Annotated in this window: 57 protein-coding genes and 1 pseudogene (1 of these 58 running past the window's edge); 31 read left to right on the plus strand and 27 right to left on the minus strand. The window is 66.4% G+C overall.

Translation table 11 applies throughout. The features are described from left to right. Positions 1 to 2,166 carry a hypothetical protein gene (locus JO236_RS01265; protein ID WP_416362129.1) on the plus strand — a complete coding sequence of 722 codons (2,166 nt, stop codon included), beginning with the start codon at positions 1 to 3 and terminating at the stop codon, positions 2,164 to 2,166. Positions 2,167 to 2,627: 461 nt separating this feature from the next. Here the strand turns inward: JO236_RS01265 and JO236_RS01270 are convergent, their stop codons facing one another. Together JO236_RS01270 and JO236_RS01275 are read right to left on the minus strand one after the other, a co-directional pair. After that, a complete protein-coding gene (locus JO236_RS01270; RefSeq protein WP_293323650.1) occupies positions 2,628 to 3,467 on the minus strand; it encodes a hypothetical protein in 840 nt (279 codons plus the stop codon). Between the two features lie 99 nt (positions 3,468 to 3,566). Continuing rightward, entirely contained in the window at positions 3,567 to 4,868 is a 1,302-nt protein-coding gene (locus JO236_RS01275) for an MFS transporter (protein ID WP_416362132.1), read from the minus strand. 35 nt (positions 4,869 to 4,903) lie between these two features. On the opposite strand from JO236_RS01275, the gene JO236_RS01280 reads away from it, so the two are divergent. The 3 genes from JO236_RS01280 (at position 4,904) to JO236_RS01290 (ending at position 6,922) form a co-directional block, all read left to right on the plus strand. After that, positions 4,904 to 5,968, plus strand: coding sequence for an amidohydrolase family protein (locus JO236_RS01280; protein ID WP_293323653.1), 1,065 nt, complete (start codon positions 4,904 to 4,906; stop codon positions 5,966 to 5,968). A 20-nt stretch (positions 5,969 to 5,988) separates the two neighbouring features. After that, positions 5,989 to 6,390, plus strand: a complete 402-nt coding sequence (locus tag JO236_RS01285) for a phage holin family protein (protein ID WP_293323655.1) — start codon at positions 5,989 to 5,991, stop codon at positions 6,388 to 6,390. 118 nt (positions 6,391 to 6,508) lie between these two features. Beyond that, on the plus strand, positions 6,509 to 6,922 hold the full coding sequence (locus tag JO236_RS01290) for an anti-sigma factor antagonist (protein WP_293323657.1): 414 nt from the start codon (positions 6,509 to 6,511) through the stop codon (positions 6,920 to 6,922). A gap of 18 nt (positions 6,923 to 6,940) precedes the next feature. Here the strand turns inward: JO236_RS01290 and JO236_RS01295 are convergent, their stop codons facing one another. The 3 genes from JO236_RS01295 to JO236_RS01305 are packed head-to-tail and all read right to left on the minus strand — an operon-like array spanning position 6,941 to position 8,622. After that, complete coding sequence (locus JO236_RS01295; RefSeq protein ID WP_293323660.1) at positions 6,941 to 7,462, minus strand: hypothetical protein; 522 nt, start codon at positions 7,460 to 7,462, stop codon at positions 6,941 to 6,943. A 33-nt stretch (positions 7,463 to 7,495) separates the two neighbouring features. Then, positions 7,496 to 7,993 carry an SRPBCC family protein gene (locus JO236_RS01300; protein WP_293323663.1) on the minus strand — a complete coding sequence of 166 codons (498 nt, stop codon included), beginning with the start codon at positions 7,991 to 7,993 and terminating at the stop codon, positions 7,496 to 7,498. Beyond that, positions 7,993 to 8,622 (minus strand): nitroreductase family protein, encoded by a 630-nt coding sequence (locus JO236_RS01305; RefSeq protein WP_293323666.1) that lies wholly within the window; start codon positions 8,620 to 8,622, stop codon positions 7,993 to 7,995. Before JO236_RS01305 ends, JO236_RS01300 begins: the two co-directional genes overlap by 1 nt. Positions 8,623 to 8,965: 343 nt before the next feature. On the opposite strand from JO236_RS01305, the gene JO236_RS01310 reads away from it, so the two are divergent. Both JO236_RS01310 and JO236_RS01315 read left to right on the plus strand, forming a co-directional pair. Next, entirely contained in the window at positions 8,966 to 9,547 is a 582-nt protein-coding gene (locus JO236_RS01310; protein WP_293323669.1) for a hypothetical protein, read from the plus strand. A 109-nt stretch (positions 9,548 to 9,656) separates the two neighbouring features. Next, positions 9,657 to 11,120 (plus strand): class I adenylate-forming enzyme family protein, encoded by a 1,464-nt coding sequence (locus JO236_RS01315; RefSeq protein ID WP_293323672.1) that lies wholly within the window; start codon positions 9,657 to 9,659, stop codon positions 11,118 to 11,120. A 164-nt stretch (positions 11,121 to 11,284) separates the two neighbouring features. Here JO236_RS01315 and JO236_RS01320 read toward each other — a convergent pair whose 3' ends face one another. Further along, the gene (locus tag JO236_RS01320; protein WP_293323674.1) at positions 11,285 to 11,815 is read right to left on the minus strand and encodes a YbhB/YbcL family Raf kinase inhibitor-like protein; all 531 of its coding nucleotides are present in this window, start codon (positions 11,813 to 11,815) and stop codon (positions 11,285 to 11,287) included. A 98-nt stretch (positions 11,816 to 11,913) separates the two neighbouring features. Next, a complete protein-coding gene (locus JO236_RS01325) occupies positions 11,914 to 12,918 on the minus strand; it encodes a synaptic vesicle VAT-1 family membrane protein (RefSeq protein ID WP_293323676.1) in 1,005 nt (334 codons plus the stop codon). A gap of 477 nt (positions 12,919 to 13,395) precedes the next feature. Here JO236_RS01325 and aceA point away from each other — a divergent pair, with 477 nt between their 5' ends. From aceA to JO236_RS01360, 7 genes are all read left to right on the plus strand, one after another. Next, positions 13,396 to 15,684: an isocitrate lyase ICL2 gene (aceA, locus tag JO236_RS01330; RefSeq protein WP_293323679.1), complete on the plus strand. Its 2,289-nt coding sequence runs from the start codon at positions 13,396 to 13,398 to the stop codon at positions 15,682 to 15,684. A gap of 215 nt (positions 15,685 to 15,899) precedes the next feature. Then, entirely contained in the window at positions 15,900 to 17,096 is a 1,197-nt protein-coding gene (locus tag JO236_RS01335; protein ID WP_416362130.1) for a PE family protein, read from the plus strand. A gap of 209 nt (positions 17,097 to 17,305) precedes the next feature. Continuing rightward, a complete protein-coding gene (locus JO236_RS01340) occupies positions 17,306 to 17,836 on the plus strand; it encodes a maleylpyruvate isomerase family mycothiol-dependent enzyme (protein WP_293323685.1) in 531 nt (176 codons plus the stop codon). A gap of 123 nt (positions 17,837 to 17,959) precedes the next feature. Continuing rightward, positions 17,960 to 18,316 carry a hypothetical protein gene (locus JO236_RS01345; protein WP_293323688.1) on the plus strand — a complete coding sequence of 119 codons (357 nt, stop codon included), beginning with the start codon at positions 17,960 to 17,962 and terminating at the stop codon, positions 18,314 to 18,316. A 192-nt stretch (positions 18,317 to 18,508) separates the two neighbouring features. Further along, a complete protein-coding gene (locus tag JO236_RS01350) occupies positions 18,509 to 18,727 on the plus strand; it encodes a hypothetical protein (protein WP_293323691.1) in 219 nt (72 codons plus the stop codon). Between the two features lie 129 nt (positions 18,728 to 18,856). After that, positions 18,857 to 20,020: an LLM class flavin-dependent oxidoreductase gene (locus JO236_RS01355; RefSeq protein WP_293323694.1), complete on the plus strand. Its 1,164-nt coding sequence runs from the start codon at positions 18,857 to 18,859 to the stop codon at positions 20,018 to 20,020. Positions 20,021 to 20,117: 97 nt separating this feature from the next. Beyond that, positions 20,118 to 20,510: a hypothetical protein gene (locus tag JO236_RS01360; protein WP_293323697.1), complete on the plus strand. Its 393-nt coding sequence runs from the start codon at positions 20,118 to 20,120 to the stop codon at positions 20,508 to 20,510. A 91-nt stretch (positions 20,511 to 20,601) separates the two neighbouring features. Here JO236_RS01360 and JO236_RS01365 read toward each other — a convergent pair whose 3' ends face one another. Then, positions 20,602 to 21,063 (minus strand): SRPBCC family protein, encoded by a 462-nt coding sequence (locus JO236_RS01365; protein ID WP_293323700.1) that lies wholly within the window; start codon positions 21,061 to 21,063, stop codon positions 20,602 to 20,604. 110 nt (positions 21,064 to 21,173) lie between these two features. On the opposite strand from JO236_RS01365, the gene JO236_RS01370 reads away from it, so the two are divergent. Then, a complete protein-coding gene (locus JO236_RS01370) occupies positions 21,174 to 22,316 on the plus strand; it encodes a serine hydrolase domain-containing protein (RefSeq protein ID WP_293323703.1) in 1,143 nt (380 codons plus the stop codon). A 101-nt stretch (positions 22,317 to 22,417) separates the two neighbouring features. Here JO236_RS01370 and JO236_RS01375 read toward each other — a convergent pair whose 3' ends face one another. After that, positions 22,418 to 23,785: a TIGR00366 family protein gene (locus JO236_RS01375; protein ID WP_323802143.1), complete on the minus strand. Its 1,368-nt coding sequence runs from the start codon at positions 23,783 to 23,785 to the stop codon at positions 22,418 to 22,420. Between the two features lie 263 nt (positions 23,786 to 24,048). Here JO236_RS01375 and JO236_RS01380 point away from each other — a divergent pair, with 263 nt between their 5' ends. Next, complete coding sequence (locus JO236_RS01380) at positions 24,049 to 25,884, plus strand: fatty acyl-AMP ligase (RefSeq protein WP_293323708.1); 1,836 nt, start codon at positions 24,049 to 24,051, stop codon at positions 25,882 to 25,884. Further along, positions 25,885 to 26,646 carry a YqjF family protein gene (locus JO236_RS01385; protein ID WP_293323711.1) on the plus strand — a complete coding sequence of 254 codons (762 nt, stop codon included), beginning with the start codon at positions 25,885 to 25,887 and terminating at the stop codon, positions 26,644 to 26,646. On the opposite strand, the gene JO236_RS01390 is transcribed toward JO236_RS01385, so the two are convergent. Further along, complete coding sequence (locus JO236_RS01390) at positions 26,643 to 27,419, minus strand: SDR family oxidoreductase (RefSeq protein ID WP_293323713.1); 777 nt, start codon at positions 27,417 to 27,419, stop codon at positions 26,643 to 26,645. The genes JO236_RS01385 and JO236_RS01390 overlap by 4 nt on opposite strands. Before the next feature lie 19 nt (positions 27,420 to 27,438). On the opposite strand from JO236_RS01390, the gene JO236_RS01395 reads away from it, so the two are divergent. Then, the gene (locus tag JO236_RS01395) at positions 27,439 to 27,912 is read left to right on the plus strand and encodes a nuclear transport factor 2 family protein (RefSeq protein WP_293323715.1); all 474 of its coding nucleotides are present in this window, start codon (positions 27,439 to 27,441) and stop codon (positions 27,910 to 27,912) included. 46 nt (positions 27,913 to 27,958) lie between these two features. On the opposite strand, the gene JO236_RS01400 is transcribed toward JO236_RS01395, so the two are convergent. Together JO236_RS01400 and JO236_RS01405 are read right to left on the minus strand one after the other, a co-directional pair. Further along, positions 27,959 to 28,684, minus strand: coding sequence for a DJ-1/PfpI family protein (locus JO236_RS01400; protein WP_293323718.1), 726 nt, complete (start codon positions 28,682 to 28,684; stop codon positions 27,959 to 27,961). A 12-nt stretch (positions 28,685 to 28,696) separates the two neighbouring features. Beyond that, positions 28,697 to 29,644, minus strand: coding sequence for a GlxA family transcriptional regulator (locus tag JO236_RS01405; protein WP_293323720.1), 948 nt, complete (start codon positions 29,642 to 29,644; stop codon positions 28,697 to 28,699). A 111-nt stretch (positions 29,645 to 29,755) separates the two neighbouring features. Here JO236_RS01405 and tpx point away from each other — a divergent pair, with 111 nt between their 5' ends. Further along, entirely contained in the window at positions 29,756 to 30,253 is a 498-nt protein-coding gene (gene tpx, locus JO236_RS01410; protein ID WP_293323723.1) for a thiol peroxidase, read from the plus strand. Positions 30,254 to 30,258: 5 nt separating this feature from the next. On the opposite strand, the gene JO236_RS01415 is transcribed toward tpx, so the two are convergent. The 5 genes from JO236_RS01415 to JO236_RS01435 all read right to left on the minus strand — a co-directional run bounded on the left by JO236_RS01415 (position 30,259) and on the right by JO236_RS01435 (position 34,724). After that, positions 30,259 to 30,960 (minus strand): class I SAM-dependent methyltransferase, encoded by a 702-nt coding sequence (locus tag JO236_RS01415; protein ID WP_293323726.1) that lies wholly within the window; start codon positions 30,958 to 30,960, stop codon positions 30,259 to 30,261. A 93-nt stretch (positions 30,961 to 31,053) separates the two neighbouring features. Next, a complete protein-coding gene (locus tag JO236_RS01420) occupies positions 31,054 to 31,953 on the minus strand; it encodes a class I SAM-dependent methyltransferase (RefSeq protein ID WP_293323729.1) in 900 nt (299 codons plus the stop codon). A 101-nt stretch (positions 31,954 to 32,054) separates the two neighbouring features. Further along, positions 32,055 to 33,011, minus strand: a complete 957-nt coding sequence (locus JO236_RS01425; RefSeq protein WP_293323732.1) for a TIGR03564 family F420-dependent LLM class oxidoreductase — start codon at positions 33,009 to 33,011, stop codon at positions 32,055 to 32,057. Between the two features lie 12 nt (positions 33,012 to 33,023). Next, positions 33,024 to 33,791, minus strand: a complete 768-nt coding sequence (locus JO236_RS01430) for a hypothetical protein (protein ID WP_293323735.1) — start codon at positions 33,789 to 33,791, stop codon at positions 33,024 to 33,026. Positions 33,792 to 33,803: 12 nt separating this feature from the next. Next, positions 33,804 to 34,724, minus strand: a complete 921-nt coding sequence (locus JO236_RS01435; RefSeq protein ID WP_293323738.1) for an NAD-dependent epimerase/dehydratase family protein — start codon at positions 34,722 to 34,724, stop codon at positions 33,804 to 33,806. A 57-nt stretch (positions 34,725 to 34,781) separates the two neighbouring features. Here JO236_RS01435 and JO236_RS01440 point away from each other — a divergent pair, with 57 nt between their 5' ends. Next, on the plus strand, positions 34,782 to 35,957 hold the full coding sequence (locus JO236_RS01440; protein WP_293323740.1) for an acyl-CoA dehydrogenase family protein: 1,176 nt from the start codon (positions 34,782 to 34,784) through the stop codon (positions 35,955 to 35,957). Positions 35,958 to 35,985: 28 nt separating this feature from the next. On the opposite strand, the gene JO236_RS01445 is transcribed toward JO236_RS01440, so the two are convergent. From JO236_RS01445 to JO236_RS01460, 4 genes are read right to left on the minus strand one after another with little or no spacing between them, the layout of a single operon-like run. Next, positions 35,986 to 36,963 carry an NAD-dependent epimerase/dehydratase family protein gene (locus tag JO236_RS01445; protein WP_293323743.1) on the minus strand — a complete coding sequence of 326 codons (978 nt, stop codon included), beginning with the start codon at positions 36,961 to 36,963 and terminating at the stop codon, positions 35,986 to 35,988. A 3-nt stretch (positions 36,964 to 36,966) separates the two neighbouring features. Then, positions 36,967 to 38,661 carry a nitric oxide reductase activation protein NorD gene (locus tag JO236_RS01450; protein ID WP_293323746.1) on the minus strand — a complete coding sequence of 565 codons (1,695 nt, stop codon included), beginning with the start codon at positions 38,659 to 38,661 and terminating at the stop codon, positions 36,967 to 36,969. Further along, positions 38,658 to 39,473 carry a CbbQ/NirQ/NorQ/GpvN family protein gene (locus tag JO236_RS01455; RefSeq protein WP_293323748.1) on the minus strand — a complete coding sequence of 272 codons (816 nt, stop codon included), beginning with the start codon at positions 39,471 to 39,473 and terminating at the stop codon, positions 38,658 to 38,660. Before JO236_RS01455 ends, JO236_RS01450 begins: the two co-directional genes overlap by 4 nt. A gap of 4 nt (positions 39,474 to 39,477) precedes the next feature. Continuing rightward, the gene (locus JO236_RS01460) at positions 39,478 to 40,650 is read right to left on the minus strand and encodes a spirocyclase AveC family protein (RefSeq protein ID WP_293323751.1); all 1,173 of its coding nucleotides are present in this window, start codon (positions 40,648 to 40,650) and stop codon (positions 39,478 to 39,480) included. 101 nt (positions 40,651 to 40,751) lie between these two features. Between JO236_RS01460 and JO236_RS01465 the strand changes: the two genes are divergently transcribed. Further along, positions 40,752 to 41,354 carry a TetR/AcrR family transcriptional regulator gene (locus tag JO236_RS01465; protein WP_293323754.1) on the plus strand — a complete coding sequence of 201 codons (603 nt, stop codon included), beginning with the start codon at positions 40,752 to 40,754 and terminating at the stop codon, positions 41,352 to 41,354. A 27-nt stretch (positions 41,355 to 41,381) separates the two neighbouring features. On the opposite strand, the gene JO236_RS01470 is transcribed toward JO236_RS01465, so the two are convergent. After that, a complete protein-coding gene (locus JO236_RS01470; RefSeq protein ID WP_293323757.1) occupies positions 41,382 to 42,791 on the minus strand; it encodes an aldehyde dehydrogenase in 1,410 nt (469 codons plus the stop codon). A gap of 85 nt (positions 42,792 to 42,876) precedes the next feature. Here JO236_RS01470 and JO236_RS01475 point away from each other — a divergent pair, with 85 nt between their 5' ends. From JO236_RS01475 to JO236_RS01520, 10 genes and pseudogenes are all read left to right on the plus strand, one after another. Next, positions 42,877 to 44,145, plus strand: coding sequence for an aromatic ring-hydroxylating oxygenase subunit alpha (locus JO236_RS01475; protein WP_293323759.1), 1,269 nt, complete (start codon positions 42,877 to 42,879; stop codon positions 44,143 to 44,145). Between the two features lie 13 nt (positions 44,146 to 44,158). After that, positions 44,159 to 44,479: a hypothetical protein gene (locus JO236_RS01480; protein ID WP_293323832.1), complete on the plus strand. Its 321-nt coding sequence runs from the start codon at positions 44,159 to 44,161 to the stop codon at positions 44,477 to 44,479. Next, on the plus strand, positions 44,476 to 45,744 hold the full coding sequence (locus JO236_RS01485; protein WP_293323762.1) for a metal-dependent hydrolase family protein: 1,269 nt from the start codon (positions 44,476 to 44,478) through the stop codon (positions 45,742 to 45,744). Before JO236_RS01480 ends, JO236_RS01485 begins: the two co-directional genes overlap by 4 nt. Before the next feature lie 14 nt (positions 45,745 to 45,758). Beyond that, on the plus strand, positions 45,759 to 46,211 hold the full coding sequence (locus JO236_RS01490; protein WP_293323765.1) for a MarR family winged helix-turn-helix transcriptional regulator: 453 nt from the start codon (positions 45,759 to 45,761) through the stop codon (positions 46,209 to 46,211). A gap of 121 nt (positions 46,212 to 46,332) precedes the next feature. Beyond that, positions 46,333 to 46,596: pseudogene (locus JO236_RS01495) on the plus strand (2Fe-2S iron-sulfur cluster-binding protein); the annotation flags it as partial. Beyond that, the gene (locus JO236_RS01500; protein ID WP_293323768.1) at positions 46,593 to 47,342 is read left to right on the plus strand and encodes an SDR family NAD(P)-dependent oxidoreductase; all 750 of its coding nucleotides are present in this window, start codon (positions 46,593 to 46,595) and stop codon (positions 47,340 to 47,342) included. The pseudogene JO236_RS01495 and the gene JO236_RS01500, both read left to right, overlap by 4 nt. 25 nt (positions 47,343 to 47,367) lie before the next feature. After that, positions 47,368 to 48,639: an aromatic ring-hydroxylating oxygenase subunit alpha gene (locus JO236_RS01505; protein ID WP_293323834.1), complete on the plus strand. Its 1,272-nt coding sequence runs from the start codon at positions 47,368 to 47,370 to the stop codon at positions 48,637 to 48,639. Positions 48,640 to 48,641: 2 nt separating this feature from the next. Beyond that, the gene (locus JO236_RS01510) at positions 48,642 to 48,977 is read left to right on the plus strand and encodes a hypothetical protein (RefSeq protein WP_416362131.1); all 336 of its coding nucleotides are present in this window, start codon (positions 48,642 to 48,644) and stop codon (positions 48,975 to 48,977) included. A gap of 47 nt (positions 48,978 to 49,024) precedes the next feature. Beyond that, entirely contained in the window at positions 49,025 to 49,870 is an 846-nt protein-coding gene (locus tag JO236_RS01515; RefSeq protein WP_293323774.1) for a TauD/TfdA dioxygenase family protein, read from the plus strand. Positions 49,871 to 50,010: 140 nt separating this feature from the next. Continuing rightward, positions 50,011 to 50,463 (plus strand): hypothetical protein, encoded by a 453-nt coding sequence (locus tag JO236_RS01520; RefSeq protein WP_293323777.1) that lies wholly within the window; start codon positions 50,011 to 50,013, stop codon positions 50,461 to 50,463. A gap of 94 nt (positions 50,464 to 50,557) precedes the next feature. Here JO236_RS01520 and JO236_RS01525 read toward each other — a convergent pair whose 3' ends face one another. Continuing rightward, entirely contained in the window at positions 50,558 to 50,974 is a 417-nt protein-coding gene (locus JO236_RS01525) for an NYN domain-containing protein (protein WP_293323780.1), read from the minus strand. 172 nt (positions 50,975 to 51,146) lie between these two features. Between JO236_RS01525 and JO236_RS01530 the strand changes: the two genes are divergently transcribed. Beyond that, on the plus strand, positions 51,147 to 52,049 hold the full coding sequence (locus JO236_RS01530; RefSeq protein WP_293323782.1) for an NAD-dependent epimerase/dehydratase family protein: 903 nt from the start codon (positions 51,147 to 51,149) through the stop codon (positions 52,047 to 52,049). 1 nt (position 52,050) lies between these two features. Here JO236_RS01530 and JO236_RS01535 read toward each other — a convergent pair whose 3' ends face one another. The 4 genes from JO236_RS01535 to JO236_RS01550 form a co-directional block, all read right to left on the minus strand. Further along, positions 52,051 to 52,872, minus strand: a complete 822-nt coding sequence (locus JO236_RS01535) for an alpha/beta fold hydrolase (protein WP_293323785.1) — start codon at positions 52,870 to 52,872, stop codon at positions 52,051 to 52,053. Between the two features lie 54 nt (positions 52,873 to 52,926). Next, complete coding sequence (locus JO236_RS01540) at positions 52,927 to 53,247, minus strand: hypothetical protein (protein WP_293323788.1); 321 nt, start codon at positions 53,245 to 53,247, stop codon at positions 52,927 to 52,929. Between the two features lie 43 nt (positions 53,248 to 53,290). Beyond that, positions 53,291 to 54,598, minus strand: a complete 1,308-nt coding sequence (locus tag JO236_RS01545; RefSeq protein WP_293323790.1) for a hydroxyacid-oxoacid transhydrogenase — start codon at positions 54,596 to 54,598, stop codon at positions 53,291 to 53,293. Positions 54,599 to 54,706: 108 nt separating this feature from the next. Next, on the minus strand, positions 54,707 to 55,493 hold the 3' portion of the coding sequence (locus JO236_RS01550; RefSeq protein WP_293323793.1) for a glycoside hydrolase family 16 protein. The gene runs 41 nt beyond the window's last position; the window shows 787 of its 828 coding nt (coding positions 42-828); its start codon lies beyond the right edge, outside the window; its stop codon occupies positions 54,707 to 54,709.

Here is a 55,493-nt window from a genome sequence, read left to right on the forward strand (position 1 = left end):
TTGGGCGGCACCGGGTTCACCGGGGCGGCGGCCACCACCTTCGGGGTGGTCGGGGGCACCGGCGGGGCCGGGGCCACCGGCGGCACCGCCGGCGCCGGGGGCACCGGCGGCAGCGGACGCAGCCAAGGCGCCGCCGGCGCGAGTGGCATCGGCGGCACCGGGGGCACCGGCGGGGCCGGCGGGGTGGGCGGCACCGGGTTCACCGGCGCGGCGGCCACCACCTTCGGGGTGGTCGGGGGCACCGGCGGGGCTGGGGCCACCGGCGGCACCGCCGGGACCGGGGGCAGCGGAGGCAGCGGACGCAGCCAAGGCGCCGCCGGCGCCACCGGGGTGGGCGGCACCGGGGGCACCGGCGGCAGTGGCGGGGTGGGCGGTACCGGATTCACCGGGGCCGCGGCCACCACCTTCGGGGTGGTCGGGGGCAACGGCGGGGCTGGGGCCACCGGCGGCACCGCCGGCGCCGGGGGCACCGGAGGCAGCGGACGCAGCCAAGGCGCCGCCGGAGCCACCGGAGTGGGCGGCACCGGCGGCACCGGCGGCAGTGGTGGGGTGGGCGGCACCGGCTTCACCGGCGCCGCGGCCACCACCTTCGGGGTGGTCGGGGGCACCGGCGGGGCCGGGGCCACCGGCGGCACCGCCGGAACCGGGGGCACCGGCGGCAGCGGACGCAGCCAAGGCGCCGCCGGAGCCACCGGGGTGGGCGGCACCGGCGGCACCGGCGGCAGAGGCGGGCTGGGCGGCACCGGATTCACCGGGGCGGCGGCCACCACCTTCGGAGTGGTCGGAGGCACCGGCGGAGCCGGAGCCACCGGCGGCACCGCCGGAACTGGGGGCACCGGCGGCAGCGGACGCAGCCAAGGCGCCGCCGGAGCCGCCGGGGTGGGCGGCACCGGCGGCACCGGCGGCATAGGCGGTGCCGGCGGCACAGGCGCCACAGGCACCGGCAGCGGCGGCGCGGGTGCCGCTGGCGGCACCGGCGGCGCTGCTGGTGCCGGCGGCACAGGTGGCGCAGGCCTTACCGGCGGCACCGCCGGCCACGGCGGCATCGGCGGCACCGGCGGCATAGGCGGCACCGGGGGCGCCGGCAGCGCTTCTGGCGGCACCGGCGGCACCGGTGGTGCCGGCGGCGCCGGCGGCACGGCAGGCCAAGCCGGCGCCACCGGTGGCGGCGCCACCGCCAGCGCGGGCACCGGTGGCACCGGGGGCACCGGCGGTGCCGGCGGGGCCGGCGGACTGGGCGCCGCTGGCACCGGCAGCGGCGGTGCGGGTGCCACCGGCGGTGCCGGCGGCGCTGCTGGTGCCGGCGGCACAGGTGGCGCAGGCCTTACCGGCGGCACCGCCGGCCACGGCGGCATCGGCGGCACCGGCGGCCTGGGCGGCACCGGGGGCGCCGGCAGCGCCAACACCGGCACCACCGCGGGCGGCATCGGCGGCACCGGCGGTACCGGCGGCGCCGGCGGCACGGCAGGCCAAGCCGGCGCCACCGGTGGCGGCGCCACCGCCAGCGCGGGCACCGGTGGCACCGGGGGTACCGGCGGTGCCGGCGGGGCCGGCGGACTGGGCGGCACCGGCGCCAACAGCACCGTCGGCGGCCAGGGCGGCGCCGCCGGCACCGGCGGCCAGGGTGGCACCGGCGGCGCCGGCGTCACCGGCGGCACCGCTGGCCAGGGCGGCGCCGGCGGACTGGGCGGCACCGGTGGCCAAGGCGGCCAGGGCGGTGCCGGCGCGACGGCTGCTCCCGGCGCCGGCGGAACCGGCGGCAGCGGCGGGGCCGGTGGCACCGGCGGACAGGGCGGCGCCACCGGCGGCGGTACGGGTGGTACCGGCGGTCTGGGCGGGACCGCCGGCGTCGGTGGTACTGGCGGCACTGGCGGCGCGGCCAGCACCAGTCTTAACTTGCCCGGTGGGACCGGCGGGGCCGGCGGCCACGGAGGCACCGGCGGCCACGGAGGCACCGGCACCGGCACCGCGAGTGGCGGCCACGGCGGTGCGGGTGCAACCGGTGGCCAGGGCGGCACCGGCGGCACCGGCAGCCTTGGCAACTTGGGCAGCACGGGGTTGATTGGCGGTGCCGGCAGCGCCGGCACCGCCGCCACCGGCACCAGCGGCGGCACTGGCGGCACCGGCGGCACCGGCGGCACCGGAGGCACCGGTGGTGCGGCTTAGCTACTTGCGACAGCTGAATTGACGACCCGTCGTCGATGAGATTGCAGTGACCGCGTAACGAGCGAGCAAAACACGCACGCACTGACCTAGATCTGACGGTGGCGACCCGCTGCCCCCGACTCCGCCGCGCTGGCGATCACCACCCGATCCGACAGCCACGACCCGCCACCCCCGCACTCCACGCCCCTACGATCACCATTGGTTGCTACAGGTGCCGCCAGATGGACGGCGTGGTCCACTCGGCACCGCAGTGAGCGCCGACGCGATCACACGAAAGCACAAGCCGACAGCACCAACGATGGTGCCGGATCGTGCACCCTGCTGACGGTCGTGGTCACCGGCAACTGAATCCCGGGATGTCCGGAGACTCCGGACATCCCGGGATGCTGCAAACAGGGGGTCAACGCCATTTGGCAGGGGCCCTCTGTTTGCCACCTGAGTTGCCCGCCAACCTAAAGGCCTCAATCGAGGCTCGCCGACAGTGCGCGGCGTAAAGTGTCGGCCTGGCTGCGCGCGGAGAAAGCCTGATAGCCGCGCTCACCCAGTTCTCGGTAGGCCCCCTCGTCCGCGAGGAGCTCCACGCAAAGATCGACCAATTGGGCGTACTCGGCGAACGCGACACCCGACTCTAGGTCGCGTTCTTCAGCCGGGTTGGCACCGCGCTCGGAGACCACCGCCCGTTTGTTGGCAAGCAGATATGACACACGTACGATTTCGAAGACCTTCGCTTCCCATTGGTGCACGTTGAGGACGATCTTCGAGCGGGCGATCCAGGCATCGCGACTGGCGCCGTAGACGCCGAACAGCGATTTGACACGAAGACCTCGAGCGCGCAGGCCGTCTAGAACCGCGAGTCGGCGGTCGTTGAGCGAGCCGTAGAACAGAACGTCGACGTCCTCGGGGGCTGGGGGGATTCGTGTCAGCTCGGGGACGTATCCAATCGGAACGTGCGTAGGCCGGCACACCTGCCGGATAGCGAGCTCCGCGATGTTGGCTTGGCTGTAGTCCCAAACCGGGAAGCGTCGGAAAAGCTCTGGGATCAAAGGCTTCATCCAGGTCGAGTCATCACCGACTTGCTCGAGGTTGTACAAGATCGTGTTTTTTGGGGGCAGCAAGCCGTAGTGGGCGAGGAGCTGCGGCTGGAGCACGATAGTCCGGCGCCCGTCGAGGTCGAAACGGTCTGTCAGCACCGAGTCGTGGCCCAGGGCCAGAAGCGCGTAGTGCAATCCCTCCGCGACCTCGCGGAATATTTCGCTGTGCGCGTAGCCGGGCGGTGACACAACGGCGACGGCGAACCGCACCGGTGCAATGTACCGCAGGACAGCAACCCTGGCCACGTCAGCCCGCGAACGCCACGCCAGCGGCCGATGCCCCAGCTCGGCGGAGGAGTCCTGACGGACTCACGTCACTTCGGTTGGAATAAAAGCACTTTCGTCGGTACCGAAGCGAATCCCGGTGGCGTCCTTGCCAATCAACGTCAACACTGCGACGAACAGCAGCACCGGCACGATCGTCGCCGCCAAGGCGAACGGATAGCCGTGCGACTCGGCCAGGCGTTCCTGGATGGGCAAATTGAACGCCGCCAGCAGGTTGCCGAGCTGATAGGTCACACCGGGATAGAAGCCCCGGATGGCGTCCGGCGACATCTCGGTCAGGTGGGCCGGTATCACGCCCCACGCGCCCTGCACACAGATCTGCATCAGGAACGAACCCAGGCACAACATCGCCGCACTGTGCGAGTACGCGAACAGCGGCACGATCGGCAACCCCAGCAGCGCACAGAAAACCACGGTGTTGCGGCGGCTGAACCGCTGCGACTGCGTGCCGAAGAACAATCCGCCCGCGATGGCGCCGAGGTTGTAGACGATGACGATCCACTTGGCTGTCGCGCTGGACAGACCGGCGCCCTGGTTGGTGGTCGCCGTCAGGAACGTGGGGTAGACGTCCTGGGTGCCGTGGCTCATCCAGTTGAACGCCGTCATCAGCAAAATCAGGTAGACGAACCGGCGAATGATCGCGCCGTCGCGCAGCAAATCCCGAATCCTGGTCTGGGTCAGCTTCATCCGATCCTGCGCAGCCTCCCACACCTCGGATTCCTGCACGCGGTAGCGAATGATCAGACTGATCAATGCCGGAATGATGGACAACCCGAACAACCAGCGCCAGGAGAAGCCCAGCCAGTTCATCACCACCAGCGATGCGACCGAGGCGGACAGGTATCCGACCGCGTAGCCCTCCTGCAACAGCCCAGAGAAGAAGCCGCGCCGATCGGCGGGAATCTTCTCCATCGCCAGCGCGGCACCCAGCCCCCATTCGCCGCCCATGCCAATCCCGTAGAGCAAGCGCAGGATCACCAACACGGTGAAGTTCGGCGCGAATGCACACAGGAATCCCACCACCGAATAGAAGATCACGTCGACTATCAGGGGCAGTCGCCGCCCGACCCGGTCGGCCCACAACCCGAAAATCAGCGCGCCCACCGGACGCATGGCCAGGGTGGCCGTCGTGACGAACGCGACTTCGGCCTTGCTGTGATGGAACGTCTTTGCGATGTCGGCATAAACCAACACGACGATGAAGTAGTCGAAAGCATCCATCGTCCAGCCCAAGAAGGCCGCGAGGAACGAGTTGCGCTGGTCGGCATTAATCCGCTGCTTTGTCACGTGAGCATCGTGGCGCACCGAGCGCCCGACCGCGAGCATTCCGCGCGAACGCATCGCGAGTAAGTTCCGGATGCATGCGAATCATCGACGCCGATGGCCATGTCGCCGAGAACCCAAGCCTTGCGATCGAAGCCATGAAGCGCTGGCCGGATCACATCAAGCCGAGCGACAACGGTCGGGCGCTGTCGATCGAGGGCCGCGACTATCCCGAAGACCACGGACCCGGCGCCGGCTGCCCGCGCGACCACGGCCTCACCAAGGCGCCTGGCGTCAACTACTCGTCAGCCACTGGCGTGCTGGGCGACGCCGACCGCGACCACATCGACGCGATGGTGCTCTATCCCAGCCTCGGGCTGTGCGTGCCCAGCCTCGAAGACCCTGAATTCGCAGCGGGATTCGCGCGTCTCTACAACCAGTGGATCGCGGATTACTGCGCGCCGACGGGCGGCCGGCTGCGCGGCGTCGCGGTGGCCCCGGTGGAACACGGCGCGGTCGCCATCGACATCATGACCGAGGCCAAGGAATTGGGGCTGGTCGCCGTCTTGGTTCCGCCGGCGCTGCGGACCCGCAATCTCGATCATCCCGACCTCGACCCGTTCTACGCCGCGGCCGTCGAACTGGGGATGCCGCTCGGCATTCACGGTGCGCCCGGTATGCACCTGCCCAAGATCGGCGTGGACCGATTCACCAACTACATCCAGGTGCACTGTGTCAGCTTTCCGTTCGACCAGATGACGGCGATGACCGCGCTCGTCTCCGGCGGTGTCTTCGAACGGCATCCCGAACTGCGGGCAGCGTTCCTCGAGGCGGGCGCGGGCTGGGTCCCGTTCTTCATCGACCGGCTACACGAGCATTTCGAGAAGCGCGGCAACTGGGTCGAGCGCGGTTGGCGCCGCGACCCGCAGGAGTACCTACAGGCGGGCAACATCTGGGTGACCTGCGAGCCCGAGGAGCCGATCCTGCCCGGCGTCATCGACGTGCTCGGCGACGACTTCATCATGTTCGCCAGCGACTATCCGCACTGGGACGGTGAGTGGCCGGAAAGCACCAAGCACCTCCGCACCCGCGCCGACATCAGCGAAGACACACGTGAAAAGATCGGCGGGCGCAACGCCCAGCGCTTCTACAACCTCAACTGAACCGTGGCAGGATCGGCCGCATGGGTCCGTTTCTGATGCGCGCCGCATTGACCGGATTTGCCCTATGGGTGGTCACCCGCTTCGTGCATGGCATCAGTTTTGTGGGCGGCCAGACGCCACTGCAGCGGATGGGGATCATCTTTGTGGTCGCCGTGATCTTCGGTCTCGTCAACGCGTTCATCAAACCGGTCGTGCAAATTCTGTCGATCCCGCTGTACATCCTGACGTTGGGCCTCTTCCACATCGTCGTCAACGCTTTCATGCTCTGGATCACCGCCCGGATCACCGATCACACCACTCACTGGGGGCTGCAGATCGATCGCTTCTGGTGGACCGCGATCTGGGCCGCGATCCTGCTGTCGATCGTGAGCTGGTTACTGTCGCTGGTCATCGGCGACGTGGGCAAGGCGAGGCGCAGGTAGCTGCGACATCTCTGGTTGTCAATCAATATTGGACATATGCTCAGTAATAAGCCTGCGGGGGAATCACTTAGCAATACAAGATACGAGCCAATACACACAACGGGCGGAACTTGTGGAGATGAGCACGTTCTCAAATCGAGGGGTTCCAGTGCCGCAAGGCAAAGACACCGGCGGCGGGTTGCAGACGACCACCGAACACACCGGGCCGGCGGTGGTCCTTCACGTCGACGGTGAAATCGACGCGAGCAACGGAAAAGCCTGGCAGCACTTGATAATTCAGGGGGCCGCCGAAACCGTGGCACCCGGTCCGTTCGTCATCGACGTTCGTGGGCTCGATTTCATGGGTTCGGTGAGCTATGCGGCGCTGGCCCGGGAGGCAGTGCACTGCCGGCGACGCGGGGTCAACATGCGGTTAGTCAGTGGCCAGCGGATCGTCGCCCGAACCATCATTGCGTGCGGGCTGCGCCGCCTGCTGCCGATGTACACGACGGTCGAGGACGCGCTCTCATCACCGATCAGGCCCAACGGCTGACGGAGGTCGTCTCCCGAATCACGAGCCGGGGACGTGCTGCCCATTCGGAGCGAGCAGGCTGTTGAGGATTCCAAGGGTGCCTTGTAGTTGCGCGCCGGCGATCGGGCCCGGGACGTCGGCAGGCGTCGCGTCGGGGGTGTTCTGCCAGGGCTGGCAGCCGCTGGTCCGGAATGTCTTGTCGGTGGCGTCGATTCGCACTACCTGTGGCTTCTTGCTCAGCGCGTTGTCGATCATCGCGCCATCGGGGTTGGCCGTCCGCTTCCAATAACATGTCCCGTTGCCGACGGGTCCCGCGGTGCTGTAGACGCCCGGCACGATGTCGGTTCCCACCGCGTAGGTGCCGTCTTGGTCGATGGTCGTCTTCGGCGCGGCCGCCGGCGTCGGTGCCGGGCCGGGCGCAGGACCCGTGCCGCCCGACGGGGCAGGAGCGGGCGACGGCGACGGCGACGGCACCGGGTCGGCACCGGCAACGCCCGAGGACCCGAGGCACCCCGCAACGAGCAGGCCCGCCGCCAAGAACCGCGCCGCCTTTGAAGCCATAGAACGGAAGTCTACCTAATTAATCCGTTCAGCTCAGCCCCCCAATCGCCGTACGCGACCGGCGAAGCCGAGGGCATGCTCATAGGTCTCGAGGTTGTCGCGCGAGATCTTGGCGTGCACCGGGCGCTCGAGCAGCAAACGCAGGATCGGGTTGTAGGCATGGTAGGTCTCGTGGAACGTCAACACCGTGGTGCCGTCGGGCTGCTCATCGAGCTCGTGGTAGCCCTCGGCGCGAGACCACAACGGCTTGCCGATCGCGACATAGCGCGACAGCTTGTTGAGCTTGGCCTCGGTCACCGTCTCCCACGACCGTCCCCTGCCGCCGGACAGCAGGTACTTGGGCACCGCGAAAACGCAGGTGCGGACCAGACCCTCACCGGCTTCGTCGCCTTCGTTCAGAATCTCCATGCTGCCCGTCGGCCACTCGAGGACCCGCGGCCGGGGGGAGTTCGGCGGCACGGGCGGGTGCAGCACCCGCCACACCTTCCGGGGCGGCGCGTCGACGTGAAACCGCACGGTGTAGGACTGCATCAGCTTTCACCCCAGCTGTCCCAGAAGGTGATCGTCGCCGCGGGCGGACGCGCGGCCGGCTTGAATTCGGTGCCGACCGTGTAAGCGACCGGGAACAGCGCCGCCTGGGTGACCGTCGGCGGGACCCCGAGTATCTCGGCCACCTGCTGTTCCTTGGCCAGATGCATGGTGGTCCACACCGATCCCAACCCGCGTGAGCGAAGCGCCAGCAGAAAGCTCCAGCCCGCCGGAATAATCGACGCCCAGGCCGACGCCGCAACCAGGCGATTGCCGTCGTCAATGGGCTGTAGCAGGCACGGAATGACATGCACGGGAACCCGCGCCAGCGTTTCGGTGAGGCTCAACGCGCTGCGATAGACGCGCTGGGTCTGCGGATCGGACGCGCTGGCGGCGGCCTGAGCCAGATACTCGGCGCCGATGCTGGCGTAGACCTCGGCGATAGCGGCGCGCTTGTCGGCGTCGGTAACCACCAGCCAGCGCCAGTCCTGTGCGTTGCTGGCGGTAGGCGCCTGCATGGCCAGTTGGATGCATTCCAGGATCACCGCGCGGCCGACCGGCCGGGTCAGGTCAAGACGTTTACGGACCGACCTTGTCGTGGTGAGCAATTCGTCGACCGAGGCAATATCCATTTGCTGGGCGGACTCCTGCTGCTGAAGGAGAGATACCGAGTCGAGGAAACCAGATTCTCAACCACGCTGTCTAGGTCGATCGAGCGCGCTCTGCAGAACCGCCTCGGCGCGCCGAGCAGCAAATACCACGAATGTCCATCCGCGCGTGGACAGTAGAATCAGGCGCGATTACCGTGCGTTCAACACGAGTGTGCTGGACAGCAGCGCCAGGGTAGGAGGTCTCGGGCGTGCTGTTCATGCATGAGGTGCACAAAGTGCGCGGCCGCGCCGAAGACGACTTCGAAGCCGCATTCCGCGAGGGCTGGATGCCCATGCTCGCCGAGGGCGACGATGCCCGCCTGTTGTGGTACGCCGACCAAGCCCAGGCAGTGGTCCCGCCTACACCGTCGTCACCGTCACTGCCATCCGGGACGGAGCGGCCTGGGAACGGCTCGGGATGCGCGTACAGCAGGGCGAGTTGCAAAAATGGGTACGACGGGTGGGCGAGTTCCGCCACGAGGTCGAGGCCAAGCTACTGGTGCCGCTGCCGTGGTCACCCATGCAGGACGTGGAACTCGACGAGATCCCAGTCGACGGGCGGGAGCACGAGGCCAGCCTGTACATGGAAGACACCATGTGGCCCTACCAAGACAAGTTCGAGGAGTACATCGACCGGTGCGGCGAAGTCTATGCCCGAAGCCTGGAGCGCCCGTCGTCGATGCTGACGATGCACGCCGCCTTCCAGTCCGCCCTCGGCAGCCATCTGCGCCGCGAAGCGATACTGATGCAACGCATTTCGCGGCCGGAGGCGTTACTGGACCTGCTGCGCACCCACGTGTCACCCGAGTACCGCGCCCCCGGCACCTGGCTGTACGACGCCTTGGACCTGCGGGATCAGTGGACGAGCCGGCTGCTGCGCACGGCCACCTGGTCGCCGCTTCATTGAATTAAAAGAGGGGTTGAATTCAGAACAGGGGTTGAATTCAGAAGCGGGATTGAACCCCAGCGGGATTGAACCCCAACACAGGATTGACCCCAAACACAGGAACCGCTTGATGAACACGGGCACCATCATCGATGCCGCCGCGGCCGGCGAACCGACCCGGAGCGCGCTGATCATGGAAGGCCGCTCGATTAGTTACGCAGAGCTGGGCACGGCAGTGCGCCAGTGCGCCGCCGGCCTGGCCGCGCGCGGCGTCGTGGCGGGCGAACGTGTTGCCGTGGTCGACACCGCGAGCCTGGTATCGATCGCGACCCTGCTCGGGGCGGCGCGCATCGGCGCGTCGGCCGCGCTGATGAACCCCGCACTGACGCCGACGGAACTGAGGGCGCTGCTGGACGACACCGGTAACGCGAAGGTGGCGGTCGCGGGCGAGGCCTATGTCGCCCGGCTCGTCGAGGCCGGCGCGACCAGCGTGTTGACCGGCACCGATCTACTCAACGATGACCAGCCTGCGACCCCGGCCGTCGGCGACGCCGACCCGCATGACACTCGAGAGTCCCTGGTGCTCTTCACCAGCGGCACGACGGGGCTGCCAAAACCCGTCGCCATCACCCATCGGCAACTCGAACTGCGACTCGCCAGGACGTCGGCGCCATTCCGGTCCGACGTGGCACCCGCCGTGGTGATGATGTGCGCTCCGTTCTTCCATGTCGGCGGCGCGCTGGGGCTGCTGGGCACCCTGCACTCGGGCGGAACCCTGGTGGTGCAGCAGCGATTCGACGCCGGAGAGTGGTTGCGCCTGGTGTCCAAGCACCGGGTGAGCACGATGTTTTTGGTGCCGACGATGCTGCATCGCATTCTCGACCACCCCGACTTCGCCGACACCGACCTGTCGTCGCTGACCGCCATCACATACGGTGCCGCCGCCGCACCCGCGGCCCTGCTGCGCAGAGCGATGGACGCCCTCCCGCACGTCGGGTTCACAAACGTCTTCGGGCAGACGGAGACGGTGGGAACCTACGCGAACTTGCTGCCCGAGGAGCATCGCGATCCGGCCCTGGCGGGATCCGTCGGCCGGCCGTTGCCCGGGATGGAAGTTCGCGTGGTCGACCCTGCCACCGGTATCGACGTCGAACCGGGTGCCGTCGGTGAGTTGTGGGTGAATAGTCCACTGAATTCTCCTTCGCACACAGTCGATGGCTGGCTGCGCACCGGTGATCTCGGCCGCCGGGACTCCAATGGCTACATCTACCCGAGCGGCCGTCGCAAGGACACCATCAACCGCGGGGGAGAGAAGTTCGGCCCGATCGAGGTCGAGGAAGCACTGCGTTCCCATCCCGCGGTGATCGACGTCGCGGTCGCCGGGATCGCCGACGAGGAAATCGGCCAGCGCGTGGGCGCCGCGGTGGTGGTCAGCGCTCCAGTGACGCTCGAGGAGCTGCGGTCACATTGCCGCGCGTCGATCGCCTACTTCAAGCTGCCGGAGCGGCTCAGGATCGTCGAGGACATCCCCTACAACGCGGCCGGCAAGGTCAACCGTCATCAGCTGGCGGCGCTCATCGCCGAGGACGGCTGAGCGCTACCGAGCTAGGGCGCCTCATCGAGGCCGGCGTCGGGAGCGCCGCGGACAGGTGCCTAATTCGCCACGGCCACAACGAGAGCCGCGACAAGCGCTGCGCCCGCGACTTCCGCGGCCGGGTCGATGTTCGCGACGTGCGGGCACCGCCTCGTGGCCGCGCGTTAACCCTCGAACGTTCCGGTGAGCTGGACCTGTGCGGTCGCGACACCCGCGATCGTCTGCGCCGCCTGCGCACCGGCCAGATGGCTGGGGAGTTGGTAGTTGTTGGGCAGCTGGTACAGCGTGAACCGGTAGTGATGCGTGCCGCTGCCCGCCGGCGGGCAGGGCCCCGTGTATGACGGCTGGCCTTTGGAATTCGGCAGGACCTTTGCGCCCGCGGGAATCTGACCGTCCGGGGTGCTGCCAGAGCCAGGCGCGATTCCGGCCACGATCCAGTGAATGTAATCCCCGCCGGAGGCGTCGGGGTCATCGACGACGAGGGCCGCGCCCAGCGGCGCCGACCACGCCAGCGATGGCGAGATGTTGGATCCCTTGCACGTGTACTGCGGGGGGATCGGGGCGCCGTCGGCGAACGCCGGACTCGTGATCGTCAATGGTCCAGCGGGGTCCGCCTGGACCGTGCCGGCACCGAGCCCTGCCAGCGCAACTAGCAGCGCCGCGCCCGTGATCCGGTGCACTGTTGTGGATTCCATGGCACTGTGTCGCTAACTCTCGTGGGAGATCAAGCCGTTTCGTACAGGTACAGGCTAGACGAGTTTTGCCGGCATGGTCCGGGCTGGAAAACGCACCCTCAGGGCACCAGCACCACCTTGCCGATGTTCTCCCGCGCCGCCAGGATCCGGTGTGCCTCCGGTGCTTCCGCGAACGGCACGGCGGCATGAACAATCGGCGAGATGGTGCCGTCGCCGAGCGCACGGGTGAGCGGTGCGATCCAGGGTTCCAGGGTGCCGCGGTCGTCCCAGAGCCGCAGCATGTTCAGGCCGATCACGGCCTTGGATGCCGATAACTGGTCCATCAGGTTGAACCCGCGCACCATCGAGAGCGCGTGCGGGGCCACCCTGCGCCACGAGCGTTTCTCGCCCTCCTGCAAGTTCGAAATCCCGTAGCCGACAAGCCTTCCGCCCGGACGCAACAGGTCGTAAGACCGCCGCAGCGAGGTCCCGCCGAGCGCGTCGAGTACCAGATCGTATGGGCCGAGACCCTTCCACCAGCCGTCGCGCCGATAGTCGATCGCACGGTCCACACCCAATTCGGCCAGCTTCTGGTGCTTTCCCGGCGAGGCGGTGCCGTGCACCTCGGCGCCGGCGGCTTTCGCGAATTGGACGGCGGCGATCCCGACACCGCCGGCCGCCGCATGCACCAGCACCCGTTCGCCCGCGCGCACCGACCCGTAGCCGTGCAGCGCCGCCCACGCGGTCGCGTAGTTGACCGGCACCGCGGCGCCCTGTTCGAAACTCAACCCGTCAGGCAGCGCCACCGAATCGGTCGCCGCGACGTTGACGATTTCGGCGTAACCGCCGAATCGCGTGCCGGCCAAAACGCGTTCGCCGAGGCGACTCGGGTCTACCCCGTCGCCGCCGGCGGCTACGGTGCCGGCGACTTCGTAACCGACCACCGCCGGAAGCTTCGGCGCATCGGGATACAGGCCCACGCGAGCCATGTGGTCGGCGAAGTTCACCCCCGCGGCGCGAACCGCCACCCGCAGCTGACCGGCGCCCGGCGGCGGGGGGTCGGGGCGCTGCTGCACCTGCAACACCGACGGGTCGCCATGCTTGGCGATTACCACTGCGCGCATCCTGTTCGCTCCTACCGCTCGACGATTGCCACGGCGGCCTCGGCAAGGCGGGGGAGAACCACGTCGCGCCTCGCTGGTGTCTTACGCGCCACGTTCGGCTCACTCATTCCAGCTCCTTCGCGGCCTCGGCGGGTGCGGCCAGCGCGCACCCCAGAACAACGCTAGGGGCGATGCGCCTTACTGCGTGCCTGCCGTCACTCGACTGGCACGCAGATGACAATATCCGCTGGTTGAGGTGGCCAGAGCGCTTTTCCCGGTCGGCCCGCGCGCCCGCAATCCGGTCGCATGCCGACGTTGAATGCTGTTGTAGCCCAACGATTTTGAGCGTTATCCTAGCCCACCGCCGCACCCTGGGCGGGCCGGGCGCCCGGCCTGGGCAGCTGATGCACGCCCGACAAGCCGGTGATCTAGCTCACTTGACCGGAGATAGACTCTGTGCATCAGGGGGAACCGGGCGGAAATGAGGAGCGCAAGCCCATGGCAATCATGGAAAAGGACGCCGAAGTCCACACACCGTTCGAGCAAGATGTCGCCGCCGCCCAGCAATACTTCGACAGCGCGCGCTTCGACGGCATCATTCGCCTCTACACGGCGCGCCAGGTCGTCGAGCAGCGTGGCACCATCCCCACCGACTACACGGTCGCGCGCGAGGCGGCGGCGGCCTTCTACGCGCGGCTGCGCGAACTGTTCGCCGCGAAGAAGAGCATCACGACATTCGGCCCGTACTCGCCCGGTCAGGCCGTCAGCATGAAGCGGATGGGCATCGAGGGGATCTATCTCGGGGGCTGGGCCACCTCGGCCAAGGGGTCGACAACCGAAGACCCCGGGCCCGACCTCGCCAGCTACCCCTTGAGCCAGGTGCCGGACGACGCCGCGGTGCTGGTGCGCGCCCTGCTGACGGCTGACCGCAATCAGCACTACCTGCGCCTGCACATGAGCGAGCGGCAGCGCGCCTCCACTCCGGCGATCGACTACCGGCCCTTCATCATCGCCGACGCGGACACCGGCCACGGCGGTGATCCGCACGTGCGCAACCTGGTCCGCCGCTTCGTCGAGATCGGTGTGCCCGGATACCACATCGAGGACCAGCGACCGGGCACCAAGAAGTGTGGCCACCAGGGCGGCAAGGTCCTGGTCCCGTCGGACGAACAGATCAAGCGCCTCAACGCCGCCCGCTTCCAGCTCGACGTCATGCGGGTGCCCGGCATTATCGTCGCGCGCACGGACGCCGAGGCGGCCAACCTGATCGACAGCCGCGCCGACGAACGCGACCAGCCGTTCTTGCTTGGCGCCACCAACCTGAACGTTCCTTCCTACAAGTCCTGTTTCCTGGCGTTGATGCGGCGCTTCTACGAATTGGGCGTCAAGGAACTCAACGGTCATAAGCTCTACGCGCTCGCCGAGGGCGAGTACGCGAATGCCGGCGCCTGGCTGGAGCGCCAGGGCATCCTGGGCCTGGTTTCCGACGCCGTGAATGCCTCGCGGGAGAACGGCCACGAATCGATCGACGACCTGTTCGACCAGGTGGAGTCGCGGTTCGTGGCGGCCTGGGAGGACGACGCGGGACTGATGACCTACGCCGAGGCGGTGGCGGAGGTGCTCGAATTCGGTGAGCGCGAGGACGAGCCGATCGCGATGACCGCCGAAGAGTGGCGCCAGTTCGCCCAACGCGCGTCTTTGTACACCGCCCGGGACAAGGCACGGCAGCTGGGTGTCGACCCGCCGTGGGATTGCGAGCTGGCGAAGACGCCGGAGGGCTACTACCAGATCCGTGGCGGCATTCCGTACGCGATCGCCAAGTCGCTGGCGGCGGCGCCGTTCGCCGACATCTTGTGGATGGAGACCAAGACGGCCGATCTGGCCGACGCCCGGCAGTTCGCCGACGCGATCCATGCCGAGTTCCCCGATCAGATGCTGGCCTATAACCTGTCGCCCTCGTTCAACTGGGATACCACCGGGATGACCGACGAGGAGATGAAGCGCTTCCCCGAGGAGCTCGGCAAGATGGGCTTCGTTTTCAACTTCATCACCTACGGCGGGCACCAGATCGACGGCGTCGCCGCCGAGGAGTTCGCCACCTCGCTGCAGCAGGACGGAATGCTCGCGCTAGCCCGGCTGCAGCGCAAGATGCGCCTGGTCGAATCTCCTTACCGGACACCGCAAACCCTGGTCGGCGGGCCGCGCAGCGATGCCGCGCTGGCCGCCTCGTCGGGCCGTACGGCGACCACCAAGGCCATGGGCAAGGGCTCGACGCAGCATCAGCACCTGGTGCAGACCGAGGTGCCAAAGAAGTTGCTGGAGGAATGGCTGGCGCTCTGGAGCGAGCACTACCAGCTGGGCGAAAAGCTCCGCGTGACGCTGCGCCCGCGGCGCGCCGGCTCGGACGTCCTGGAACTCGGGATCTACGGCAACGGCGACGAGCAGCTGGCCAACGTCGTCGTCGACCCCATCAAGGATCGGCATGGCCGGGGCATCCTGCAGGTGCGCGATCAGAACACCTTCGCCGAGAAGTTGCGGCAGAAGCGGCTGATGACATTGATCCACCTGTGGCTGGTGCACCGCTTCAAGGCCGACGCCGTCTACTACGTCACTCCGACCGAGGACAACCTCTACCAGACCGAGAAGATGAAATCCCACGGCATCTTCAGCGAGGTTTATCAGGAGGTCGGCGAGATCATCGTCGCCGAGGTGAACAAGCCGCGGATCGCCGAGTTGCTCACGCCCGACCGAGTGGCGTTGCGGAAGTTGATCACCAAGGAGGGCTGAGGATCCACGCACTCCCGTTCCCGCGACAAGCGGCGCCAAAACAGAGGATTCCGACCCGCGGCCGCAACACTATCCATTCGGGCAACCCTGCATTGGTCGGCAATCCTCGCGGGCGCTAGCATAGCCACCGGGCTCGAAAACAGCGCGCTATCTATATATTTCGACTCGACAGAAACGGCGGCGTGAGCCCCCGACATCTTATACGGGAGGCCCAGGTGTCGTATGTGATCGCCGCACCAGAATTCGTGACGGCCGCGGCCTCAGATCTGGCGAACATCGGCCAGGCAATCAGTTCTGCCAACGCGGCGGCTTCCATCCCGACCACTGCGGTATGGGCTGCGGGCGCCGATGAGGTGTCGGCAGCAATCGCCTCGCTGTTCGGCGCCCACGCACAGGCCTATCAGGCGCTCAGCGCCCAAGCCGCGCAGTTCCACCAGCAGTTCGTCCAGCTGACGAGCGGCGGTGCGCAGCAGTACGCCGGCGCCGAGGCCGTCAACGTCGCCCTGACGAATATTTCCCCGGCTGCAGCGGCCGCGCCGGCACAGAGCGTAATCGACGACTTCTTCGGCGTGATCAATGCGCCCTTCGAATCGGTATTAAACCGTCCGCTGGTCGGCAACGGCGCCGACGGCGCGAAACCGGGCGCCAATGGTCAAGATGGCGGAATCCTGTGGGGCAACGGCGGCAATGGCGCTGCCGGCGCCGCGACCGGCCAAGCCGGCGGCAATGGGGGATCCGCCGGGTTCTTCGGCAACGGCGGGTCGGGCGGAGCCGGTGGTGCCGGCCTGAACTTGGGCGGCAACGGCGGGGCCGGGGGTCACGCCGGACTTCTGTTCGGCGACGGCGGCGTTGGCGGGACCGGTGGCGCCGGCATCACTGCCGCCGCCAACGGTGGTTCCGGCGGCAGCGGCGGCGCCGGAGGCGGACTCTTCGGCAACGGCGGCGGTGGCGGCACCGGCGGCATTGGTCCCGTCCTGGGTGGTATCGGCGGCATGGGCGGCGGAGCCGGTCTCATCGGCACCGGCGGCACCGGGGGCACCGGCGGCGGTGGCGTGGGCGCGGCTGCGTTCAGCGCCACGGGCGCAGGCGGCGGCGCCGGGGGCAATGGAGGAACGTTATTCGGCAACGGCGGAGTCGGTGGCGACGGCGGCGCCGGCCTGCAGCTGGGAGGTATCGGCGGGACCGGCGGCAACAGCAGCCTCCTCGTCGGAGCCGGCGGTGCCGGCGGAACCGGCGGCTTCAGTTTCAACCACGGCGGGGCGGGCGGGACGGGTGGTAACGCCATGCTGATCGGCAGCGGCGGAAATGGTGGAGACGGCGGATCAGGCAACACCGTTCCTGGTGCGGGCGGGGCCGGCGGCAAACGCGGATTGTTGTTCGGCTCCGACGGCGGCAATGGGACGACGCCGTAGGTCTGGGCTCCTGATGCGAACCCTGAGCCGCGGCAAACGCGGCCGTCGCGCCAACCGCGAATAAACCCCGCACCGTGATATCTGGCGGGCGTCATCTGGCGTCGCTGATTGGAACAGCTTGCCGCAGTGGCATATTCGACGACCTAGCGATATCGGCGTTGCCTGACGCTCTACACCCACATTCAATTCGTTAGGGCATGATTGCGGACATGGACGTCGGTGTCGGCTCCTTGCACTTGGCGGTGTGCCGCCGCTTCGGTTCGGCCGTTCGATCGGCGGAGGGCCGCTGGGACCACCAGTCCCCATGCCCGGACTGGCACGCCAGGGACATCGTGGAGCACGTCATCGGCTTTCACGATGTGCTGCTGTTGCGTCCGCTGGGGTTGAAGCCGGAGCGTCCACGCGGTGAGCCGCTCGCGCGATGGGACTTGACCCATTCCCAGCTGCAACAGGCGTTTCAGCACAGCAAATTGCCGACTCTTGAGGCCTACCACCTGATCCCGCGCCTCACTCAGGACGTCCTGGTGCACACCTGGGACTTGGCGCGGGCGGTGGGATCCGATGACTCGCTCGACCCAGCCTGGTGCACTTTCTTCTTGGAGCGGCTGCCGGCTGACCGTGAAGCGCTGACCGCTTCCGGAATGTTTGCGGCACCCGTCGTCGTCGATGATCAGACCGACCCCCAATCCAGGCTCCTCGCGGCGCTTGGCCGTAATCCCTTATGGACACCGACGAATTGACCCACGCCGCCGTTCAGCGGGTCGGTCCGACGCCGTCAGCGGATCGTGGGGTGGCCGCCCAGCCGTTTGCACCCCCAAAGGGGCGGGTACGGATACCTAGTCGCAAGCGGATGGGAGAGATTGATGAGATCTGAAGTGAGGACAGCCTTCGCGGTTTTCAGCGGTGCGGCCATGCTGGTTTTGGCCGTCGGTTGTGGCGGTGGCAACAAGGCGCCAAGCAGTTCCACCACCCCGAGTACGACGACCACGACGACGGCAACCACGACACCGACTGCGCCGTCCAGCGGGGCGCCGTCCGAAAGCCCGGGCGGGCCTAGCGGAACCGGCGGCCCCGGCGGCGGTGGCGGCAGCGTTCCTGGCGGGCCGACCGGAAGTGGTGGCCCTGGCGGCGGTGGCGGCACCATCCCTGGAATTGGCGGCGGTGGCGGTGGCCCCGGTGGTGGCGGCGGTTGCGTCGGCAACGTCTGCGGCGGCTACTGATGACCGCCTACTAAGCGAAACCATTCCCAACCCAGGGGGCCAGGCCATTGCGGCCGGCCCCCTGGGCTGTTTGGTGCTCGCCTTTCTATGGCGATAAACAGTTACAGGGGCGTAAACTGAAACTATTGCCTAGAACTACTATTGCCATGGGGCATCGGCGGTGACGGGCCGAATTCGACGAAGGACACCCTGATGAAGATTCAAACCAAGCTCGCAGTGTTCAGCGGTGCGGCCGCGTTGGTTCTCGCGGTCACCGGTGGCGATGTTGCCGGCGCGAGCAACGACGCTGCCAACCCCGGCCCGAGCAGTCACTCGGCATCGAGCCCAGCCAGCGCCCCAGCCGCTGCCGCTCCCCAGCCGGGCGGCACACACGTCGAGCTGACCGGGTGCATTGACGGCGCCAACTGCTAAGCCGAACCGCGCAGGGCCCATGGGATGCCTCACCAGTCCCATGGGCCTTTTTGCGTCGGAGCGCAGGCTGTATCGACCGCAGGGCTAGAGGGTCTAAGGTTCGGGCAGACGGATTGGCAAGGGGACACAATGACCAAGCTCAGGTTCGGCTATTTCATCGCCCCATTTCACCGCGCGGGCACCAACCCGACGCTGGCCCTGCAACGCGACTTGGAGTTCGTCGAACATCTCGACACCCTCGGCTTCGACGAGGTGTGGATCGGGGAGCATCACTCGGCGGGTAGCGAGATCATCAGTTCGCCGGAGGTCTTCATCGCCGCCGCGGCCGAACGCGCCAAGCGGATTCGGTTTGGCACCGGGGTGATCTCGCTCGCATACCACAACCCGCTCTGGGTCGCCGACCGGTTGATGCTGCTGGACCACCTCACGCACGGTCGGGTGATCGGCGGGGTGGGACCGGGATCGCTACCCACCGACTCCGCGATGATCGGACTGACGCCCACCGACACACGCGAGCTCCTCGAAACCAACCTCGACATCGTGGTGCGCTTACTGGCCGGAGAGACGGTGAGCGCCAAGACCGCCACGCACCAGCTCTTCGACGCCCAGTTGCAGCTCGCCCCTTACTCCGACGGCGGGATCCCACTGGCGGTCGCCGCGGTCGCGTCGCCGACGGGCGCGCGGCTGGCCGGCAAACACGGCATCGGCCTGCTGTCCATCGGGGCGACCCTGACCGTCGAGGGCTTCAACGCGCTGTCCTATCACTGGGACATCGTCGAAGAACGTGCCGCCGCCTTTGGCGCACGGGTGGATCGCAACAACTGGAGCCTGGTCTGCCCGATGCACATCGCCGAGACCGACGAACAGGCCCGCGCCGATGTGAAATTCGGCATCGAGTCGTGGTTCCGTTACTTCCAGAAGGTGGCGGCATTCCCCCAGATGACCATGCCGGGAGAGCAACTCGACGAAATGATCGAGATTATCAGCGAGAGCGGAGCAGGCGTCATCGGTTCGCCGGAGCGGGCGCGGGCCCAGGTGCAGCGGTTGTGGGATCAGTCTGGAGGTTTCGGCTGCATGCTGCAGATGGGCCACGAATGGGCCAATCCGGCGGCGACCAAGCGGTCCGCCGAATTGTTCGCCGCCGAAGTGATGCCGCACTTTCAGGGTCAGGCGCAGCCCACCCTGGACGCCGCGGCGCGAGCCGGCGAGGTGCGTGACGGCCTCGCGCAGACGCAGCTGCAAGCCGTCGAGCACATGACCAAGAAGTATCAGGACGAACTCGGGTCGAAATAGCGGCGCCCGGACCGGACGCGTCTGGCTCTGCGCGGTTCACAGCGGAGCGATAAGTGTGACCCAGCGCGCGACTAAGTGTGTAGCGCATACATAGAAGATGACCAATACCCTCCCCTCCCGTCACCACCAAATCAACGCGGCCGACCGGCGGCGAAGCCAATCCCGATCGGCGCAGATACTTTTCGCCGGGGCCGCGGCCGTCGCGATGTTCGCGCTCTTCCAGGCCGCGCGGCCAGGCACCGCCGAAAACCTCCCCTCGCCGAGTTCGGTACGCCTGGCCGACGCGGCCTATCCGCAAACCCCGCCGGGTCTGAACGGCCGCTTCGCCACCGACAGCGACGACGACCAGGCGCAGCTGCAGCAGCAGATTGCCCAGCAGGAGATGCTGCAGGCCGAACAGCAGGCCGAGGAGCAAAACGAACAGGCCCAACAACAGTTCATCCAGGACCAGCTACAGGCCCAACAAACCGAAATCCAAGCCAACCAATAGCTGATCGCAGGAGCGGGACGAACGAGCTGCTACCGCGACTTCAGCCAGCATTGTAAAGCCTTGCGGCACAACGCAGGAACGCTGATCGGCGTCAGCTACCGGACTCGCGCTCGGCCGCCTTCACCAGCCGGCCGGCAAAGAACTTGACCGACCCGCCCATCGCCGCGCGCAGCAGCGGACCCGTTCCGCGAGCCTTCTCGGTAAACGATCCGCTCCAGTGAATGTCGGTGCCGCCCGCCGCATTCGGCGTCAGCACCACCTCGGCTATGTAGTCAGTTACGGGCTGTCGCGGGCCGACCAGCTTGTAGACGTGACGACGGTCCTGCTCGTACTCGACGGTTTCCTCCTGCACGAGTACCGGCCACGCCCCTAGCTTGCGGATGGCCCCGATGCCGCCAGGAGCCGGGTCACCCTCTCGCGCCCAACTCGACTGAAGGACGATCGGCTTCGCCCAGCTCGACCAGTTGCCGCCGTCCGTCACCAGGCGGAACAGCGTTGCGGCCGGCGCGCTGCTGGACGTGTTGACCTCGAATGAAAACTTCCGACCCGACATGTCTGACTCCCGATCTGGCAACTGGAACGGTGCTGCGGGGTACCCTACCCGGCCGAAAAGAACCGGCGAAAAGGACACTGCTGCGGCGACACCGGAGGCATACTCACTACATGCCGAACGGGCCGCGCCGACGATCCCGGAAGGCGTTGTTGGACAAGCACCTACGCTCACTGCCGCTCCTGGCCGCGGTCGTCCTGTTGCTCGTCGCCTGTGGGGGTCGCAACGCGGCTCCCGCCGCCAAGCCGACGTCGCAAACCACGACCATAGACGCGGCTCTGCAGGCCCGTAGCCAGGGGACGCTGGACGAGGCGATCAAGAGCGACGAGCCCGGTTGCTCGGCCGCGGTCGGCCGGGCGGGGACGGTCGTCTGGACCGGGGTCCGCGGGGTCGCCGACACGACGACAGGCGACCTGATAACCGCGAGGACAGTATTCGACATCGCCTCGGTGTCCAAGCAGTTCACCGCCACGGCGGTCCTGCTGCTGGCCCAGGCGGGAAAGCTCGCCATCGATGACACGCTGGCCAAACACATGCCCGAGCTGCCGGCGTGGGCCGCCACCGTCAGCCTCACGCAGCTGATGCACCACACCAGCGGCATCCCCGACTACACCGGCCTGCTCGAAGAGCATGGATACCGGCTCACCGACCGCACGACCGAGGACGAAGCGCTGCAGGCTGTTTCGGGCGTCCAAGGGCTGAACTTCAAGCCCGGCAACCGATTCGAGTACTCGAACTCGAACTATCTGCTGCTCGGTGAGATCGTCCACCGCGCATCGGGTCAGCCGCTGCCGCAGTATCTGAGCGCGGCGATCTTCCAGCCGCTGAGGGTGACGATGGTCCTGGACCCGGTCGGCAAGATTGCGGACAAGGCGTTGTCCTACGCGAAGACCGACGACGGGTACCAGCTCGCAGGCTCCGCGTGGGAGCAGATCGGCGACGGCGGCATCCAGACCACACCAAGCCAACTGGTGCGGTGGGCCGACAACTACCGAACGGGCGCCGTGGGCGGCAAGGCGTTGCTCGACTCGCAACTGGCCGGAGCAGTCCAGACCGAATCCGGTGGCGCCGACCGCTACGGCGCCGGCATCTATCTACTTGCCAACGGAGCGCTCGATCACGACGGCTCCTGGGCCGGCTTCGTCACCGCCTTCCGCGTCGGCATGGACCGACGCACGTCGCTGGCCGTCAGCTGCAACACCGACGGACAGGACCCAGAGTCCCTCGCCGACTCACTGACGCAACTCTGGATGTAACCCACCCGGCCGCCACCCGCCCGCCACCCCGGCCGTGAGCGTGCGCAGCTGTACAGGGATTGCGGCGTGTCACCGTACAGACGCGCACGCTCGCGGGGGGGTCAAATGACGTGGGGCGCAATCAGAACCGCGGCACCGGCCACGACGAAGCCGATGAAGAAGGCGATGATCGTAAAGCCCATCACCTGCCGAACATTCAGCTTGGCGATCGCGAGCAAGGGCAGCAGCCAAAACGGCTGGATCATGTTCGCGACGCCCTCGCCGATCGCCACCGCCATCGAGATCAGGCCTAGGTAGGCCGGCGAGTGCTGACCGATCGCGAGCGCCGAGCCCACCGCGATCGGCCCCTGAACGCCCCAGTGCCCGCCGCCCGACGGCACGAACAACGAGATCACGACGGACCCGACGAACGTCAGCAGCGGCAGGGTGTTCTGGTCGGCACCGCGCACCAGCGCCTCGGCGAGCACCGTCTGCAGCGCCTTGCCGTGTTCGGTCGGCAGATAGGCCAACAGGCCGACGATGCCACCGTAAAGGGGATACTGCAGCAGCAGCGGGCCGGACACCTTCGCCGCACCGGAGAAGGCCCGGATGAAACGAATCGGCGTGCGATGCAACAACGCGCTCGTGACGGTGAACAACATGATCATCGACGAGATGTTGAGCGCAAACCCGCTCAGCACGAAATAGGTAATGCCCGCGGCGAACACGAGGACGTTGAGAATCCAGAGGTTCTCCAGCCACTCGGCAAACGTGCGTTTGCGTTGCCGCTCGGCGGTCGCCGGCTGCTCATCCTCGAAGACCGCGGGATCGGGCTCGAGGCTTTGCGTCGGCTCCATGCGCCAGATCGCGAGGGCAAGCAATGCGAGCACCACGATCGCGGACACCCAGCTGTAGGGCTCGAAGATGGTGAGCGTCAACGGCACGTTGGCGCCAGTCTGCTTGTGTATCACGTTGATTGGGCTGCTCGCATCGGTATTCGCCAGCGCGATCGACGACGACAAGCCCTGGGTCCAGATGATGAACCCCATAAACGCCGAAGCGATGAGGTAGCCGAAGTGCGCGCCCTGAAGCCGCTTCGCCACCTGGCGAGCGACCAGAGCACCCGCCACCAGGCCGAGCCCCCAGTTCAAGAACGACAGCACGGCACTGACGCCGAAACACAGCAAGGCCGCTTGGACCTGGTTCTTCGGCCTGCTCGCGATATGGATGATGGCACGCTTCAGGACCGGTGCCTCAGCCAGCGTGTAGCCGGTCACCAGGATGAGCACCATCTGGAAGGCGAAGGTGAAGATGTTCTGCGGTCCCCAAACCCCGCCGTACCACGCCTTGAGCATGCCGGTGGGCGTCGCGCCTTTGACAAGCCACGCGACGAGCCCGGCCACGATGAAGGTGAGGATGACCGCGAACAAGTACGGGTCCGGCATCAGCCGTTCGACGTAACGAACACACAGCGCGGTGAGGTGCTGCATCAGGCCCCGAGGTTCGACCTTCGGCCGCGGCTCCGCCGACTTCACTAGTTCCCTAGCTGGTTCCGTAGCTTGTTCCGTCGCTGACTCCGCCGACTCCCCTGACTCCGCTGTCATGGCACCCGCTTTCTGTGAATTGGAGGCGCGACGCTCAATGAATTCGTAGACGAGCCACCCCACAATCGCAATGGCAACACCCTCCAACGCGCGTGGCCGGGCGTCGCTGCAGGGACAGTGCCGGGTAGCCGGATGAATAGACTGCGGCTATGGATTCCGGTTCCCGGCAGGCCTCCGCGGCCCCACTAGGCCTGCTAGAGATTGAGGACTGCCTGGACGACGAGGGCGCCATCTCGTTGCCGCCGGACACGACGCCGATCTCGCTTATCGAACGCAACGTCGCCAATGTGGGTGACTCCGTCGCATATCGCTACCTGGACTACTCCCGCTCGGAGGGGCACGCGCTCGAGGTGACCTGGGCCCAGTTCGGTGTGCGGCTGCAGGCCATCGGCGCGCGGGTGCAGCAGGTTGCCGGCCCCGGTGACCGGGTAGCGATCCTGGCGCCGCAGGGCATCGACTGGGTCGCCGGATTCTATGCGGCGATCAAGGCGGGCTCCATCGCCGTGCCGCTGTTCGCGCCCGAGCTGCCGGGCCACGCCGAACGCCTCGAGACGGCGCTTCGCGATTCGGCACCCGACGTCGTGCTGACCACAACGGCCGCCAAAGACGCGGTGGAGAACTTTCTGGACCACCTGCCGCAGTTGCGCCGTCCCCACGTCATCGTCCTCGACCAGATACCCGACTCGGCGGGGGAGTTGTTCACGCCGGTCTACCTGGACCCCGACGCCGTTTCCTACCTGCAGTACACGTCGGGCGCCACCCGGCCGCCCGTCGGCGTGGAGATCACCCACCGGGCCGTCCAGACCAACCTCATACAGATGATCCTGTCGATCGACCTGCTGAACCGAAATACGCACGGCGTCAGCTGGTTACCGCTCTACCACGATATGGGTCTGTCGATGATCGGCTTTCCGACCGTGTACGGCGGTCACACCACACTGCTGTCGCCCACGGCGTTCGTCCGCCGGCCGCAGCGCTGGATCCACGCGTTGTCCGCCGGCTCACGAACCGGCCGCGTGGTCACCGCGGCGCCGAACTTCGCCTACGAGTGGGCCGCGCAGCGCGGACTGCCCGCGGCGGGGGAGGACGTCGATCTCGGCAACGTCGTGCTGATCATCGGATCCGAACCGGTGAGCATCGACGCGGTCACCGCGTTCGGTCAAGCGTTCGCGCCCTTCGGATTACCGCGCACGGCGTTCAAGCCGTCGTACGGTATCGCCGAGGCGACACTGATGATCGCAACCATCGGCCATCACGCCGAGACGACAGTCGTCTACCTCGACCGGGAGCAGCTGGGCGAAGGCCGGGCGGTACAGGTTGCAGCGGACGACGCCAACGCCGTCGTGCAGGTGTCCTGCGGCCAGGTCGCCCGCAGCCTGTGGGGCGTGATCGTGAACCCGGACACCGGAGCTGAACTGCCCGACGGTCGAGTCGGCGAGCTCTGGTTGCAGGGCGACAACGTCGGCCGCGGTTACTGGGGACGACCCGAGGAAACTCGGCTGACGTTCGGCAACAAACTACGCACGACCCGCCCCGAAGGCAGCCATGCCGCAGGCTCGGCGATCGACGGAAACTGGCTGCGGACAGGCGATCTGGCGGTATACCTCGATGGTGACCTGTACGTCACCGGCCGGATCGCGGACCTGGTGACCATTGCTGGCCGCAACCACTATCCGCAGGACATCGAGGCGACCACCGCGGAGGCGTCGCCAATGGTAAGACGCGGATACATAACGGCTTTCGCGGTGCCCGAAGGCTCGGGCCAGAGGCTGGTGATTGTCGCCGAACGTGCCGCGGGCACCAGCCGCGTTGATCCGCAGCCGGCGATCGAAGCTATCCGCTCGGCGGTGTCAGCCCGCCACCGGCTGGCGGTCTCCGACCTGGTGTTGTTGCCGGCCGGAGCCATCCCGCGGACCACCAGCGGCAAGCTGGCCCGCGTGGCCTGCCGCGCCCAGTATCTCGACGGCACACTCGGCGTCCGATAGATGACCGCGGAATCCAATGCCAGCCAGGCACTTGCGGGCTACCCGGTGACTCCGCCACCGTGGTCCGGCCCGGTCACCGTCGACCAGCGCTGGAGCGATCTGACATTCGTCCACTGGCCGGTGCGACCCGCAAGCGTCGTTCGCCTGTACCCGCCCGGTACCCGTCCCGACGTCTTCATCGACGGCATGACCTACGTGGCACTGGTCCCTTTTGCCCTGAGCCACACCAAGGTTGGCGCCGCACTGGCATTGCCGTATTTCGGGCGGTTTCCAGAGACCAACATCCGGCTGTATTCGATCGACGATGCCGGCCGGCATGGCGTTCTTTTCCGATCGCTGGAAACCGCCCGGCTGGCCGTCGTGCCTGTCACCCGGATCGGCCTCGGCGTCCCCTATAACTGGGCCAAGATGCGGGTAGCGCGGGCCGGCGGCCAGATCACTTATGGCAGTGTGCGGCGTTGGCCTCGGCGCGGACTGCGCAGCCTGCTGACGATCAACATCGGCGCCACCGTCGAACCCACGCCGCTGGAAGTCTGGCTCACGGCCCGTTGGGGTGCGCACACCCGTAAGGCCGGCCGGACGTGGTGGGTCCCCAACCGACACGGGCCATGGCCGTTGCAGGCGGCCGAGATCGTCGAGCTGCACGACGAACTGCTCGACGCCAGCGGGGTGCGACCCGCCGGCGATCGGTTGCGTGCGCTGTATTCACCCGGTGTGCGAACGCATTTCGGCCGTCCGTGCCTCGTGCGAGAAAAGGCTTAAGGGCAGGTGTATCCGCCGTCGATCACCAGGTCGGAGCCGGTCATGTAGCTGGACGCGTCGCTGGCCAGGTAGAGGTACAGGCCGGTGAGCTCCTCGGGACGGCCGATGCGGCCGAGGGGTATTTTCGGTTCCCACAACGCGTGATACTCGGCCAAGGGCTCGACCAGATCGGTGCGGATGTAGCCCGGGCTGACGCTGTTCACTCGGATGTTGTGCGCGGCGAGCTCGACCGCCAAGGCCTTCGTCAGGTGAAGGACGGCCGCCTTGGATGTGCAGTAGTGGCCCACCTGCTGCGGGATGTTGATGATGTGGCCCGACATCGAGGCGGTGGTGATGATGACCCCGCCCTGTCCCTGCCGGACCATCGTTCTGGCCGCGGCCTGGGCCGTCAGGAACACGCCCGTGACGTTGGTGTTCTGGATGCGCTCGAACTCTTGCGGCGTCATATCCAGCATCGGGGTGACTGTGACGATGCCGGCGTTGCAGACGGCGATGTCGATCCCGCCCCACTCCGAGGTCATCCGGTCCAGCATGCTGGTCACCTGCTCGGGCTGGGTCACGTCACAAGAGATGGGCAGTGCCCTGCCGCTGGCCCCAGCGATCTCCGTGATCTCCTCGCAGACTTCCTGCAAAGCCTCGGAATGCCTTGCGGCGACGGCTACTTGAGCACCGGCCTCCGCGTAGGCCAGGGCCACCTTCTTGCCGATGCCGCTCGATCCGCCGGTCACCAACGCCCGCTTGCCGTGCAAATTAAACAGGTCCAACACGCTCATAGGCTCTAGTGTGTCCGGTATGGGCAGGTTCCCCAAAGCGGAGATCGAGCAAGCCGTCGCGCACTACACCACCGTCGTCGAAGGGTGCAGCTCTTCGGGCGACTGGGGACCCTTCGCGGACCTGTTCACCCAAGACGTCGTCTACACCGAGCACCACTACGGGGTGTTCCACGGGCGCGAGGCGGTGCGGGATTGGATCGTCACCGTCATGGCCCCGTTCCCGCACATGCGTTTTCCGTCGGATTGGATCGCCTACGACGAGGACAACGACGCTGTCGTCATCATGATCAGGAACATGCTCGATCACCCGACCGACCCGCACGGGGAACCGTTCTGGTTTCCGAACTGGACTCGACTGGTCTACGCCGGCGACGGCCTGTTCTCCAGCGAGGAAGACATCTACAACCCCAACCGCGACGCGCCGGCCGCCGTCGGCGCCTGGCTGCAGGCCGGCGGGCAGTTCGCGTCCGACGAGTTCCTACAGCCCCGCTAGGCGACCCGCTTCGCCCGGCTGCGCCGCGCTCGCGATCGCAAGCGCGTCACCCCCTGCGTCTGCGCCGCGACCGGGCCACCGCCAGCGCCTGATCCCAGGCCAGCATCGTCGTAGCTTTCAGGTTGGCCGGCTTCACGCTGTCCTTGGACAGCAGCGCGGTCGCGGCGGCTTTCGTGGCCGCCGACGCCTTGGACATATGGCCGGAGTCGAACGGCGGCTGCGGGTCATATTCGATCGCGAGCTGGATAGCCTTCGCGCGGCCTTCACCGCCCACCTCGGCGGCCAGCATTAGCGCCAGGTCGAGGCCGGCTGACACACCAGCGCTGGTAATGATGTTGTCCTGACGCACTATTCGCTGGTCGGCGATGGGAACGGCGCCAAACGCCTTCAGTGCGCCAACGGAGATCCAGTGCGACGTGGCACGCCGGTCCTTGAGCAGGCCCGCCGCCGCCAGGATCACCGAGCCCGAACACACTGACGTGGTCCAGGCGGCGCTCTGGTGCGCCTGACGTAGCCAGTCCAGCAGCTTCTCGTCACGCGCATGCACCGGTGTCGACGGGCCTCCCGGCACCAAAATGATGTCGGGCGAAGGTGTTTCGGCCAGAGAATGGGTTGCACCGATGACGAGCACCCCGGAGTCCGCGGTGATCGGCCCGGTGTCGTGCCACACGAACCGTACCTGGGCGTGCGGCAGCTGCCGCAGCACCTCGTACGGGCCGATCATGTCGAGTGCGGTGAAGCCCGGGTAGGCGACGAAAGCGATTTGGGTCATCGCTGTTCTCCTCTATGCGAAGGTCTTTCGGTACTGGTCGGGTGAGACGCCGACACGGCGAAGGAAGTTGCGCCGCATGGTTTCAGCGGTGCCAAAGCCGCAGCGGGTGGCGATGGCCACCACGGTGTCGTCGGTCTCCTCCAACTGACGTCTGGCGGCTTCGGTGCGCACACGTTCGACGTACTGGCCGGGCGCCTCACCGACCTCGTCGGTAAAGACCCGAGTGAAATGGCGTGAGCTCATCGCCGCCCGCCGGGCCAGTTCGTCGATGCTGTGCGCACCACCCGGTGCGGCCTCGATGGCCTCCTGCACGTCGCGAATGGAGGTTCGCTTGGCCCGCGGCATCCACACCGGGGCCGCGAACTGGGTCTGCCCGCCGGGGCGGCGCAGGTAGAGCACGAGCCAACGTGCCACCGTTTGCGCGACCTCGGTGCCGTGATCGTCCTCGACCAGCGCCAGCGCCAGGTCGATTCCGGCGGTGACGCCCGCGGCGGTCCACACCGTCTCCGCGCTACGGATGAAGATGGGGTCCGGATCCACGTCGACGGCGGGAAACTCACGAGCCAACCGCCGGGCGAACGCCCAGTGCGTGGTCGCGCGGCGGCCGTCGAGCAACCCTGCCTCGGCGGCCAGGAACGCGCCCGTGCAGACGGTGACGACGCGGCGGGCGCCTGCCGATACGGCCTTGACCCAGTCGATGAGCGCGGCATTGGAGCGCGCGCTATCGACACCCGAGCCGCCGGGCAGCACGACGGTGTCGAGGGGGTCGCCGGGATCGGGCAGCTGCGTCGTCACGAAAGCCAGGCCCGTCGCCGTGGCCACCGGTTGGCCGTCGATCGAGGCCATCGAGACGTCGTAACCGCCGCCCGTGAGCAGCGCCGCCCCGGTGAACACCTCGTGCGGCCCAACGACGTCGAGCGCCTGCACGCCGGGGAAGCCGACGACGACCTTGCGGGACATGCACTCAGTGTTGGCCACCCAACCTTGTGTCGTCTACGCCATGCACCCCACAGATCAGGACAGCGCCTACCTGCCCCCAGGTCGCGCGACTCGCCTTGGCAGACTGTGCCCATGGCACAGATAACTTTGCGTGGAAACCCGATCAATACCGTCGGCGAGCTTCCTGCCGTCGGATCTCAAGCCCCAGCCTTCAATTTGACGGGCGCCGACCTGGGCTCGGTCAGTAACGACCAGTTCGGCGGTAAGCCGGTGTTGCTCAATATCTTTCCCTCGATCGACACCCCGGTGTGCGCGACGAGCGTGCGCACCTTCAACGAGCGCGCCGCCGGAAGCGGTGTGTCCGTGGTGAACGTGTCGAAGGATCTGCCGTTCGCACAGAAGCGATTCTGCGGCGGCGAAGGCATCGAGAACGTGGCGACGGCCTCGGCGTTCCGGGACAGCTTCGGCGAGGACTACGGTGTCACGATCGCCGATGGCCCCATGGCCGGGTTGCTTGCCCGCGCGGTGGTGGTCATCGGCGCCGACGGCAACGTCTCCTACACCGAACTGGTGCCCGAAATCGCGCAGGAGCCCGACTACGACGCTGCCCTTGCCGCGCTGAGCGGCTAGCCTCGCTAGCCGCGATGGGCACAGAGCAGCCAGGCCCGCAGCGATTTGCGGCCGTTGGCCTCATCGCGGATGTCGGCACCGGCGAAGGCCGCAAAGCCGTCGAGGAAACTGTCGGGCACGTTGGCGTGGATGCGCGCCGGCCGGAGCTCGTCGACCACCCAGTACCTGGAGACCGCCTCACGCAGCTCGTCCTCGGTGACCGGGTTGACCGGACCATCGGCCGGCATGCTGTCGCGGTCGAATACCAGCACGAAGTAGGACGCCCCCGGTGCGGCGGCGCGCGCGATCGACCGCTGGTAGCCATCGCGCAATTCGACCGGCATCGAGTGGAACAGCGTGCTGTCGACAATCGTCCCGAAGCGGCCTTCTGATCCCGCTGGGTAGCCGTCGAAGGCGGTGATGTCTGCGACGTCGAAGCTGGCGTTGGTCAGACCCCGCCTGGCGGCTTCCTCGCGCGCGAGCTTGACGGCCGTGGGCGACTGGTCCAGGCCGACCGTGGTGAATCCGCGTTCGGCCAGGTACAGCGACACGGCCGCCTCGCCACAACCCGCGTCAAGCACATCGCCGTGGAACTTCCCGGCATCGATCAGCGCCGCGATCTCAGGCTGGGGTTCGCCGATGCTCCACGGCGGCCGATTACCCTCGCCCGTCTCGGGAGCCTCGCCCCGGTAGGCGGATTCGAACATCTCTACAGTCGGCTGAGTCATGTTTCCCTTTATATCAACCTAGCTGATATATGACAACTGTGTTGATACGCCGCGGGGAAACGGGTCGCGGCCCAGCGCATCTCGCGCGCGTTTTTAAACGCGTGTCGCCGTCAAGTAGCCGGAGGCGTCGCCGAAGGAGCCCAGGTCGTCCTGGGGCACCGCGAACCCGTGGGCGAAGTAGGCCTGCTCGGTCGTCAGGACATCCGCCCGCCAGCCGTGTGCGGCGAGGTAATCGGCGGCGGTGTTGCGTTCGCCGGTGTAGAACAATTCGGCCAGGTTGATCTTGGAGCCGACGCGCCGCGACCGCTCGGTGAGCTTTTGCGCCCAGTCCGGCGGGATCTTCCCCAAGTCCAGGTGTTCGGTCGCGATCCGACTTCCGGGTGCCGAGAGCTCCGCCATGTCGTCGAACAAGCGGTCCTGCGCCTCGGGCGGCAAGTAAATTAGCAAGCCCTCCGCGCTCCATGCGGTCGGCTGCTGCGCGTCGAATCCCGCCGCCGCAAGGGCGGATGGCCAATCGTCCCGCAGATCGATCGCCACCGTGCGGCGCCGCGCGGTGGGTTCGGCGCCGAGGTCGGCCAGCGTCCGCGTCTTGAACTCGATGACCTCGGGTTGGTCGATCTCGTAGACCACAGCGCCGGCCGGCCAGGGCAGTCGGTAAGCCCGGGTGTCCAGCCCGGACGCCAAAATCACCGCTTGCCGGATGCCGGCGTCGGTCGCGTCAATGAAGAAGTCGTCGAAAAAGCGGGTACGCACGGTGATCTGCTCTTTCACGGCCTGGCGGCTCATCAGGGGTTCGTCGGAGCGCTCGAACTCATCGTCGATCAGTTTGACGAAGGTGTCGATGCCCACCGCCCGGACGAGCGGGTCAGCCCAGGGGTCGTTCAGCAGGGCATTGGGCCCCTTGGAAGCGATCGCCCGCTGCGTGGCGACCGCCGTTGCTGTCGCTCCGACGCTGGACGCCAGATCCCAGGTGTCGTTCTCGGTGCGGCTCACACCCAATTCCTCTCCGCGGCTTCCGCGCATTAATTAGCTTGTATAACTGATGTCATCACTGTACGCCCGCGCCGCGTCTGCGCCAGACACTGAGAAGACACTCAGAACTCGGACGCCAGCGCTGCCAGGTACTCCTGGGTGCGGCGCCGTGATGCGCTTCGGGATCTTGCGTCCTCGCCGAGGGGGACGATCCGGGCGGCAAGATCGCTGACCCCGGCGTCCCGATAGCCGCGCAGCCTGGCCAGGACGGCCGATTCGTCGCCCGCCGCCATGGTGTCCCCGACGTCCCGGGCGTCACCGTGCTCGAGCAGTCGAACGTAGTTGGGGGAGAAGTCCGCGTGACCGAGCACCGCGCTGGCATAGGCGCGGGCGCCGTCGACTTCATTGGCCGAGCACAGGGCCACCGGTACCCCCGCGACGACGCGACAATCGTGGTGACCAACGGCTTTCGCGGCTTGGGCTAGGCGGGGAACGACGTAGTCCCCAATCGCCCGCTCGTCCGCCATCCACAGGATGGTTCCCTCGGTGCGTTCACCGGCGAGGCGCAGCATTGCCGGTCCGAGTGCGGCGAGCAGCACGGGGACGCTGTACGTGTCGGTGACATCGACCGGGCTGTGCACCTGATAGCTGGCGTTGTCCACCACTGTCGCCCCGGGACCCGCGAACGCCGCACCCAGCACTTCGACGTAGTCGCGGACCAGAGCGGCGGGCCGCTCGTAGCGGAGCCCGAGCTGGTCGGAGATGATCCAGTGGTGCGATGGGCCGATGCCGAGGGTGAACCGCCCGGCACACGCGACCTGTGTGGTCAATGCCTGCTGCGCCATGATGAGCGGATGGCGCGTCTGAATCGGCACCACCGCCGTGCCGATCTCGATGCTCTCGGTGACCTGCCCGAGCAGCGCGGCGGCAGTCATAGCGTCAAGATAGCCGGGCACCTGCGGAATCCAGAACGACGCGAAACCCTGTGCCTCAGCTGCCTTTCCGTCGTCCAGCAGTCCCGATAGCCGGTCCGCACGCGAGCGTTCCTTGTCGGAACCGACCATCAACCCAAGTCTCATAAAGGCCTGCGTTCAGGGCACATAGCGATTCCATTCGTGCGGCACCACGGTGTGAAACGGCGCAGCGAACAGTGGCCTGATGACGCCGTCGCTCCACCGCTCTTCCAGCGCCGGCCGCAGTCGTTGCGCGGTGAAAACCGGGTCGTCATCCAGAAAGCAGTACGAGATCGTCTGTCCCGCAGGCGCACTGGCCAGGCTGGCCGCGACGGGCCGTGAATCGGCGGACCAGACGCCGGCAACGCCCTCGATGCCGACCAGGTTCTCCGGCATCATCGCACTAGTGTCGGTGTTGCCTTCTGTGTTTGTTTCCAAAAGCAGGTACACGCCGACGGCCGGCCACCACGGCAGCACGTCAGCCCCGATTTTGATCCGTGGCGCGGCCGCCTTGCCCGCGACGGCGTAGACCCCGCGTTCGACGGGCGGCAACAGGGGCAATTTGCGCCCGGCGTCGCCCAATGCCGTCGAAAGCTGGTTAAACGCCGCGAGTCCGGTTGTGTCCGTGAAGAAGTAGGACATCACGTGGTCGACGGGAGTAAAGCGATCGGTACCGGTAGCGCGCGCATTGCGGCATCGCGGAGTGGACACCAGCCGCAGTGACGCGCGTAACGCGGCCAGCCGGTGCTGTTCGGGCCTATGGTCCAAGGTGTGCCAGCGCAGGTACTCGGCGTCGGTGCCCTCGGGATGGCGCGTCGCCATCGAGACGAACAGTGTGGTGATGTCTCCGCGGCCCGCTGCGAGCACGTCGCCGACCTCGTCCGAGGGTGTGCCGGGTAGCAGCATCGATACCGCCCTTCAGGCTTTGGTCGAATCGGGTTGGGCAAGGGCGATTTCGGGATGACGCGCTTCGATCATCCGCCGAAAGCCTTCGCGCCAGCCGACTTTCGTCCGTCCCAGTACCTCGTGCATGTGGTTGACGTCCGGCCACAGCGGCGTGTGCGCGTCGGCCACGTATTCAAAGATGGGATCGACACCCACCAACTCACCCATGTAGGTGCAATAGTCCTCGACGCTGACCGTCTCGCTGCCGGCCCAGTTCACCACGACGGGTGGCGTCGCAGCGACCTCCATGGCCCTGATGCCCAGTTCGACGTAGTCGTCCTCATAGATCGGGTTGTAGTTGTTCGGCCGGTCCGGGTACAGGCGAATCGGCCTGTGCGCCAACATCGCATCGAGTCGATCGGCCGGGGCACCACCTTGGGGCCCGTAGGTCGAACAGATCCGGATGATCGTGAGCGGGATCCGGTGTCGCTTGGCGACCCAGGTGCATACGGCCTCGGCGGCGACCTTTGAGAAGCTGTAATTCGCTCGCAGCGGCATTCCCGGCGGATCCGATTCGACCAGGGGCCGCCGACCTTGGTACTGGTAAATCGATCCCGTCGAGCAGAATACGAATCCCTTTGCGGCGCGGCACCAATACAGCAAGTCACCGGAGCGCTGCGCGTTCGTCTCGACGCACGACGTCCATGCGTTGCCGCCGGGGTCCACTGCCGCGTGGAAAACGTAGGTGAAATCGTCGGGCAGCGCGGAGAAGTCGCCCACGCTGATGTCCAGCGCGAGCGGGGTGATTCCGGCGTTGATCAAGGTTTCGCGGTCGGTCGGGTTTCGCAGGCGGGCGGCGCCCCAGACCTCGTTGCGCTGCGCCAGGGCACGCGCTATCGGGAAGCCAATCTTCCCCGTCGCGCCGGTGATCAGGATCTTCTCTGAACCGAGCATCCCATTAGTCATAGCGCACGGCGCCGCAGATGTTAAGTACTTGATATATTGGCGGGTGTGCAGCTCACCTTCGGGGACGAGGTAGAGGCTTTTCGCGCGGAGTTCATCCGATTCCTCGATGACCACCTCCCTACCGAAGCGCAGGCCGTGGAGCGGTCGCTGTCGACGTCGCACATACCGAAGTGGGCCCGCCGCTGGCAGCGGCTTCAGTTCGACCACGGTTGGCTGCTGCCCGGCAACACGCCCGAATTCGGCGGCCGAAACGCCGGCATCCTGCAGCAATTCGTGCATCGCGAGGAATTGTCGCGCCGCCGCGTCTACCAGAGTTTCAACCCGCAGGGGGTGGGCATCATCGCCGCCTCCTTGCTGTCGTTCGGAAGCGACGAGCAAAAGCAGAAGTGGGCGATTCCCATCCTGCGTGCAGAGCTGACGGCATCCCTGGGCATGAGCGAACCCGGTGCGGGATCCGATCTCGCGGGCCTGCGCACCCGCGCGGTCCGCGAGGGGGACCACTTCGTGGTCAACGGGCAGAAGGTGTGGACCTCCGGCGCGCACGACGCCGACGTCCTGCTCACCTTTGTTCGAACCGATCCCGACGCGCCCAAACACAAAGGCATCAGCGCGCTGCTCATTCCCGCCGGCGCGCCGGGCATCACGCGCCGGCCATTCCCCGCGGTGTATGACCGCGACAGTCTGGACTTCAACGAGGTGTTCTTCACCGACGTCCGCGTGCCCGCCGAGAACCTTGTCGGCCCGCTGCACGGCGGATGGCGGGTGGCCAACGGATCGCTCGGCCACGAGCGCACGATGATGTGGATGGCGTTCGCCACCCGCCTCGGGCAGATGCTCGAAGATTTTCGGCCCGTCGGCGCGGTGAACCGGGACCGCTACGCGACGACAGCGATGGACTACCAGGCTCTGCGCCTCCTCGGTTCGGTGGCGCTGGGACAAGCGGCGCGTGGCGAGCGGGATGTGCCGAGTGTGTCCGTTCTCAAGGTGTTGGGATCGGAGGCCGAACAGAACGCTGCCAGGCACGCCCTGCACGCCGCCGGGCTGGACGGCTTGGGCGATCCAGCGCTGACCGCCCGCTATAACCCTTACAGCCCAGACCTTTTCACTGCGAGCTGGTTCGCCCGCTACATCGGCAGCTATGCGGGGACCATCGCCGGCGGCACGTCGGAAATACAGCGCAACATCATTGCCCAGCGGATCCTCGGTCTGCCGACGCGGTGAAGCACGAGCGAGCGCAAAGATCTCGTTCTCAGTTGCTCCTTTGGGTTCGATTCTCTCGCAGGTGAGCAGAACTGCGTGTCACGAACCATGTCGCGAGTGGACGCACGACCCGAATAACCGGTACCAACATGCCGAAATCGTCCTTCATGTCTTGGAGTTGCTCGTTTAGCCCTCGCTGCTGGTACTGAAGGAGGCGTTGACTTTCCTCGGTGTCCACCCAGTCGCCGAAAAACCGGGGAGGCCTAGTTCGCACGAAGGCGTCGACCGGGACGGGCCCAATTCCGATGGCATCCATCAACGCGTTGATGAAGCCGCCATACGTCATCCGACAGCTCGGGCCACCGGCTATGTAAAGGGTCTTACCGATCGACTCCTCGCAGGCTACGGCGCGAGCGAAAGCGGTCCCGGCGTCGGCGGGATGAAGGAACTCGAATCGTGCGTCGGGGCTGAAATCAAACATGATGCTGGGGTTCTGTGCCTGCAGATGGATGGGGGTCACAGCGGCAAGCCGCAGGATGCTCCAGTCCAGCGAGGACTGTCGGATCGCTTGCTCGCAGGCGACCTTCTGGCGCCCATACTCGTCGGTGGGGGATACGGGCGTGTCGACACGCAGCGGCGGTTCGCGATCCTGGATCTCGCCGAAAATGCCCTGTGAGGACGCGAAGACCAGCCGTTTGGCGGTGGGTGAGTCCTCCATCTGCGCGATCAGGCTCCCCGTGGCGTCGATATTCACCCTGCGCGCGAGATCGGGAACCTGGTCTGCGGCAGGCGGAATGATGGCCGCCAGATGAATCACTGCGTCCACCCCCTGCAGTGCGTGCTGCAGCGATTGCGGACGGGTGATGTCGCCCCAGACGAAGTGCGCTTGTCCGTTGAAGCCGGAGGCCAGTTTGCGCGCCCTGCGCGATTCAAGGTCGAAGGCAACGACGTCGTGACCTTCTAGAAGCAACGCCTGCAAAGCGGCCAGGCCGATGTTGCCCAGCGCACCCGTCAGCAACACTCTCACGTCTCATCCTCTCTGATGTTTTGGCGCGCTGAGTTCCCGCAACGCAGCAAGGAACAACTCATCCATCCGGGGGCTCAACTCGGCCAGCGTCGCGGCGCTGGCGTAACTGGCGGAGCCGAAGACGCGTTCGAGCGCAGCGGCCTCAGTGCTGGCGCCAATCGAAAGACACAGGCAGGCAACCCCATCCGCGCGCAGCTCTGTCAGGGCTTGGTAGGCGTCGGCTTCTGCGTAATGGCCTTCGTAGCCGTTGTCGTAGGGGAAACCATCCGACAGCAGGACCAGCAGCCGATTCGGTGTGCCGGCCTCAGTTTTAAGGATTTCGCCCGCACCACGGATGCCGGCGCCAAGGCGTGTGTAGCCCGAAGGTTGAAGTTGGTTGAGCCGGGCCCGCTGAACGGCGCCAAAGCGTTGTGCGAATGTCTTGATCGCCGGCAGATGGACGGCGTTTCGGCCGTGTGATCGAAATGCGTAGACGGCGACGCGGTCGCCGAGCTCTTCGAGCGTGACGGCCAGTATGGCTGCGGCGCGTAGTTGGTGATCGTGTACGGTCAGGCCGTCCGGATCGGCGGCCGTAGCCGATCCGGAGGCATCGACCAAGACGAGGACGCCGAGATTGCGGGCAAGTTTGCGTCGTTCCAAGTAGACGTGCTCGGGTGGCGAATATCCGGATCGCAGATCGATGAAAAGATCGAGGAGCGCCGCGACGTCGAGCTCGTCGCCATCGGCCCGGCCGCGTAGAACCTTGGGGCCGAGGCCAACCCGAGACAAACGTCGTCGGAGCACGTCGTCATGCGGCACAGCCGCAGCCGAAATATCAGCGGCGACAGTCAGCGGGAAATCCATCACCCGGCACCACTCGGGACGATACCGCTCGTTGTATACGTCCCACTCCGGATAGAGCGCCCCGCCCACACCGACGGCCACGCCGGGATTGCGGTCATCGGTGAAATGGATCCGCGTCGGGAGCGGTCGGGCGTGGGGTCCGACCGCATGCATCGGCCGTACGGCACGAACCTGCAGTTCTGCACCGGCGGCACTGTCGCCGGGGAATCGTGAGCTGCCAAGGATTTTGCGGAAATAGTCCAAGAGCGCCCGCGAATGGAACAGGGGATTCTCAAACAGGTTGAGAATGCCGCTTTGCCCCGATCGCCCCCTGTCACCGTCATCGTCGGCCTCGGGCACCTCGCTTAATTCGAATTCCAAGCGCAGTTCGCTTTTGCTGGCGTGTGTGCCCGGTCCGGCAGAGGGCGCCAGCAGCCGAGAGGGTTTAATGACACCGAACCACGCCGGGGAGTCGGCGACTTTGACTCGGCCCCTGGCTATTTCGAGGGATTCGTCAGCGGTCGCGGTGCTCGGCGTCCCGTCGGGGCGGAGCTCGACTGCCAGCGACGTCGTCCCAGCGAGTAGCGCCATCACTCGGCGACCTTCGATCGCCAAGTAGCGTCGCGCTACCGCGGGACGCGCCCATAAAGCCCCGACTAATCGCCGATCGAGACTGCCCGCACCGAGCAGAGCGCTCTGCACCAGCATCTCGCGGCGTTGCTCCACGACTGACCGGCCTGTCGAAACATAAATGACCTGACCATTCGTATGGGCGGGTTCGCCCGCAGGTGCCTCCGCGACATCGATGGACTTGCCGGCAATGAAGGTGGCGAGGAGACGGAACCGGTCAGGGCTGTTCGGACCCGAAGCTGTCACGTCCGGGGCAGGACCGCGTCGACGAGTTCGCCTAGGGCGCGAACGACATTCGCATCGTCAGAGAGGACCTGAACGATGGCGGACTGGACGGCGCTGCGCAGGCTGAGCCCTTCAGCAACGAGGCCGCCGGCGAGGATCAACATCCGGGTCGAGGATACTTCGCGCAGCGGCGAGCCCTGGAGGTTTCGAATCGCGTTGCCTAGCTTGACAAGAGCGCGCGCGGTCTCGGAGTCAATCCCCGCCTCGTGAGCCACCACCTCGGTCTCGAGTTCGGCGGGAGGGAAGCCGAGCTCGATGGCGACAAAACGCTGGCGGGTCGACTCCTTGATGTTCTTCAGAACGCTCTGGTAGCCGGGATTGTAGGAGATCACCAGCTGGAACCCGGGCGCTGCCCGCAATGTCGTGCCGAGCCGGTCGACTGGCAGTTCACGGCGGTGATCGGTGAGCGGATGGATGACCACAGTGGTGTCCTGGCGCGCCTCGACGACCTCATCCAAATAGCAGATCGCGCCGTCGCGCACCGCCCGCGTCAAGGGCCCGTCCACCCAGACCGTTTCTCCGCCTTTAAGCAGGAACCGGCCCACCAGGTCCGCGGACGTCATGTCCTCGTGGCCCGCGACGGTGATCAGATCGCGGCCGAACTCGTGGGCCATCGCCTCCACGAAACGGGTTTTCCCGCATCCCGTCGGCCCCTTCAGCAGCACCGGCAGACCGCGCCGTGCCGCGGCACGAAACACCTCCGCTTCGTCGCCTACCGCCCGGTAGAAAGGCGCTTCCGTGTCAGCAGACACCGCGGTGGGTTGGCTGAGCACTGGCTCACTTCCCGCGATCGAACGGAACTATTGTCGGAAGCTTCACCCCATCCGGAAGGACCAGCTTGCCGTCCGGGTTGATGTAACCGGAGTTCTTGCCGGGAACCGGAACTGCGGGATCCGGGCAGAGCCGATCCGTTCCGTCACCGCAGATACCCATGAGGAAGTACGAGCGCTTCAGGATGTCGGCCGGCCACGGATCCTGGTGCATGGCCAGCCACTGCGCGGGGATGTTGTAGAACACGAAGAAAAACGTGCTGCAGGCCCCGAAAATCGCGAGAAACCGGGTGAATTGTTGCTTCGCAAGTCCCCCCTGGATTCGTTCCAGGCCCCGTTCGACGAACGTCTGGCCACGATCGTCGGTGAAATAGCGCAGGGCGCACAGGCCCGCCTGGACACCACCCCACATGAGTCCCTCGTAAAGCGGCCATTGGTAGTAGGTGCCGGCATTGATCGACAGGGCCCTGATTGCGCCCGGGTAGGTGAAAAGTCCCATCGGCATCAAAAACATGCCTTCGATGACCAGATCGAAGAAAAACGTCCACCCGATCAAAACGCCGATCAAGCCAACGTTGCTGATGTTCGGCCATCGCGATTTGGCTCGGCGCATGACCCAACATCCAAGGATCGTGCACAGTAGAACTCCGTACGAGTAACCCGGGGCATTCATCAAGAGTGGTTCCGCCATCATGCGGCCCGGCTCCCCAAAGGACTGCCACCCCGGAATGTCCTGCACCCATGAGCCTCGGTTGAACATCCAGGTGTTGTACGTGCTCCACGTGTTGAAATAGTTGAGCAGCGGATCCTGGAAGAACAGCAGACCGCAGGCCACCAGCAGCATGCCGTCGGTCGTGATCCGCCGTTCGCGACGCCAGGGCCTGACGATGAAGTAGTAGATGCCGACCGGAAGGCCCGCAACGATGACCGTCGTCCAGGTGATCAGGATGGCCTTCATAAACAGCGGCGGATCGCTCGGCCCAGCGGGCACCCGCACGAAATAGGGCCCGGTGATCCACCGGATCCAGACGTACAGCTGGAATGCCAAAATTGCGCCGCCGATGACGGCCCAGATCCGGACAGCCTTGACCGGGGACGGCGCCTGAGCACCCAGCGTGGCCGCTCCGCCCAGCGACGCGGTCACGCCAGGCGCATTCCTCTTGCCCGATAGCTCGGTCATGCCGCTGCCCCTCCCTCTCGGCCCCGGACCCCGCGCATTAATATACTGCTCAGTATCTGAGAATCTCAATAGACTCTTGCATACCATGGGACAATGTCCGGATGCCAGAGCGCTGGACCCGTGAGCGACGTCTCGAGCACACTCGGTCGCTTCTGCTCGACGCCGCCGAGGAAGTGTTTGCCGAAAAAGGCTTCATGGCGGCCTCTCTCGACGACATCGCTCATGCGGCGGGCTACACCAAAGGTGCGATCTATAAGCACTTCCTTGCCAAGGAAGATCTTTTCTTAGCCGTCAGCGATCGATACTTCCGCCGCTACTTCGACAACTTTGCCGAAGTCATGTCGACCGCAACGCAGATAGGGGCCCAGGAACGCGACAACATCGCGGAACGCTGGCGTGAACTGAGCAAAGACCGCGGCGCCCAGCACGCCGCGCTGGGCCACGAGTTCACGCTGTACCTGCTGCGCAATCCCCGGGCGCAAGAGCGGGTGGCAGAGAAACGGCAACAGGTCGCCAAGTCTTTTGCGAAGTACATCGTCGAGGGGGTGGACCGGCTCGGAGGCACGCTGCTGATGCCTGCCATGACTTTTGCGCAGCTGCTCATTGCCACGACGGACGCCGTCGTGCTCGTCAGCCAACTTGACGACGTCGACCTGTATCGTCCTGCTGTCGAAATGTACGTCTCAGCAATCAAATTTCCGTGAATATGATCCCTTGCTGCACAACCGCTTTCAGCCACCGGGTGCGACCGCGATGGATTTCGCGTCCAGGAAACCGTCCATGCCCTCAGGGCCCAGCTCACGCCCGTAACCGCTGCACTTGACACCGCCGAACGGGGCGAACGGGTCCATGGTGTAGCCCTGGTTGACCCCGAAGGTGCCGGTGCGGACGCGCGCCGCGATCGCCAGGCCCCGCTCGGTGTCCGCGGTCCACACCGAGCCGGCCAGCCCGTAGTCGGAGTCGTTGGCAATCGCCACGGCGCCGTCCTCGTCGCGATACGGGATGACGGTGATGACGGGTCCGAAGATCTCTTCGCGCGCGATGCGCATCGTGTTGTCCGCACCGGCGAACAGCGTGGGTCGCACGTACCAGCCGCGTTCGAGGCCCTCGGGGGATTCGGCACCCCCGATGACCAACCGGGCGCCTTCCTGTTCACCGACCCGGATGTAGTCGCGGACGCGGTGTTGTTGGCGACGCGAGACCAGCGGGCCCAGCTGGGTTTTGGGATCGGCGGGATCGCCGACGCGGAGGCCGGTCATCTCGGCGGCCAGCGCATCGACGTACTCGTCGTGCCGTCGTTCCGGCACCAGGACGCGGGTTAGCGCGTTGCAGATCTGGCCGCTGTTGGACAGGCTGGCAGAGCGGACGCCGGCGGCAACGTTCTCGGGCGGGGCATCATCGAGGACGATGGCGGCGGACTTGCCCCCGAGTTCGAGACTGACCTTGGTGAGGTTGGCCGCGCAGGCCGTTGCGACCGCCCGGCCCGCCGCGGTCGATCCGGTGAACGACACCTTGTCGACACCGGGATGCCCGACCAGGAGCTCGCCCACGTCGCCGCCGCCCGGCAACACGCTCACCACACCCGACGGCAGCTCGATCTCGTCCAGCATCTCAGCCAAAAGCATTGCGTCCAGCGGTGATTCGGGCGCGGGCTTGAGCACGACCGTGCAGCCCGCCAGCAGTGCGGGCACCAGTTTGGTGACGATCAGAAACTGCGGCATGTTCCACGGCACGATCGCGGCGACCACACCGACCGCTTCCTTGCGGACATGCACGTCGGCCCCGAAGAACCCGGTTCGGGTCTCTTGCCACGCATGCCTTTCAGCCAGTTCGCAAAACGCACGAATCATCATGGCGGGCAAGCCGACCTGGGCGCGTTGGGCGAAGGTAATCGGCGCCCCCATCTCCGCGGAGATGGTTTGCGCCATCTCAGCGCGCCGCCGGTCGTACACGTCGGCGAGGCGGCGGACGGTCGCGATCCGCTCCGTTGACTCCAACCGACCCCAGGGCCCAAAGTCGAACGCGGCGCGCGCGGCGCTCACGGCCGCGCCGACGTCGGTCGGCCCGGCCGCGGCGATCTGGGCAATGGATTCCTCGGTGTGCGGCGAGACGACTTCGAAGACACCGGCTTGACCCGTCACAAATCCTCCTACCGGACTAATATCAACTACTTGTGATTATCGCGTCGAGCATATACCGTCGCCTCCGAGTGAGACAGGAGCGATGATGGCTCGATTTCCCAAGCCGCCCGAGGGCAGCTGGACACAGCATTACCCCGAACTGGGCACCGGGCCGGTGTCCTACGAGGACTCAATCAGCCCCGAGATCTACGGCCTCGAGCGCGAGGCGATCTTCAAGCGGGCCTGGCTCAATGTCGGTCGGGTGGAACAACTTCCGCGCAAAGGCAGCTACTTCACCAAGGAGCTGAAGGTCGCCAACACCTCGATTATCTTGGTGCGCACGACATCCGGGGAGATCAAGGCCTACCACAACATCTGCCGCCACCGCGGCAACAAGTTGGTCTGGCACGACATGCCGCTCGAGGAGACCAGCGGCGTGTGCCGCCAGTTCACCTGCAAGTACCACGGCTGGCGTTACGACCTGGACGGCAACCTGAGGTTCGTGCAGCAAGAGGAGGAGTTCTTCGACCTCGACAAGAGCCGCTACGGGCTGGTGTCCGTGCATTGCGATGTCTGGGAAGGCTTCATCTTCGTCAACCTCGCCAAGGCCCCCGAACAGTCGTTGCGGGAGTTTCTCGGGCCGATGATCACCGACCTGGAGGGCTACCCGTTCGACCAGCTGACCTCGCGCTTCTATTACCGCTCGGAGGTCAAGGCGAACTGGAAGCTCTACCTGGACGCGTTCCAGGAGTTCTATCACGCCCCCGTGTTGCATGCGAACCAGTCGCCGACGGCCTATTCCAAGGCGGCCGCCGAGGCTGGCTTCGAGGCGCCACACTACCGGGTGGAAGGCCCGCACCGACTGGTCAGCACGTCGGGCGTGCGGGCCTGGGAGATGGCCGATGAGATGCGCAAGCCGATCGACGATATCTGCCGCAGCGGCCTGTTCGGCCCCTGGGACAAACCTGAATTGGGGGAGATGCCCGCGGGGCTGAACCCCGCCAAATGCGATCCGTGGGGCCTGGATTCGTTCCAGCTGTTCCCGAACTTCGTGATGTTGTTCTGGGGCCAGGGCTGGTATCTGACCTACCACTACTGGCCGACGTCGCATAACAGCCACGTCTTCGAGGGCACGCTCTACTTCCCGCAACCGCGGACGGCGCGCGAGCGCATCGCCCAGGAACTGGCGGCCGTGTCGTTCAAGGAGTACGGGCTGCAGGACGCCAACACCCTCGAAGCCACCCAGTCAATGATCGAATCCCGGGTGCTCGATCGGTTCGTACTGTGCGACCAGGAGGTCCTTATCCGGCATTTGCACAAGGAGACCGCGGCCTGGATCGAGGACTACCAGCAGCGCGTCGCGGCGAGGGTGTGAGCGCGTGTCCCCAATGCTGCCAACCGAATTCGCCGACCTCGAGCCGTTCACGCAATGGTGTCTGGGCTCCGAGCCCGAGCGCTACGCCAAGCGCCTGGCGAGCACGATGGTCGAGATGAAGGCGTTTTACGACGCGATCACCCCGCGGGCCGAGGAGGCCTTGGCCTACTGCGACAAGTTCCCCCTCGACGAGCTGCCCGACGACGTCCTGAACCTCCTGCATCTGCTGTATTCGATGATCATGGTGTCGTTTCCGGTGGAGTGCTGGAAGCAGCCCCGGGTGCCCGACTCCGGCGCATCCACCTTGGACTGCGTGTCCGAGCCAGTTCCGTGAGCTCGATCGTCTTGCGGGCGGCCCGCTGGGCCGACGTCGACGCCGGTGAGGTGCGCTCGCCCGCGCTGGTGGTTGTCGACGGCGAGCGCATCACCGCCGTCAATCCCGAGGAGGCAGGGCCGGATTGGCCGCCGGATTCTGCCACGGTGATCGACCTGGGGGACGTCACCCTGCTGCCGGGTCTGATGGACATGGAGCTCAACCTGTTCATCGGCGGCCCGGGAGGACCCGCCGGCCTGCCGGCGCCCATGCACGGTGTCCAGGACGATCCGCCCTATCGCACCCTGCGGGCCGCGGTCAACGCGCGCACCACGCTGGAAGCCGGGTTCACCACCGTGCGCAACCTCGGGCTCATGGTCAAGACCGGTGGATACCTGCTCGATGTCGCGTTGCAGCGGGCCATCGAGCACGGCTGGCACATTGGGCCGCGCATTTATCCGGCCGGGCATGCCGTCACCCCGTACGGCGGCCACCTGGACCCCACGGTCTTCCAGCGGTTGGCGCCGGGGATCATGCCGCTGTCGGTCGCCGAGGGCATCGCCAACGGCGTGCCCGACGTGATCGCGTGCGTGCGCTACCAGATTCGCCACGGTGCCAAGCTGATCAAGGTGTCGGCCTCCGGCGGCGTCATGTCGCACAGCACCGCTCCGGGCTCCCAGCAGTATTCCGACGCCGAGTTCGCGGCGATCGCCGACGAAGCGCACCGGGCCGGCGTGCGGGTGGCTGCGCATGCGATCGGGGATACCGCGATCCAGGCGTGCATCCGGGCCGGTATCGACTGCATCGAACACGGCTTTCTGGCCAGTGACGAGACGATCCAGATGATGGTCGACCACGACACCTTCCTGGTCTCCACCACCTACCTGACCGAGGCGATGGCGATCGATCGGATCGCGCCGGAACTGCGCAAGAAGGCCGAAGCGGTGTTCCCGCGGGCAAAGGCCATGCTGCCCAAGGCAATTGCCGCAGGGGTGCGCATCGCGTGCGGCACCGATGCGCCGGCCATCCCGCACGGCCGGAACGCCGACGAGCTGGTGGCGCTGGTCGACCGCGGCATGACACCCATGCAGGCGATCCGCGCCGCCACCGTGGTGGCCGCCGAACTCGTCGACGCCGACGACGAACTCGGCCGCCTTGCCCCCGGTTACCTCGCCGACATCGTCGCCGTGCCCGGGGATCCGTCGCGGGACATCGGCACGACGCTCGACATCTCGTTCGTCATGAAGGGCGGACAGATTTATAAGACACGCGATAGCGCCGAATAGTGGCGGAGGCGGGCATGGAACTCACCGACAACATCCTGTGGCTACTCAAGCAGGCCTTCTACTACTCGCTGACCACCATCAACGACGCGATGAGGGTCCACGGCGTCAGCACGGCGCAGATCGGTGTGTTACGCCAGCTCGCCAACGAACCCGGCCTGTCCGGCGCCGAACTGGCCCGACGGCTGCTGATCAGCCCCCAAGGGGTTCAGCTCGCGCTGACCTCGCTGCAACGCCGCGGCCTGGTGGAGAGAAAACAGGACCCGCAACATGGGCGCATCCTGCAGGCCTACCTCACCGACGAAGGGCGCAAGGTCGCGGGGACTGTGGTCAATGACGCAATTGAGGCGCACCAGCAGGTGTTCGGTGTGCTCAGCACCGAAGAGCAGGAGACCCTGCGCGAATTGCTCGGCCGCGTGGTCGAGAAGGGCACCGGTCACGAGCTGTTCAACGACCATGTCGACGGGTGACCGTCCCATGGCGAGCAGACGCAAACGCACCCGAAACGCCGTGGTTTTCGGTGCGTTTGCGTCTGCTCGGCCTCACGCCGTTGCCTCGCCGCCCGATGCCGAAGCCGGGGCCACCGAAAAAGTGACGATCGAGCTGAATGGACGCGCGATGTCAGTGACCTACTACCCCGGCGACACGGTGCTGCAGACGGCCCGCATGGCGGGTTTGTACCCACCATCGTCGTGCGAAATCGGTTCGTGTGGAACGTGTATGGGGCGGCTGACCGAGGGTAGCGCGCGGATGCTCAACAACGACGCGCTCGAGGACGACGAGGTAGCCGAGGGCTGGATCTTGACCTGCCAGGCGCTGCCGACCAGTCCCACGGTTCGGGTGGTTTACGAATGACAACGAACAGGGTGGCCGTGGTGACCGGCGGCGCATCGGGCATCGGTGCGGCCAGCTGCCGCGAGCTGGGCCGGCGCGGGCACAAGGTCGCGGTTCTCGACATCAATGAGCAAGCGGCGCAACGCGTCAGCGAGGAGCTGCGCGCCAGCGGGGTAGCCGCCGTCGGCGTCGGCGCCGACGTCACCAACCGCCCCGCCGTCGAGGAGGCGTTCGCAAAGGTGCGGACCGAGCTTGGTCCGGTCTCCGTCCTGGTGACCAGCGCCGGTTTGTTCGGTTACTCGGCGTTCATGGAGATCACAACCGAGGCGTGGTCGCGCATCATCGACGTCAACCTGACGGGCACCTTCCATTGCTGTCAGGCCGCCCTGCCGGACATGTTGGCCGCGGAATGGGGTCGCATCGTGATGATTTCGTCCTCGAGCGCCCAACGCGGGTCACCGTTCGCGGCCCACTACGCGGCGAGCAAAGGCGCGGTGCTCACCCTGACCAAGTCGCTGGCGCGCGAGTACGCGGCCCGCGGGATCACGGTCAACACCATCCCGCCGTCGGGTATCGAGACGCCGATGCAGCACCAGTCACAAGCCGCCGGATACCTGCCCTCGAATGAGCAGATCGCCAGCAATATCCCGGTGGGTTATCTGGGCACCGGCGCCGATATCGCCGCGGCGGTCGGATTCTTGTGTTCGGAAGAGGCCAGGTTCATCACGGGCCAGGTCTTGGGTGTCAACGGTGGAGCAGTGCTATGACGATCTCGCCGAAGGGGAGGTTCAGGTGACGCGATCAGGAAGGCCCACCGAGGGGTCCTGGACAGAACACTATTCCGACCTGGGAACCGGCCCAGTGTCGTTCCGGGACTCCACGTCCCCGGAGTTCTACGAACTCGAACGCGAAGCGGTCTTCAAACGAGCCTGGCTCAATGTCGCCCGCGTCGAGGAGTTACCCCGCGTAGGCAGTTACGTCACCAAGGAGATCGAGGTCGCCCGCGTCTCGGTCATCCTGGTCAGGGGTCGCGACGATCGCATCCGCGCCTTTTACAACGTCTGCCGTCATCGCGGAAACAAGCTGGTGTGGAACGACTTTCCCGGCGAAGCGACCCGCGGCACCTGTCGGCAGTTCACCTGTAAGTACCACGGGTGGCGCTACGACCTCGACGGCGCACTGAAGTTCGTGCAGCAGCAGTCCGAGTTCTTCGACCTGGACATGGCCGACTACGGCTTGAGCCCGGTGCACTGCGACGTCTGGAACGGCTTCGTCTTCATCAACCTCGATGCCGAACCGCGCCAGGGTCTGCGCGAGTTTCTGGGCCCCATGGTCACCGGTCTGGACGGCTACCCGTTCAACAAACTGACGGAACGCTACGAATGGGTCGCGCACAACAACAGCAACTGGAAGATTTTCGCCGACGCGTTCCAGGAGTACTACCACGTGCCGTCGCTGCATCCACAACAGGTGCCACCGGAGGTGCGTGACCCCAACGCCGGATTCACTTGCGGCCATTTCCAACTCGACGGCCCGCACCGGCTGGTGTCGACCGCGGGGCGTCGCCGCTGGCTGCTTGCACCGGAGTACATGTACCCGATCGAGCGCGCCACCCGAAGCGGTCTGGTCGGCCCGTGGCGCACCCCCGACATCGGGGAACTCCCGCCCGGACTCAACCCCGGTGGCATCGAGCCATGGGGGATCAGCAACTTCCAGATCTTCCCCAACACCGAGATCCTCATCTACGGCGGTTGGTATCTGCTGTACCGCTACTGGCCCACGTCGTACAACACCCACCGCTTCGAGGCCTACACCTACTACCACCCCGCCCGCAGCGTGCGAGAGCGCATCGAACATGAAGTGGCCGCCGTGGTGCTCAAGGAATTTGCGCTGCAGGACGCGGGCATGCTCGGCGGGACGCAGGCCGCGCTGGAGTACGGCATCGTCGACGAGTTTCCGCTCAGCGACCAGGAAATCCTGGTGCGCCACCTGCACAAGGTCGTCGTCGACTGGGTCAGTGAATATCAGGGCTCCCGTCGCGAAAAGCTGCCGGCAGGAGTGTGACCATGTCAGATGCCTTGCTGCCCAGCGCATTCGCCGAACTGGAGAGTTACGCCCGGACCTGGTGCCTGGCCACCGAAACCGAACGCTGGAACGCCCGGATGTCCAGCACCATGCCGCAGATGCAGGATTTCTACGACGCATTCTTCCCGCGGCTCGAAGAGGCCATCGAGTACTGCGACAAGTTCACCCTGGACGATCTGCCCGACGATGCACTCAACCTGCTTTACCTGATCTATTCGCTGATCATGGTCGCCATGGCCGTCGAGGTCATGCATCAACCCGTGCCGGTCAACGCCGCCGACGCGGTGATGATCCGTACTGACGAACCGATTCCCTGAACCGTCAACGCGTTTGCGGCAGTCCGATCTTCTAGGAAGGACCGAGCATGAGTCCGCTCACCATCACCAACCTCACCGAGTCGGTCGGCGCCGAGGTCTGCGGCCTTGACCTGGCCGACATCGCCGCCGAGGACTCGATCGGAGAGGCCGTCCTGGACGCCCTGGAGGCCAGCGGTGTTCTGGTGTTCCGCGGTCTGCAACTCGATCCGGCGGCCCAGGTCGCATTTTGTCAGCGACTCGGCGAGGTCGATCACTCGTCAGACGGTCACCACCCTGTGCCCGGGATTTACCCCATCAGTCTGAATCCGGCAAAGAACTCCTCGGCGGACTACCTGAAGGCCACGTTTGACTGGCACATCGACGGATGCACGCCGCTGGGGGAGGAGTGCCCGCAAAAAGCCACCGTTCTGTCGGCGGTCCAGGTGGCCGAGTGGGGCGGCCAAACAGAATTCGCCAACTCGTATGCGGCCTACGACGCGCTGACGGCGGCAGAGAAACAGCGCTTCGGCTCGCTGCGCGTGGTGCATTCGCTGGAAGCCTCGCAACGGCGCGTCCACCCGGATCCGAGTCCAGAGTTGTTGGCGCGGTGGCGATCCCGACGCAACCACGTGCATCCGTTGGTGTGGACGCACCGCAGCGGCCGCAAGTCGCTGGTGTTGGGCGCGTCGGCCGACTATGTCGTCGGAATGGATCTCGACGAGGGTCGCGCCCTGTTGGACGAGTTGCTCGACCGCGCCACGGTGCGCGACCGGGTGTACAGCCACCGCTGGTCGGTCGGCGACACCGTCATCTGGGACAACCGCGGGGTGCTGCACCGGGCGGCGCCCTACGATCCGGGCTCACGACGTGAGATGCTGCGCACCACGGTTCTTGGTGACGAACCGATCGAATAAGACGACACCGATGGGCAAACCGGACCACCGGTTTGCGCTGCGTTACCCTGACGATTCCAACCTCTTGGACGCGCAGGAGAACCGCGAATGGACCGCAGCATCGACAGTGCACTCGGCAGCAACGCCGTCCGAGCCAGGCCATGAAAACGGCCGAGTTTGTTCTGCTGCTCGTGTTGGGCATCGCCGCGCTGCAGGCCCTGGTCTGGATCCCGATTATTGTCTGGCTTCGGCGCAAGTATCGCGCAGCCCTGGCAACACTTACCGCCGGCCTCCAAGGCGAGACGGTGCTTCGTGCGCCGGAGAAGGCGCGGTATCGGGGCGCGTCGGCGCCCAACTACCCAGCTGCCGGCAACAACGGCGTGATCGCGCTCAGTCGACGCCGGTTGGTTTTCCTCACCGTCACGGGTAAATCGATCGAAATACCCGTCTCCGAAATCCGGGGCGTCCGCGAGGCGAAGGTCTTCAAAAGCGCCGTCGTCGGCGGCAAAACGCATCTGGTCGTCCAGCTACTCGCCGGGGAGGTCGCCTTCTTCGTGGTCGACAACGCGGCATGGATGACGGCAATCAATTCTCTTGCGGCGCAGAGAAAATAGTCTCCGCGCCGACGTGCCGATCGTCGCCACCGGCGGCAAGGAAGACAAGCCGATGTGGGTCACCGGCGCCAGCGCACACAACCGGTTGTTGCCGTCAATTGCCATGTCGTTCGCCGGTTTTGCTGCCGCGCGGGTCGATCAGGTCACGGAACCCTTCCGCCCTGTGGACGGACGCCCCGATCCTTTGCAGTCGGTAGGTCAGCGCCTTGTCCGAGGTCACGACGTGGATTTCCGCCGGTTGCGGGTCGGTCTGGACGATCCGGACGATCTCGTCGTCAGCGGAATCGGCCGCCGCCCTGGGCGCATGCGCCACCCGAATCACCGTGGAGCCGATGGGAATTGAGGGGGGACGTTCGAATACCACCGTCACGTCTCGTTTCTCACAACAGCCCTCCGCGCGGGCCCACCGGTCAAGTTTTTCCACCAGGGCGATCATCGCGCCGTGCCGGTCCTTCCACCAGCCATCCGGGCGACTACCGATCACATTCATGCCGTCGACGATCCAGCGCACGGGTCCACGGTACGCAGGATGCCCGACCGCACTCAAAACCAGCGACGCTTTCAAATCTCTCGGCCTGCGCGTCAGCGCACATGGGTGATCACGAGTGGTTGACGTTCGCACGCCGCCTCGGCGGCCTCACCGCCTGAGCGGCCCGGGTACATCGATCGCATACGATCAGCGGATGCGTGGCGCAAAAATCCTGATTACCGGTGCGACCGGCCAGGTCGCCGCACCCGTCGCCCAGGCACTGGCGGCCGACAACGAGGTGTGGGGCATCGCCCGCTTCACCAACGCCGCCGCGCGCGAAGGACTCGAAAAGGCCGGCGTCCGATGCCAAACGGTCAACCTGGCCGCTGGAGACTTCACCGGGATCCCGGCCGACTTCGACTACATCCTCAACCTGGCCGTGGCCAAGAGCGGTAAATGGGACAAGGACCTGGCAGCTAACGCGGAATCGGTCGGCGTCCTCATGGCCCATTGCCGCACCGCAAAAGCCTTCCTGCACTGCTCCTCGGCGGCCGTCTACGACCCGCCCGGCGACGAACTCCGGACCGAACGTGACGCTCTGGGCGACAACCATAAGTCCTTGCTTCCCACCTATTCCATCGCCAAGATCGCGGGCGAGTCCGTCGCTCGCTCGATGTCGCGCGTGCTCGAGATGCCCACCACCATCGCCCGCCTCAACGTCCCCTACGGCGACAACGGCGGGTGGCCGTACTACCACCTGGAGATGATCCTGTCTGGGATCCCGATCCCGGTCCCGCCGGGCGGACCGGCCCGCTACAACCCGATCCACGAGGACGACATCATCGCAACCATCCCGAAGCTGCTCGAGGTCGCATCGGTGCCGGCGACCACCGTCAACTGGGCCGGCGACCAGATCATCAGCATCCAGGAGTGGTGCACCTACCTAGGCGAGCTGGTCGGCCGCGAGCCGGTTTTCGACGAAAGCGAACAGGCACTGCGCGCAAATCCCGTCGACGTCACCCGGTTGCGTGAACTCATCGGTACCCGCACGACGGTCGACTGGCGCGACGGAATGCGGCGGATGGCTGCGACGTTCCATCCCGAACTGGTCGGATGACTCACAGATAGCCCAGTAGCCGGTCGGCGAATGAGTCCGGGTGCTCCCGGTGCATGAAGTGCCCGCCGCGAACTTCCTCAACGGTGTACTCGCCCTCGAACATTCGCGCGGCACCACGATAGTCCGAGGGCTGGACAACAGGATCGTCGAGTCCGGCGAAGGCGACCGTCGGGACCTTGATCCGCGCCTTGAGCGACGCGGACGGGACGGGGGATAGCTTGCGGTAATAGCCGAACGCCGCGTTCAAGCTCGCCGGGTTTGAAAAACACACGCGCACAGGGTCGAACTCACTGGGATCGGGGTTCCACGCCGGAGACCATCTTCTGTAGATGGCGGGCAGCGCCGCAAAGTCATTGCGCGCAAATCGATCCGGCGCCCCGGGAAACTTGTAAGTCACGAAATGACGTGCGCCCCAAAGCTTTTTCAGCGATGGCCTGAGGGCCGCGGGGTGCGGAATGCCAATCACGAACAGTTTCGTGACCCGATCGGGGTCAAGTGCAGCCGCGCCGTAGGCGGCCGAGGCACCCCAATCGTGCCCGACGACGACGGCGTCACTGGCGCCGAGCGCGTCGATCAGCGCGAGCGGGTCGCGCGCCAGGGTCTCCTGATCGGCGTCGCGGTCGGGGATCCCACTCGGGTGATACCCACGCATGAACGGGCTCACGACCCGGTACCCCTTGGCGGCGATTCGCGCACGCAGGTGGTCCCACGAATGCGCGGTGTCCGGGAAGCCGTGCAGCAAAAGCACCAGCGACCCGGAGCCCTCGCTGAGATACGCGAACCTCAGCCCGTTCGCGTCGACAAACTGAATTGCATCGGCCATGCCATGGGGACACTACGCCAGCGGGACCGCATCGCATTGTTCCGGGTTGATGCGTTAGGGCGCCGGTGGCCCGGGCGCGTGGCTAGCGCCGTTGGCACCCCCCGCACGGGGATGCGGGCTGGGGCAGGTGAGCCGGGGAATGCAGCCGCAGTTGAGGCCGACGATGCACGCGCCTCCACCGGCGGGACGCACCGGCAGGGCGCCACCTCCACCGCGGGGGTCACCGGGATCCGGCGCAGGCGCCACGCTGGACGGCGGGGTCGACGCTATCGGTGCACCGGTTGGCGACGGCGTGGCGCTGAAGCCGATCACCGAGGTGAGCACGGCCGCGCCGGCGCATAGGGCCAGCGCCGTCCTGGCTCGGCCGTCGCGCATGGCCTCACTGTAGTGCTTCGAGCCCAACCTGGCATTCGCGCAACTACCAGTAACCGACGGCGTTTCGAAACAACTCCGTCAGAACGGGTTTGGTCATCTCGCGCGGGGCGTTCTGCAGCAGGCGCTGCTGCGCGTAAGCACCCTCGGTGAGGGCCCGCACGTCATCTTCGGTGTAGCCGACACCGCCCAACCCGTTGGGCATGCCGACCGCACGCATGATCCGGATGAGTTCCCTCGCGAGTACCTCGCCCGCATCCTCCGATGCGGCGTCTCGCGTGTCGGCACCCAGCAGCCGGGCGGCCTCCAGGTGACGCTCCGGGCTCACCTCCGCGGTGAACCGAAACACCGCCGGTGCGTTGACAATTACGGCCATGCCATGCGGCACAAGTGGTTCGGCGGCGGGGTAACCCGCGGGCCGGAAGTCCCGTACCAACCCGGCCACCGCGTACGCCATTCCGTGCGGCGCGTGCACGCCGGCGTTGCCGAAGGCGATGCCCGCCAGCGTGGCGGCCCACATCATCTGCTCCCGGGCCGCGCCGTCGGTGGCATCGTGCACCGCTCGCTCCAGGAACTGCCCCAACAGGCGCAGAGCCTCCCTGCAGCCCAGATCGCTCCACGGGTTGGCACCCTGGCTCATCGGCCGCTGGCTGGCACGTTGGGGAGCGGCCCGGCCGACGTAGGGCCGGGCGGTGTAGGACTCCAACGCGTGGGACAGCACATCGAGCCCCGCCGAGGCGACGACCTCGGGGGGTAAGGTCGCGGTGCAGTCGGGGTCGACGAGGGCTTCGGTGGGACGCAGCGCGGGTGACGCGATGCCGGTCTTCGCCTCCAGCGACAGGAAGTCGAAGATCGTGATGCCGGTGACCTCACTGCCGGTGCCCGCCGTAGTGGGGCAGGCGATGTGTGGCTTGAGTGGGCCGGGTACGGGTTTGGCCTGACCCACGGGCGCGTTGACGTAGGTTGCGAAATCGGCGGGGTAGGTGGCGTAGAGGTTAGCGGCCTTGCAGGTGTCGATGACCGAGCCGCCGCCCAGAGACACATAGCCGTCGGGGTCGACCTCGTGGGCGAAACGCGCCGCGTCCAGGAACGACGCGTCGGTGGGCTCTACGTGCACGTCGGTGTAGGTGATGACGTCAAGCCCGGCCGCGAGCAGCGAATCGCGCGTCTTGTCAAAGACCGGCAGATGGGCGACTCGGGCGTCGGAGAACAACGCCACCCTGCCTAACCCGAGGGCGCCGGCCCTGTCGCCGACCTCGGCCAGGCAGCCACGCCCGAAGGTGATGCGCGAGGAATCGACGGTAAAGGCGCCGTCGCAGCCCTTCGCCGCGACTGGATACTGGCAGCACGCCATCGCGTCCCTCCGCAAAGTCAGGAATGCCCAACGGGTTTGACAATACGGGCCGCCTCGACGACGGCGGCGCGGCGCCGGGCGATGACGTCGGTGTCCGGGGCGCCGGCCTCACCAGACGCGGACGTAGTCCACGAGCATCTGCGCGGGATAGGTTCCCGACCCGGGGTCGCCTCCGCCGGAGCCGGCAACCGCGAGGTTCAACACCGGAAACACGGTGTATCCCGGGTCATTGAACGGCCAGTCCGCCAGCGAGTTGGCCGCCACGGTGAAGTACGGCTCCGCTCCGTCGGCATAGTCCCGCCAGAAGCGCATTCCGGCGTCATCCCACTGGCACCGCCAGGTGTGCCACGCGCTATCGAGCGCGAGGTTGTGGGTTTTCCACTCCGAGCCGTTCGATTTGGCGTGGACCGTGGTTGCCGCCGGCCAGCTTCCGTTGCCGTACCACTCGAGGATGTCGATCTCGCCGCGGTCATCGTTGCCCAACCACCAGGCGGGCCAACAACCGGCGGTGAGGCAATCCAGTTTCACCCGCGCCTCCCACGTGTGGCCGATGCCGCCCCGCCACGGGCTCTGCAGCTTGCCGCCGTAAAAGGTGCCGCCGTCCTTTGCCGCGCGGAGGACCAGGTTGGAATTCCCGTCCAAAAACACGTTCTGCCGGTCGTCGCGGTACTGGCCGACATTCTCGGGACGCTCCCAGTACGTCGGGTCCTTCATCGTTTCGCGTGCCCGCGCCACCGTCCACTTCGAGGCGTCCGGAGCGGAGCCGGCAGGACCATCGAACTCGTCCTGGAAGACGTAGTTTCCCGATGGCGATGGCGCGGCGGGAGGTTCCGCGCGCCGGGACGGGTCGGCTCCGGCTTCCGGAATCGGGATCGCGGCCGCCAGGGCGCCGATA

This window comes from Mycobacterium sp. (assembly GCF_019247635.1).
In the GTDB taxonomy this organism is placed as follows: domain Bacteria; phylum Actinomycetota; class Actinomycetes; order Mycobacteriales; family Mycobacteriaceae; genus Mycobacterium.

What these genes read in the sequence shown, in the direction of transcription:
- JO236_RS01345 (WP_293323688.1), top strand. Translation starts at nt 17,960, where the DNA reads ATGAGATCTGAAGTGAGGACAGCCTTCGCGGTTTTCAGCGGTGCGGCC.
- JO236_RS01325 (WP_293323676.1), bottom strand. Translation starts at nt 12,918, where the DNA reads ATGCGCGCAGTGGTAATCGCCAAGCATGGCGACCCGTCGGTGTTGCAG.
- JO236_RS01340 (WP_293323685.1), top strand. Translation starts at nt 17,306, where the DNA reads ATGGACGTCGGTGTCGGCTCCTTGCACTTGGCGGTGTGCCGCCGCTTC.
- JO236_RS01520 (WP_293323777.1), top strand. Translation starts at nt 50,011, where the DNA reads ATGAAAACGGCCGAGTTTGTTCTGCTGCTCGTGTTGGGCATCGCCGCG.
- JO236_RS01285 (WP_293323655.1), top strand. Translation starts at nt 5,989, where the DNA reads ATGGGTCCGTTTCTGATGCGCGCCGCATTGACCGGATTTGCCCTATGG.
- JO236_RS01435 (WP_293323738.1), bottom strand. Translation starts at nt 34,724, where the DNA reads ATGCTCGGTTCAGAGAAGATCCTGATCACCGGCGCGACGGGGAAGATT.
- JO236_RS01510 (WP_416362131.1), top strand. Translation starts at nt 48,642, where the DNA reads ATGTCAGATGCCTTGCTGCCCAGCGCATTCGCCGAACTGGAGAGTTAC.
- JO236_RS01515 (WP_293323774.1), top strand. Translation starts at nt 49,025, where the DNA reads ATGAGTCCGCTCACCATCACCAACCTCACCGAGTCGGTCGGCGCCGAG.
- JO236_RS01400 (WP_293323718.1), bottom strand. Translation starts at nt 28,684, where the DNA reads ATGACCCAAATCGCTTTCGTCGCCTACCCGGGCTTCACCGCACTCGAC.
- JO236_RS01370 (WP_293323703.1), top strand. Translation starts at nt 21,174, where the DNA reads ATGCCGAACGGGCCGCGCCGACGATCCCGGAAGGCGTTGTTGGACAAG.
- JO236_RS01300 (WP_293323663.1), bottom strand. Translation starts at nt 7,993, where the DNA reads ATGCAGTCCTACACCGTGCGGTTTCACGTCGACGCGCCGCCCCGGAAG.
- JO236_RS01490 (WP_293323765.1), top strand. Translation starts at nt 45,759, where the DNA reads ATGGAACTCACCGACAACATCCTGTGGCTACTCAAGCAGGCCTTCTAC.
- JO236_RS01535 (WP_293323785.1), bottom strand. Translation starts at nt 52,872, where the DNA reads ATGGCCGATGCAATTCAGTTTGTCGACGCGAACGGGCTGAGGTTCGCG.
- JO236_RS01290 (WP_293323657.1), top strand. Translation starts at nt 6,509, where the DNA reads ATGAGCACGTTCTCAAATCGAGGGGTTCCAGTGCCGCAAGGCAAAGAC.
- JO236_RS01275 (WP_416362132.1), bottom strand. Translation starts at nt 4,868, where the DNA reads ATGCTCGCGGTCGGGCGCTCGGTGCGCCACGATGCTCACGTGACAAAG.
- JO236_RS01315 (WP_293323672.1), top strand. Translation starts at nt 9,657, where the DNA reads ATGAACACGGGCACCATCATCGATGCCGCCGCGGCCGGCGAACCGACC.
- JO236_RS01425 (WP_293323732.1), bottom strand. Translation starts at nt 33,011, where the DNA reads ATGAGACTTGGGTTGATGGTCGGTTCCGACAAGGAACGCTCGCGTGCG.
- JO236_RS01465 (WP_293323754.1), top strand. Translation starts at nt 40,752, where the DNA reads ATGCCAGAGCGCTGGACCCGTGAGCGACGTCTCGAGCACACTCGGTCG.
- JO236_RS01295 (WP_293323660.1), bottom strand. Translation starts at nt 7,462, where the DNA reads ATGGCTTCAAAGGCGGCGCGGTTCTTGGCGGCGGGCCTGCTCGTTGCG.
- JO236_RS01540 (WP_293323788.1), bottom strand. Translation starts at nt 53,247, where the DNA reads ATGCGCGACGGCCGAGCCAGGACGGCGCTGGCCCTATGCGCCGGCGCG.
- JO236_RS01360 (WP_293323697.1), top strand. Translation starts at nt 20,118, where the DNA reads ATGACCAATACCCTCCCCTCCCGTCACCACCAAATCAACGCGGCCGAC.
- JO236_RS01545 (WP_293323790.1), bottom strand. Translation starts at nt 54,598, where the DNA reads ATGGCGTGCTGCCAGTATCCAGTCGCGGCGAAGGGCTGCGACGGCGCC.
- JO236_RS01390 (WP_293323713.1), bottom strand. Translation starts at nt 27,419, where the DNA reads ATGAGCGTGTTGGACCTGTTTAATTTGCACGGCAAGCGGGCGTTGGTG.
- JO236_RS01460 (WP_293323751.1), bottom strand. Translation starts at nt 40,650, where the DNA reads ATGACCGAGCTATCGGGCAAGAGGAATGCGCCTGGCGTGACCGCGTCG.
- aceA (WP_293323679.1), top strand. Translation starts at nt 13,396, where the DNA reads ATGGCAATCATGGAAAAGGACGCCGAAGTCCACACACCGTTCGAGCAA.
- JO236_RS01380 (WP_293323708.1), top strand. Translation starts at nt 24,049, where the DNA reads ATGGATTCCGGTTCCCGGCAGGCCTCCGCGGCCCCACTAGGCCTGCTA.
- JO236_RS01305 (WP_293323666.1), bottom strand. Translation starts at nt 8,622, where the DNA reads ATGGATATTGCCTCGGTCGACGAATTGCTCACCACGACAAGGTCGGTC.
- JO236_RS01405 (WP_293323720.1), bottom strand. Translation starts at nt 29,644, where the DNA reads ATGTCCCGCAAGGTCGTCGTCGGCTTCCCCGGCGTGCAGGCGCTCGAC.
- JO236_RS01430 (WP_293323735.1), bottom strand. Translation starts at nt 33,791, where the DNA reads ATGCTGCTACCCGGCACACCCTCGGACGAGGTCGGCGACGTGCTCGCA.
- tpx (WP_293323723.1), top strand. Translation starts at nt 29,756, where the DNA reads ATGGCACAGATAACTTTGCGTGGAAACCCGATCAATACCGTCGGCGAG.
- JO236_RS01415 (WP_293323726.1), bottom strand. Translation starts at nt 30,960, where the DNA reads ATGACTCAGCCGACTGTAGAGATGTTCGAATCCGCCTACCGGGGCGAG.
- JO236_RS01385 (WP_293323711.1), top strand. Translation starts at nt 25,885, where the DNA reads ATGACCGCGGAATCCAATGCCAGCCAGGCACTTGCGGGCTACCCGGTG.
- JO236_RS01375 (WP_323802143.1), bottom strand. Translation starts at nt 23,785, where the DNA reads ATGCAGCACCTCACCGCGCTGTGTGTTCGTTACGTCGAACGGCTGATG.
- JO236_RS01480 (WP_293323832.1), top strand. Translation starts at nt 44,159, where the DNA reads ATGCTGCCAACCGAATTCGCCGACCTCGAGCCGTTCACGCAATGGTGT.
- JO236_RS01475 (WP_293323759.1), top strand. Translation starts at nt 42,877, where the DNA reads ATGGCTCGATTTCCCAAGCCGCCCGAGGGCAGCTGGACACAGCATTAC.
- JO236_RS01365 (WP_293323700.1), bottom strand. Translation starts at nt 21,063, where the DNA reads ATGTCGGGTCGGAAGTTTTCATTCGAGGTCAACACGTCCAGCAGCGCG.
- JO236_RS01395 (WP_293323715.1), top strand. Translation starts at nt 27,439, where the DNA reads ATGGGCAGGTTCCCCAAAGCGGAGATCGAGCAAGCCGTCGCGCACTAC.
- JO236_RS01355 (WP_293323694.1), top strand. Translation starts at nt 18,857, where the DNA reads ATGACCAAGCTCAGGTTCGGCTATTTCATCGCCCCATTTCACCGCGCG.
- JO236_RS01280 (WP_293323653.1), top strand. Translation starts at nt 4,904, where the DNA reads ATGCGAATCATCGACGCCGATGGCCATGTCGCCGAGAACCCAAGCCTT.
- JO236_RS01500 (WP_293323768.1), top strand. Translation starts at nt 46,593, where the DNA reads ATGACAACGAACAGGGTGGCCGTGGTGACCGGCGGCGCATCGGGCATC.
- JO236_RS01350 (WP_293323691.1), top strand. Translation starts at nt 18,509, where the DNA reads ATGAAGATTCAAACCAAGCTCGCAGTGTTCAGCGGTGCGGCCGCGTTG.
- JO236_RS01320 (WP_293323674.1), bottom strand. Translation starts at nt 11,815, where the DNA reads ATGGAATCCACAACAGTGCACCGGATCACGGGCGCGGCGCTGCTAGTT.
- JO236_RS01530 (WP_293323782.1), top strand. Translation starts at nt 51,147, where the DNA reads ATGCGTGGCGCAAAAATCCTGATTACCGGTGCGACCGGCCAGGTCGCC.